Consider the following 56,119-nt stretch of genomic DNA (forward strand, 5'->3'; position numbering starts at 1 on the left):
CACCCTCTCGGGCTTTCCTCCGGGCTTTTCCCTTCGGTCTTGCGTTTCCGACTCTATCAGACTCTTTCGTGTCCGATTCCCCGTCGGAGCGGGGCCGCTTTCCAGGTTCCCGCTTTCGCGTTTCCCTTTCCAGCGATTCCGACTCTATCAGATCCTTTCGGACCTGATTCCCAGTCAGAGTGGGCTGTCCTCCCGGCCGTTGAGCCGTTCGGACGAGTGAGACTTTAGCGGAATCTGCTGCTCCGACGCTAATCGGGGCCGCATCCCTATCGAACGCGGATTCCTCATTCGCAAAAGCTCATACAAAACAATGCGACACCAGCGGTCGCTCGCTTGTAGTGGGTCCTGCGGAATGACTGTCCGGGGACCGGCCTGGACCGGTGCTCACGTCGGACAGCTCGGAGAACATTACGGATCTGTGTTTGGCGTGTCAACTTGGGGGGTCGGCCGCTACTCTGAGGGCCATGACAACGCGCACGTGCAACCTTCAGTGGTGGGCCGCCTGACGGCGGCCGCCCACACACGTGTGCACTCAACGGCCGCCACTCCGGCGGCCGTTCGCGTTGCTCCCCTCGGGTAGCCGGCCGCTGAGAGGCGGCGGCTCCGATCCGGAGGGTGATGAGAGAGATGACGCGGATCTTCAGCGGGGTCAAGCCGACGGGGCATCTGACGCTCGGCAACTACCTCGGGGCCGTACGCGGATGGGTCGAAGTCGATCAGCACCGGGCCGACGCGCTGTTCAGCGTGGTGGATCTGCACGCGCTGACCGTCGAACACGATCCCGCCCGCGTGCGCAGACTCAGCCGGCAGGCCGCGACGCTGCTGCTGGCGGCCGGGCTGGATCCCGACCTGTGCGTCGTGTTCGTACAGAGCCATGTGGACGAACACGTGCGGCTCTCGTATCTGCTGGAGTGCACCGCCACCGACGGGGAGCTGCGGCGCATGATCCAGTACAAGGAGAAGAGCGCCCGCGCGCTCGCGTCCGGGGGGAGCGTGCGGTTCTCGCTGCTGTCGTATCCGGCGTTGATGGCCGCGGACATCCTGGCCTACCGCACGGATGAGGTGCCGGTCGGCGATGACCAGACGCAGCATGTGGAGCTGACCCGGGATCTCGCGGTGCGGTTCAACCAGCGGTACGGGCATACGTTCGCCGTGCCGAAGGCGACCCGGCCGCCGGTGGCCGCGCGGGTCATGGATCTCCAGGATCCGACGTCGAAGATGGGCAAGTCGCATGAGTCCGGCGCCGGGATCGTCTATCTGCTGGACGAAGCCGATGTGGCCCGGAAGAAGATCATGCGTGCCGTCACCGACAGCGGGCAGGAGGTCGAATACGACCCGGAGACCAAGCCGGGGGTGGCGAATCTGCTGGAAATCCTCGCGGCGTGCGGTAGCGGGAGCCCGGACGAGCTGGCCGGTGCGTATGACTCGTACGGCGCGCTCAAGAAGGACACGGCGGAGGCGGTGGTCGAGCTGCTGCGTCCGCTGCGCGAGCGGCACGCGGAGCTGGCCGCGGATCCCGGTTATGTGGACGGAGTACTCAAGGAGGGAGCCGAGCGGGCCAGGGCGATGGCCCGTCCGGTGGTCGACGCCGCCTATCGGGCCATCGGGCTGCTGCCCGCCGGCTGAGTGAGACCCGCCTGAGTGAGACCCGCTGAATGAGATTCGCTGAATGAGATTCGCTGAGCACCCGCGTCCCGCCGGGTGTCAGCCGTTCCCGGTGGCCAGGGCGCGGCTGCGGTCGCGGGCCGCCTCGATCGCGGCGATCAGGGCGGCCCGTACACCGTGGTTCTCCAGCTCCCGGATGGCGCTGATGGTGGTGCCCGCCGGGGAGGTCACGGCCTCGCGGAGCTTCACGGGGTGTTCGCCGCTGTCGCGCAGCATGACGGCGGCGCCGATGGCGGCCTGGACGATCAGTTCATGGGCCTGGGCGCGGGGCAGGCCGAGGAGGATGCCGGCGTCGGTCATCGCCTCGACAAGGAAGTAGAAGTAGGCCGGGCCCGAGCCGGAGAGGGCGGTGGCCGCGTCCTGCTGGGACTCGGGGACGCGGAGGGTCTTGCCGACGCCGCCGAAGATCTCTTCGGCGTGGGCGAGGTGGACGGCGAGGGCATGGCTGCCCGCGGAGATGACGGACATGCCCTCGTCCACCAGCACCGGGGTGTTGGGCATGACGCGTACGACGGGGGTGCCCGCGGTCAGGCGCTCCTCGATGAACGCGGTGGTGATACCGGCGGCGGCGCTGATGATCAGGCGGTCGGCGGCGACGTGCGGGGTGAGTTCGTCGAGCAGCTTGCCCATGTCCTGCGGCTTGACGGCGAGGATGAGGATGTCGGCGCGCTTGGCGGCGTCCGCGTTGGTGACGGTCTCGACGCCGTACCGGTTGCGCAGCTCCTCCGCCCGGTCGGCGCGGCGGGTGGTGGCCAGCAGGTCCGCGGGCCGCCAGCCTGCCCGGATCATGCCGCTGAGCAGGGCCTCGCCGATCTTTCCGGTACCGAGGACTGCGACTGTCTGGGGCATTGCGGGTCACCTCGCCGGTGGGGATGTGTGCTGTTTTCCTTGGTGCTGTCCTTCCTGATCCATCCTCGCACCGGGGCCGGGAGGCGCGCGGGAAGTGTCCGAGGAGCGGTACGGCGGAGGGTCGGCGGGACGGTGGGGTGGGGTGACGGCGGGCGGACTGTCGGTCACACCGTCCGGCGGCGTAGGGTCGCGGCGCCCAGGGCGAGTACGAGCGCGGCGCACCCGGCGACGATCACGGCGTCGCGGACGAAGTTGCCGGTGATGTCCGTATGGCGCAGGACCTCGTTCATGCCGTCGACGGCGTAGGACATCGGCAGGACGTTGGAGATCGCCTCCAGGGCGGGCTGCATGTTCGGGCGCGGGGTGAAGAGGCCGCAGAGAAGCAGTTGCGGAAAGATCACCGCGGGCATGAACTGCACCGCCTGGAACTCGGACGCGGCGAAGGCGGAGACGAAGAGGCCGAGTGCCGTGCCGAGCAGGGCGTCGAGGAGTGCGACCAGCAGGAGCAGCCAGGCGGATCCCACCACTTCGAGACCGAGGGCCCAGACCGCGAGGCCGGTGGCGAGGACGGACTGGACGATGGCGAGCAGGCCGAAGGCGAGGGCGTATCCGGCGATCAGGTCGGCCTTGCCCAGGGGCATGGCGAGCAGCCGTTCCAGGGTGCCCGAGGTGCGTTCGCGCAGGGTGGCGATCGAGGTCACCAGGAACATCGTGATCAGCGGGAAGATGCCGAGCAGTGAGGCGCCGATGGCGTCGAAGGTGCGCGGGCTGCCGTCGAACACGTAGCGGAGCAGGAAGAGCATCACGCACGGGACGAGGATCATCAGCGCGATCGAGCGCGGGTCGTGGCTCAGCTGGCGCAGCACGCGGGCGGCGGTGGCCAGGGTGCGGGCGGCGGACATCGGGGCCGTCGCGGTGGTGCGTGACGGAGGCCTCGCGCCGGGGGCCGTCTTGGTGGCGGGGGTCGTCGTCGTACCGGGGGTCGTCGTACCGGGGGTCGCGGGGGTCGAGCGGGTCATCGGGCGCTCTCCTGGAGTGCGTTGGCCTCGTCGACCAGGTGGAGGAAGGCCGCTTCCACGGTCTCCGCGTGGGTACGGGCGCGCAGCGCGTCCGGGGTGTCGTCGGCGAGGATCTCGCCGTCGCGCATGAGGAGGAGGCGGTGGCAGCGTTCGGCCTCGTCCATGACGTGGGAGGAGACCAGGATCGTGGTGCCACGCTCGGCTGCGATGCGGTGGAAGAGGTCCCACAGATCGCGGCGCAGTACGGGGTCGAGGCCGACGGTCGGTTCGTCGAGGACGAGCAGTTCGGGGGTCCCGAGCAGGGCGACGGCGAGGGAGACCCGGCTGCGCTGGCCGCCGGAGAGTCTGCCCGCGAGTGAGTCGGCGTGGGAGGCGAGGTCGACGTCGTCGATGGCCCGGACGACCGTTTCGCGGCGGGCGTCGCGGCGGGACCGTCCCGGGTCGAGCACGGCGGCGAAGTAGTCGAGATTCTGACGCACCGTCAGATCGTCGTAGACGGACGGCGCCTGGGTGACGTAGCCGATCCTGGCGCGCAGCGCTCCGTCGCCCGCGGGCAGGCCGAGGACGTCCAGCGTGCCGGTGACCTTGGCCTGGGTGCCGACGATGGCGCGCATCAGGGTCGACTTGCCGCAGCCGGACGGGCCGAGCAGGCCGGTGATCCGGCCGGGCGGCACGGCGAAGTCGAGGCCGCGCAGCACCGTGCGGTCGCCTCGCCGGACGGTGAGACCGCGGGCGCGGATGGCGCCCTCAGTAAAATTCATCATGCGATGAATAATGGGCACGGCCGATGCGCTCGTCAAGCGCGGAGGGAACGCGGAGGGAGACCGTCAGCTCGACGGCATATGCCTCCTCGACGGTTCCGTCCGGGAAATGACCGAGCAGTCGCGTCCGCTCGTCCGCGAGGAAGTCGGCCGCGGCCTGTTCGCCGTGCAGACGGAAGACGGAGTGGCTGCCGAGATTGGCGAGGTGGGTGTCGAGGGGGACGCGGCGGGTCCAGGTGATACGGCGCTCAGCGCGCTCCATGGCGGCCGGCAGATTCCGCGCGCGGCCGGAGGCGCTGTGGGCGCCGTGGTGCACATCGCCGGCCCACTGGCGAATACGTTCGTCCTGAGCCGCGATCCAGGGCACGTCGTCGTCCGAGATGTTCCACCAGAGGGCGAGCGCGCCACCGAGCCGCAGGACGCGCAGGGCCTCGGGCACGGAGTGTGCCGGGTCGGTCCAGTGCCAGGACTGGGCGTATGTGACGAGGTCGGCGCAGCCGTCGGCGAGGGGCAGCGCGTCACCGAGGCCCCGGACGAGCGGAACACCGGGGGCGGCGCGGTGCAGCCGGGCCGCCATCTCGGGTCCGGGCTCGACGGCGGTGACCAGGGCGCCGCGTGCGCGCAGCAGGCGCGTGGCGATACCGGTGCCCGCGCCCACGTCGATGACACGGGAGCCGCTGAGCGGGCGGCCGGTCAGCTCCTCGATGGCATCGAAGAGTGCGGGCGGATAGCCGGGGCGGGCCTCGTCGTACTGGTCGGCAACGGCGTCGAAGGAGAGGGCGCGTTCGCGTTCGGTCATACGCCCATCCTGGCGGCGGCCGGGCGCGCCGGAACAGGACCCGGAACAGGACCTACGGGCGCTTGGGCTTCCTGCCCTTGCTGCTGCCGCTGCCGCCACCGCGGGCGGCCGGGTTTCCGGTGCGGGCGCTACGACGGCGCTCGTACTGGACGAGGGCCGTCTCGTACTCCACGCGGCGCAGCCCCTCGCCGGGGGCCTCGACGAGGGAGCGCAGGAAGTACGCCAGCAGTGAGCCGATGAAACCGATCATCCTGACGCTGCGCAGCGCCTCCTCGCGGGCCGGATCGGCCGGGCGGCGCTGGAAACCGTCCCAGGTCCCGCGGAAGGCGATGGCGCCGGACACCGAGAAGACCGCGATGACGAGCACCCCGACGAACGCGCCCACGTCCGCGATCTCCAGACCCTCGTACGCGAAACGCAGCACGAGGCAGGCGGCAACGGTGGTGACGAGGGAGCCCACGGCGACCACGACGCGGCGCAGTGCGTAGCCGCCGTCGTGGCCGACCCAGGTCGTACCGAAGAAACGGATGGCCTCGGGCTCGGGGCCGCCGTGACCGTGCTGCTCGGGGCGTACGGGCTGCTCGGGCTTGACAGACTGCGTGGGCTGTACGGACTGTGCGGGCTGTACGGACCGTGCGGGCTTGACGGGGTCTACGGGGTGCTCGCTGTCTACGGGGTGCTCGCTCACGCGGCGATTATCCCCGGCGCGCGTCACCAGGCCCCGTCAGCTCGTCAGCCCGGCACACCCCGTCAGCCCGGCAGCCCGGCACACCCGGCACACCCGGTCAGGCGCAGCGCTCCGCTACATAGCCGTTGCTGCCCGTGTAGACATACGCGTCCGAGACGAACTGTCCGTTGGCGATGTTGTCCCACAGGTTCGTCGTCCCGTACGGGCCGGAGACCCACTCCCCCGGTTTCTGGCAGTTGATCGGGACGCTCGCGCCGTACGGGAGCACCTTGACGAGCCGGTAGTTCGTGCCGGGACCGCTGCGGACGTTCACGCGGTAGTCCGGGTGGACCGCGTACCGCTTCGCCGCCATCGTCTCCACGGCCACCGCCGTCTCGGCGAGCCGTGGTTCGGCCGACGCCTCCCCGGCACCCTCTACGACATTGCCCCCGGCATTCCCCACACCGCTCTCAACCTCTTCGACCGCCATGCGGTCCTCCCCCCTTGAAGGTGCGTATCTCTGCGCCGCGCAGGCTAGCAACCCATGGCTTGATAGCACGCATCATCGACTAGGCTCCGTGCGTCGCGCTTGCGCACGAATACACGGGGGTGGGCGATGCCACCACTGCGCAACACCGGGTCGGCCCCGGAAGCGGAGCGTCCGGATTACGCCGGTCGCTACCTGCTCGAAGCAGCCCTGGGATCGGGCGGAATGGGCGTGGTCCATCTGGCCACCTCCGCTTCCGGGCTGCGTCTCGCCGTCAAAGTCATCCATACCAACCATGCGTCGGATCCCGAGTTCAGAGCCCGGTTCCGGCAGGAGGTCGCCGCCGCCCGCCGGGTGAGCGGCGCCTTCACCGCGCCCGTCGTGGACGCCGATCCGGAGGCCGAACGGCCCTGGATGGCCACCCTGTTCATCGATGGCCCGACCCTCTCCGAGCGGGTGAAGCGGAACGGTCCGCTGGACGCCGAGGAATTGACCAGGCTCGGCGCGGGGCTGGCCGAGGGGCTGCGCGACATCCACCGGGCCGGCGTGGTGCACCGCGATCTCAAGCCGAGCAATGTCCTGTTGGCGTCGGACGGGCCCAAGGTCATCGACTTCGGTATCTCGCGCCCGACGGACAGTGATCTGCGGACGGAGACGGGCAAGCTCATCGGCACCCCGCCGTTCATGGCGCCCGAGCAGTTCCAGCGACCGCGTGAAGTCGGCCCCGCCGCCGATGTGTTCGCCATGGGCGCGGTACTGGTCCACGCGGCGACCGGGCGCGGGCCGTTCGACTCCGACAGCCCGTACATCGTCGCGTACCAAGTCGTGCACAACGAGCCGGACTTGGCGGGGGTCCCAGCGCAACTGCTGCCGCTGATCACCCGGTGTCTGGCGAAGGAGCCGGCCGACCGGCCGACCCCGGACGAGATGATGGCCACGCTGCGGCCGTCGTCGGCGCCGGGCCCGGACGGGCGGCGCGGCGCGTGGATGACGTCGTCCGGGGCGAGTGGGCTCCGGGCGAATGGGCTCCGGGCGAGTCCGCTCGTACCGGCGCAGCGCGTTCCCGACCGCGCGGAGAACGCGGATCCGGACCCCGCCACCCATGCCCGTCCCGCCGGGTCCCGGACGCGACATCTCCGGATCAGGCCCGCGCGGAGCACGGAAGGCGCGGCGAGCACGGAACGCGCGGCGAGCGTGGAACACGCGCAGAGCACCGGGCCCGGCCGCGCCGAACCGGAGAGCGGCCGGCCCACGACCCGCCCCCGGCGGCGGATCAGACGCTGGGCGGCCATCGGTGTGGTGCTGGCGGCCGCCGCGGCGGCGGCCGGCTTCGCCGGTGCACGCGCCTCGTTGGAAGACGGCGCCGCCGACCCCGCGCGGCCGGAGGCGAAGGGGCCCGGCGGGACGTTTCAGCCCTGGCAGATCAAGCTGCCCGACAGCGGCGGCGAGAATCACATCCCCGTCTGCTCGGCCGCCGAGGCGGCCGTCTACTGCACGGCTCCCGGCATCAAAGCGGCCAGGCTCGATCCCGCGGACGGCCGACTCGACTGGTCCGTGAAGGGCGACAAGAACGCCGAGGCGGCCGACGTGGGCGCCACGCCGGTTCTCTCGGGCGGGCTACTGCATGTCATCAGCCCCGGCGGGGCCCGGCTGGAGGCGCTCGATCCGGACTCGGGCGACACGCGCTGGTCCACGCCTCTCTCCTCGTACGCCTCCGTCCGTCATGTCGGTGACACGGTGCTGCTCGTGGCCTACGACGGACGGGTACGGTCCGTGGACAGCGCGACCGGCGACGAGCGCTGGAGCCGGCAGCGCGGCGGGACCGGCACCGTCTGGACAGCGCCGACGAACGGTAACGGCGCCGACGGCGACAGCGGCTCCGGCAGTGGCGGCGGCAGTGGCTCCGGCCCCGGCGGCGGCTCGCTGTTCGCCGCGACTCCGTCGTCCGACGGCGGGGCCACCGAAGTGAGCTCCATCGATCCGGCCGACGGCGCCGTGCGCTGGGAGAAGCGGCTGACGGGAAGCCTGATTCCGGCGGGTGCCTCGGACGACGCGCTGTTCCTGCTCTCCGAGGACGCCGACGGCTATACGAACGAGGTCGTACGGATCGACGCGTCGACCCGTACCGTACGGCGCGTCCCGCTGGCCACGCCGGTCGACCAGGCACAGGCCACCGTGGCCGGTGACACGGTCTATGTCATCGGGTACACGGGTTCGCTGCTCGCCGTCGACACCGCCGGATCCGGCGGAGCGGGCGCGGCGGGCGCAGGGGCGGCGGGCGGAGCGAGCGCGGCGGCCGGAGGCGGGAGCGTCGGCCTGCGCTGGCGGCTGGAGACATCGGTCACCCGGGCGTCACAGCCCACCGCCGCCGGAAACCGCGTCTATCTGAGCGCGGGCGACGGCCGGCTGCTCGCCGTCGACGCCGAGCGTGGGGTCCTGCTCGGGCAGACGAAGCCCCGGATGGACGACGGGCCCCACACGCTCGTGCCCACGCTGCCCGCACCCGTCACCGAGCCCGGCGCCGTCTTCGCCACCGCCCCCGACGGATCCGTCTTCGCGGTCGACAGCCGGCGGCCGGACCGGTGGTAAGCGCCTCCCGGCGCTCCGCGAAAGAAAATTCCGGCGGCGATGTCGAGAACCCGATCCCGGCTCCGTCCCCGAGGTGAACGCGACCACAATGGGTCGCACCAGCACCGAGGAGAAACACCATGGCCAAGTACTTGCTGCTCAAGCACTACCGCGGCGCTCCGGCGGCGGTGAACGACGTACCCATGGACCGCTGGACGCCGCAGGAGATCTCGGCCCATGTGCGGTACATGCAGGACTTCGCGGACCGGCTGGAGGGCACCGGCGAGTACGTCGACGGTCAGGCGCTCGCCCCCGAGGGGACGTTCGTCCGCTATGACGGCGAGGGGCGCCCGCCGGTCACCGACGGCCCGTTCGCCGAGACCAAGGACCTCATCGCGGGCTGGATGGTGATCGACGTCGACAGCTACGAGCGCGCCGTCGAGCTGGCCGGGGAACTGTCCGCCGCCCCTGGCGCGGACGGGAAGCCGATTCACGAGTGGCTTGAGTTGCGCCCGTTCCTGACCACGCCTCCCACCATCACGGAGTGATCTCTCAGTGAACGAGGCCCTGCTCCGGAGCCTCACGCCGAGCGTACTCGGGGTCCTCGTCCGCCGCGGAGCCGACTTCGCGGCGGCCGAGGACGCCGTCCAGGACGCGCTGGTCGAGGCGGTCCGCGTCTGGCCGGCCGGCCCCCCGCGGGATCCGAAGGGCTGGCTGGTCACCGTGGCCTGGCGCCGCTTCCTCGACGCGACCCGCGCGGACACCGCCCGCCGCCGCCGTGAGGACCTGGTCGACGAGCAGCCGGCGCCCGGACCCGCGTCGGCCGTGGACGACACGCTCCGGCTCTACTTCCTGTGCGCCCATCCGTCGCTGACGCCGTCATCCGCGGTCGCGCTCACGCTGCGCGCCGTCGGCGGGCTGACCACCCGCCAGATCGCCCAGGCCTACCTGGTGCCCGAGGCGACCATGGCGCAGCGCATCAGCCGGGCCAAGCGCACCGTCTCCGGCGTACGGTTCGACCGGCCCGGCGATGTCTCCACCGTGCTGCGCGTCCTCTACCTGGTGTTCAACGAGGGCTACTCCGGCGATGTCGACCTCGCCGCCGAGGCCATCCGGCTCACCCGGCAGCTCGCGGCCACCATCGACCACCCCGAGGTGGCGGGGCTGCTCGCCCTCATGCTGCTCCACCACGCCCGGCGGGCGGCCAGGACCGCGCCCGACGGAGGGCTGGTGCCGCTCGCCGAGCAGGACCGCGGCCGGTGGGACACGACGTCGATCGCCGAGGGCATCGAGATCCTGCGGGCGGCTCTCGCCCGCGACCGGCTGGGTGAGTTCCAGGCGCAGGCCGCCATCGCGGCGCTCCACGCCGACGCGCCCACCGCCGATGAGACCGACTGGGTGCAGATCGTCGAGTGGTACGACGAACTCGCGCGCCTGACCGACAGCCCGGTCGTCCGGCTCAACCGCGCCGTGGCCGTCGGCGAGGCGGACGGACCGCGCGCCGGCCTTGCCGCGCTCGCGGCGCTGGACGACGACTCTCTGCCCCGCCACACCGCGGTGGCGGCGTATCTCCACGAACGCGACGGCGACCCGGCGACGGCGGCACGGCTGTACGCCGAGGCCGCCCGGAAGGCACCGAATCTCGCCGAGCGCGACCATCTGACGCGCCAGGCCGCGCGGCTCAACGCCCGCGGGGGCGCACGGCCGGGTGCGTAGCGCTGCCCTGCGCCGCGCACGGCCGCGCGCCGCCTGAATCCGTCCGTCAGTACGTACCGGAAGCAGCACGCACCGGGGCGCTCAGCCCAGGCGCGAGACGTCCCGGACCGCGCCCTTGTCCGCGCTCGTCGCCATCGCCGCGTACGCGCGCAGCGCCACCGAGACCTTGCGGTCGCGGGCGGCGGGGGCGTACACGCCGTTCAGCGCCGCACGGCGGCCGGCCAGTTCGTCGTCGGCGACGAGGAGTTCGATCGTACGGTTCGGGATGTCGATCCTGATCCGGTCGCCGTCTTGGACCAGCGCGATCGTGCCGCCCGAGGCCGCCTCCGGGGAGGCGTGGCCGATCGACAGGCCCGACGTACCGCCGGAGAAGCGGCCGTCCGTGATCAGCGCGCAGGACTTGCCGAGGCCCCGGCCCTTCAGATACGAGGTCGGGTAGAGCATCTCCTGCATACCGGGGCCACCGCGCGGGCCCTCGTAGCGGATCACGATGACATCGCCCTCGGCGATCTCCTTGCGGAGGATCTTCTCGACGGCGTCCTCCTGCGATTCGCAGACGACGGCGGGTCCCTCGAACGTCCAGATCGACTCGTCGACGCCGGCTGTCTTCACCACACAGCCGTCGACGGCGAGGTTGCCCTTCAGCACCGCCAGGCCGCCGTCCTTCGAGTACGCGTGGGCGACGTCGCGGACACAGCCGCCCGCGGCGTCGGTGTCGAGGGTGTCCCAGCGCTCGGACTGGGAGAAGGCCTCGGCGGAGCGGACACAGCCGGGCGCCGCGTGCCACAGCTCGACCGCCTCGTCGGACGGTGAGCCGCCGCGGACGTCCCAGGTCTCCAGCCAGTCCTTGATGCTCGGCGAGTGGACGGTGTGCACGTCCTCGTTGAGCAGACCGCCGCGGTACAGCTCGCCCAGGATGGCGGGGATGCCGCCGGCCCGGTGGATGTCCTCCATGTAGTACGTGCCGCCGGGGGCCACATTGGGCGCGACCTTGGCCAGACAGGGCACCCGGCGCGAGACCGCGTCGATGTCGGCGAGGTCGTAGTCCAGCTCGGCCTCCTGGGCGGCGGCGAGCAGATGGAGGATGGTGTTCGTGGAGCCGCCCATGGCGATGTCGAGGGCCATGGCGTTGTCGAAGGCCGCCCGGGTGGCGATGGAACGCGGCAGGACCGACTCGTCGTCCTGCTCGTAGTGGCGCTTGGCGATCTCGACGACCGTGCGGCCGGCGTTCTCGTACAGCGCCCTGCGCGCCGTGTGCGTGGCCAGCACCGAGCCGTTGCCGGGCAGGGAGAGGCCGATGGCCTCGGTCAGACAGTTCATCGAGTTGGCGGTGAACATGCCGGAACAGGAACCGCAGGTCGGGCAGGCGTTCTCCTCGATACGGAGGATGTCCTCGTCCGAGACGTTCTCGTTGACCGCGTCCGAGATCGCGTTGATCAGATCGAGCTTGCGGACCGTGCCGTCCACCAGGGTCGCCCGGCCGGCCTCCATGGGTCCGCCGGAGACGAAGACCGTGGGGATGTTGAGGCGCATCGCGGCCATCAGCATGCCCGGGGTGATCTTGTCGCAGTTGGAGATGCAGATCAGCGCGTCGGCGCAGTGCGCCTCGACCATGTACTCGACGGAGTCGGCGATCAGATCGCGGGACGGGAGGGAGTAGAGCATTCCGCCGTGGCCCATAGCGATGCCGTCGTCGACGGCGATGGTGTTGAACTCGCGCGGGACGGCCCCCGCGGCCTTGATCGCCTCGGAGACGATCCGGCCGACCGGCGCGAGGTGGGTGTGGCCGGGCACGAACTCGGTGAAGGAGTTGGCCACCGCGACAATCGGCTTGCCGATGTCCTCGCTCGCTACGCCCGATGCCCGCATCAGGGCGCGTGCGCCCGCCATATTGCGGCCGTGAGTGACAGTGCGGGACCTCAGCTCGGGCATCGTCGCTCGCTCCTTCGGCAGATCCGTCAGCCGGTCTTCGGCAGAAATGACGTCTTCGAGCCTACGCCTCGGATCCAAGATCTGGACAGCACGTCCGGCATGCGGAACAGCTGTTCAGCTTTCGGTCGGGCCTCGGTCGTACGGGCTTCGGTCGTACGGGCTTCGGTCGTACGGGCTTCGGTCGTACGGGCTTCGGTCGTACGGGCTTCGGTCGTACGGGCTTCGGTCGTCAGGCTTCCGTGAGATAGCGCTGAATCGTGGGCGCCACCATCGCGATGATCTCCTCGGTGTCCGCCGACGCCAGCGGCTCCGCCTTGATCACGTAGCGGAGCAGGGCGATCCCGATCATGTGCGACGCGGCCAGTTCGGCGCGGAACGTGGGATCCGGTACGTCGAGTTCCTCCGCGATCCGCTCCAGCAGCCGCCGCAGGACGAACGTACGCAGCACCTTCGCCGCGGCCTCGTGCGTCAGCGCGGAGCGGATGATCGCCAGCAGCGGGGCCCGGGTCACCGGGTTCTCCCAGACACCGAGGAAGAAGCGGGCGAGCCGCTCTCCGATGCCGTCCGTGCCGCCGTTCAGCAGCGTGGGCAGCACCAGGGCCGGTTCGAAGGAGACCTCGATGGCCGCCGCGAAGACCTCGTCCTTCGTGCCGAAGTAGTGGTGGACGAGTGCCGCGTCGACCCCCGCCGCCTTGGCGATGCCACGGATGGAGGTCTTGTCGTACCCGCGCTCGGCGAACTCCGCGCGGGCGGCGTCGAGGATCTTCTGCCGGGCGCTGGGGCCGGTGTCGGCCGCCTTGCGGGCGGGGCGGCCACGGCGGCGCGGAGCCGTGCCGTTCATGACGGGCGCGCTCCCGAGGAGCCGGTACGGGGCGAGCGCGTCGCCGGGGACTGCTCCGACCGCCTCCCCGGGGACGGCGCGGCCGAAGGGCCCGACGCGGGCGAGGAGGAGGACGGCGAGGGCGATGGCGAGGAGGGCGGCGAGGACGGCGCCGGCGCGGAGGACGGCGCGGCCAGATGCCGCCGGGCGAACGCCAGCGCCTCCGCCAGATCGGCCTCGCGCTCCGCGGCCGACATCGCGCGCCGCGTGTTCACCTCGATCACGACCTGCCCGTCGAATCCGTTGCCCGCCAGTCCCGCCAGCAGTTCGGCGCACGGCTGCGTGCCCCGGCCGGGCACCAGGTGCTCGTCCTTGGCCGACCCGTTGCCGTCCGCGAGATGGACATGCCCCAGCCGGTCGCCCATCCGGCCGATCATGGCCATGGCGTCCGTACGGGCGGTCGCGGTGTGCGAGAGATCGACGGTGAAGTGCCGGTAGTCGTACTTGGTCACGTCCCAGTCGGGCGCGTAGGCGAGCATCTCCCGGTCGCGGTAGCGCCACGGGTACATGTTCTCGACGGCGAACCGTACGTCCGTCTCCTCGGCCATGCGCCATATGCCGGTGACGAAGTCACGCGCGTACTGCCGCTGCCAGCGGAACGGCGGATGCACGACCACGGTGGAGGCGCCGAGCGTCTCGGCCGCCGCGCGCGCCCGCTGGAGCTTCACCCAGGGATCCGTGGACCACACGCGCTGGGTGATGAGCAGGCAGGGCGCGTGTACGGCGAGTACGGGCACCTCGTGATAGTCGGAGAGCCGGCGCAGCGCCTCGATGTCCTGGCTGACGGGATCGGTCCACACCATGACCTCGACACCGTCGTACCCCAGACGTGCGGCGATCTCGAAGGCCGTCGCCGTGGACTCCGGATAGACCGAAGCCGTCGAGAGCGCGACCTTCGCATCCGGGATGCGCACCACAGGTTCTGCCACGGAGACAGCGTACGGGCACCCTCTACGTGCTCGGGAGTTGATCGAGCCGCCGCAGGATGATGCCCTCGCGCAGCGCCCAGGGGCAGATCTCCACGCTCTCGACCCCGAACAGGTCCATCGCGCCCTCCGCGACCAGCGCTCCCGCCAGCAGCTGGGACGAGCGGCCGTCGGAGACCCCGGGGAGCGCGGCGCGCTGGAGCGTGCTCATCGTGGCCAGCTTGGGCACCCACTCCTCCAGTGACGTACGACTCAGTTCGCGCTGTACGTACAGCCCATCGGCGGAGCGCGCCGCCCCGGCGATCCTGGCCAGCTGGCGGAAGGTCTTGGACGTGGCCACGACATGGTCCGGGCTGCCGAATCGCGAGAACTCCCCGACCGTACGGGCGATCCGCGCCCGTACGTGTCGGCGCAGCGCCTTCACGTCGACGGGGTCGGGCGGATCGCCTGGCAGCCAGCCCGCGGTCAGCCGGCCCGCGCCCAGGGGCAGGGAGACGGCGGCGTCCGGCTCCTCGTCGATCCCGTACGCGATCTCCAGCGAGCCGCCGCCGATGTCCAGGACGAGCAGTTTCCCGGCGGACCAGCCGAACCAGCGGCGGGCCGCGAGGAAGGTGAGCCGGGCCTCCTCCTCGCCCGTGAGGACCTCCAGATCGATGCCGGTCTCGCTCTTGACGCGCCCGAGGACCTGCTCGGCGTTGCTGGCCTCGCGCACGGCGGAGGTCGCGAAGGGCAGGACGTCCTCGCAGCCCTTGTCCTCGGCGGCCTGGAGCGCGTCGGCGATCGTCGAGACGAGCCGGTCGACACCGTGGGGCCCGATCGCGCCGTCCTCGTCGAGCAGTTCGGCGAGCCGTAGCTCCGCCTTGTAGGAATGCGCGGGCAGCGGGCGGGCGCCGCGGTGGGCGTCCACCGCGAGCAGGTGAACCGTGTTCGAACCGACGTCGAGGACTCCGAGTCTCATGAACGGAACGCTACTGCGACCGCGCGCATACGCTGGTCCTGTGCCGAAGACGAAAAAGGCGAAGCCGGGCAAAGCCAAGGGCCCGAAGAAGCAGTACCAGCAGGAGGAGGCGATCAGCACCTCCTCGCGCGCGCCCCGGAGTGCGGGGGACACGCCCCGGAGTGCGGGCGACATCCGTACCGACCGGGATGTCCCGGACGAGAAGGGGCTGGACTTCGCCCGTGCCTGGGCGGAATTCCCCGACCCCGCCGACGACGAGCAGGTCTTCCGCTGCGATCTGACCTGGCTCACCTCGCGGTGGAGCTGCGTGTTCGGCAGCGGCTGCCAGGGCATCCAGGCGGGCCGCGCCGACGACGGCTGCTGCACGCTGGGCGCGCACTTCTCCGACGAGGACGACGAACAGCGCGTCGCACGTCATGTGGCGCGCCTCACGCCGGATCTCTGGCAGTTCCACGAGGAGGGCACCACCACCGGCTGGACGCAGACGGACGACGACGGCGAGCGTCAGACCCGCCGCTGGCAGGGCTCCTGCATCTTCCAGAACCGCCCGGGCTTCGCGGGCGGCGCCGGGTGCTCGCTGCACATCCTGGCGCTGCGCGAGGGGCGCGAGCCGCTGGAGACGAAGCCGGACGTCTGCTGGCAGCTCCCGGTCCGGCGGACGTACGACTGGATCGAGCGGCCCGACGACACGCGCGTGCTCCAGGTGTCCATCGGTGAGTACGACCGGCGCGGCTGGGGGCCGGGCGGCCACGATCTGCACTGGTGGTGCACCTCGGCGACCTCGGCGCACGGCGCGGGCGAACCGGTGTACAAGACGTACCGGCCCGAGCTGACCGAGCTGATGGGCAAGGAGGGCTACGACCGGCTGGCCGAGCTGTGCGAGCGGCGCTTGGCGAGCGAGCTTCCGCTGGTGGCGCCGCATCCGGCGGACCCGCCGCGGCGCACGGACACGCCTTAGACGACGGACACGCCTTAGGTCCTGTCCGGTCGGCCTTCCTAGGTACCCTCCGGGCCCGGGTCCGGGGCCGGGGCCGAGGGGTCCGGGGGCGGCGCGGACTGCTGTGGGTCGGCGGGGCCGAGCCGGGTCGGGCCGCCGGTGCCGGGATCCGCGGGGTGTCCCGGATGCCCGGGGTGTGCGGGGTGTCCTGGGTATGCGGGATAACCGGGTCGGCCCGCGTGTCCCGAGGACGGCGGTCGGGAGCCGTAGCCATAGATCTTCACCACGGATCCCGCCGGATAGATCGCCACCCGCGCGCTCCAGGGTCCCGACAGTTCGCGGCGGTGGTCCACGAAGACCTGGACGGTGAAGGATTCACCGGGCGCGAGCGTGCCGTAGTGGCGGCTCAGCCGGAGCCAGGGCGCCTTGGTCCCCGCCGTCCAGGAGACCGGGGCGCCGCCCGGCGCCCTGAGCGTGACCATCGTGGTGTCGCCGTGGGGCCGCGCCTCCACCGAGAGCCTGCCGATGGTCGGCTGCCCCGGGAGGGGCGACGGTACGGGCCGGCCGTCGCTGATGACCTCGACCGAGACGCCGGGCGCGATGCCCTCCCCGCCCGTGCCGTGGCCGGGGCCATGACCGGCGCCCGACCCGTCCCGGGCGCTGCCCGCGTTCTCGTAGTGCTCGCGCGGCCCCTCGCCCGTCCCGGGCGGGCCCTCCGTCGCGCCCGCGCTGACCGAGGAGCCTTCGCGGCCGTCCCCCGTCTCCGCCGCGCCTCGGTACGCCGCCCAGAGGGCGAGTACGGGAGCGGCGACGACGGTCGCCACGACGGTGGTGGTCACGGCCCGCGCCCGCAGCCGTTCACGGCGGGCGGCGCGGTCCTTGGGGTCCATGGGGAAGCCGTCGCGTCCGAAGCGCGGCGCCGCGGCCCGCGCCCGGGGGGCCCGCTCCATCGCCGCGTACGTGGCCTCCCTCGGTGCCTCGACGAGGGACAGCACGGCGGGCGAGACGGCGGACGGGGCCGACGGCGCCCCCGACGGCGTCCCGGACCGCCCCGTGGTCGACGCGGGTCGCGCGGCGGCGCCGTCGGAGAGTTTCAGGAGGGGGCAGAGGCGCGACCCGGGCCACGGTCCTGCCGCCTCGGCGCGCTCGGCGGCGCGCCGGCAGCGCGGGCAGTCGTCGACATGCCGGACCAGTTCGCGCCGGAGGGCGGCGGAGAGCAGCACCTGCTGGTCGCCGGTGAGCCGGGCGACGGACAGGCAGTCGCCGGTGTCGACGACGGCGAGCGCGGCGCGGGTGCGCTCCACCTCGCAGGCGGCGGAGGCGAGCAGTTCACGGGCCGCCGCCGGTTCCATGGACAGCACGGCGGCGACCTCGGTCGGGCCCAGTTGGTGGCGTACGGCCAGCTCCAGGATCTCGCGCTGCTCGGGGGTCGTACCCGCGGCTTCCGGCCAGGCCAGCAGGGCGAGTTCGCGTCGTCGGCGCTCGGCGGTCTCCGGCGCGAGCGCCTCCGTCGGCGCGGGCTCCGGCTCGCGCTGGGCCGAATGCGCCCCCAGTTGGCTGCGGCGCTGCTCGGTGAGTCTGCGCAGACAGGACCAGCGGGCGAGCGCGTACAGCCATGCCTTGCGCTCCTCGTCGCCGGAGGGGCAACGGCCGTACTGCCGCTCGGAGATGGACAGCACCTCGCCGAGCACCTCCGTCGCGACGTCGTGGTCGCACAGCACGGAGAGGCAGTAGGTGAACAGACCGTCGAGATACCGCTCGTAACGCGCGGCCTGGCGGCGCGGCACCGGTTGGGGCGCACGACGGGGCGCGCGGTGTGCGCCGGTGGTGTGCGTGGAGGTGTCGGGGCTGCTGCTCATCACCCGGCGACGTTAGACAGAGAGGCCCACACCCTTCACACCTCTTGAGCACAATTAATCCTTACGGGTGAAGGTATCCCTCAAAAGGGGACAGGAGTCGCACGTTCCGATGGGTTCCGCGCGGCCTCGTCCCGCCTTCTCCCCTCGCGCGTCGGGGCCGGGCCCACTCCCTGGTCGGCGCTGTCAGTGCGCCCCTATACGGTGACGCCATGGCTGCCCGCACGAAATCCGCCAAGGACAGGCCTTCCTACCGCTGCACCGAGTGCGGTTGGACGACCGCCAAATGGCTCGGCCGCTGCCCCGAATGCCAGGCATGGGGCACGGTCGAGGAGTACGGCGCGCCCGCGGTACGGACCACGGCGGCGGGCCGGGTCTCCACCGCCGCGCTGCCGATCGGCCAGATCGACGCCCGTACGGCCACCGCCCGCTCCACCGGCGTGGACGAGCTGGACCGGGTGCTCGGCGGCGGGCTGGTGCCGGGCGCCGTCGTGCTGGTCGCGGGCGAGCCGGGCGTGGGCAAGTCGACGTTGCTGCTCGATGTCGCGGCGAAGTCGGCCAGTGACGAGCACCGCACGCTCTATGTGACGGGCGAGGAGTCCACCAGCCAGGTGCGGCTGCGCGCCGACCGGATCAAGGCCATCGACGACCATCTGTATCTGGCCGCGGAGACGGATCTCTCCGCCGTTCTCGGCCATCTCGACGCGGTCAAGCCGTCGCTGCTGATCATGGACTCCGTCCAGACCGTGGCCTCGCCGGAGATCGAGGGCGCGCCGGGCGGCATGGCCCAGGTCCGCGAGGTCGCGGGCGCGCTCATCCGCGCCTCCAAGGAGCGCGGCATGTCGACGCTCCTGGTGGGTCATGTCACCAAGGACGGCGCGATCGCGGGACCGCGGCTGCTCGAACACCTTGTGGACGTCGTACTGTCGTTCGAGGGCGACCGGCACGCCAGACTGCGGCTCGTCCGCGGGATCAAGAACCGCTACGGGACGACCGACGAGGTCGGCTGTTTCGAGCTGCACGACGAGGGGATCACCGGCCTCGCCGACCCGTCCGGGCTGTTCCTCACCCGGCGCGACGAGCCCGTGCCCGGCACCTGCCTGACGGTCACCCTGGAGGGGCGCCGGCCACTCGTCGCCGAGGTACAGGCGCTGACGGTCGACTCACAGATCCCCTCGCCCCGGCGCACCACCTCCGGCCTGGAGACCTCCCGGGTCTCGATGATGCTCGCCGTGCTGGAGCAGCGCGGCCGGATCAGCGCGCTCGGCAAGCGCGACATCTACAGCGCGACGGTCGGAGGGGTGAAGCTCACGGAGCCCGCCGCCGACCTCGCGATCGCCCTGGCGCTGGCGTCCGCGGCCAGCGACACCCCCCTGCCGAAGAACCTGGTCGCGATCGGTGAGGTCGGGCTCGCGGGCGAGGTCAGACGGGTTACGGGCGTGCAGCGCCGGCTGGCCGAGGCCCACCGTCTCGGCTTCACTCAGGCGCTTGTTCCCACCGATCCGGGGAAGATCCCGGCCGGTATGAAGGTCACAGAAGTCGCCGACATGGGTGATGCTCTCAGGGTGCTACCGCGCCGCGGTCGTGCGGACGCCCCACGGGAAGACAACGCTCGCCGGTAGACTTTGCCCTGGTCTCGCCCATCCGTACGAGCCGGAGGAGTGCAGTGGCAGCCAACGACCGGGCATCAGCGCCCGGAAAGTCCGGCGCGGGCTCCGGCAACGAAGCGCTGATGCGCGCCTCCCTGAGCGCTGTCGCGCCGGGCATGGCGCTGCGCGACGGCCTGGAGCGGATCCTGCGCGGCAACACCGGAGGTCTGATCGTCCTCGGCATGGACAAGACCGTCGAGTCGATGTGCACGGGCGGTTTCGTGCTGGACGTGGAGTTCACCGCGACCCGCCTGCGCGAGCTGTGCAAACTCGACGGCGCGCTCATCCTGGACAAGGACATCACCAAGATCCTGCGGGCCGGCGTCCAGCTGGTGCCGGAGTCGTCCATCCCCACGGAGGAGACGGGCACCCGGCACCGCACGGCGGACCGGGTGTCCAAGCAGTGCGGCTTCCCGGTCGTCTCCGTATCGCAGTCGATGCGGCTGATCGCGCTGTATGTGAACGGGGAGCGCCGCGTCCTGGAGGAGTCGGCGGCGATCCTGTCGCGGGCGAACCAGGCGCTGGCGACCCTGGAGCGGTACAAGCTCCGTCTTGACGAGGTCGCGGGCACGCTCTCCGCGCTGGAGATCGAGGACCTGGTGACGGTCCGGGATGTGACGGCCGTCGCCCAGCGGCTTGAGATGGTGCGCAGGATCGCCACGGAGATCGCCGAGTACGTGGTCGAGCTGGGCACCGACGGCCGGCTTCTCTCGCTCCAGTTGGACGAGTTGATCGCGGGCGTGGAGCCGGAACGGGATCTGGTCGCGCGGGACTACGTCCCCGAGCCGACCGCGAAGCGCTCCCGTACGGTCGACGAGGCGCTCGGCGAGCTGGACTCGCTGACCCATCCCGAGCTGCTCGAACTGCCCATCGTGGCAAGGGCGCTGGGCTACAGCGGCGCGCCCGAGACACTCGACTCCGCGGTCTCGCCGCGTGGTTACCGGCTGCTGGCCAAGGTGCCGCGGCTGCCGGGCGCCATCATCGAGCGGCTTGTCGAGCACTTCGGCGGGCTTCAGAAGCTGCTGGCGGCGAGCGTCGACGATCTGCAGACGGTGGACGGAGTCGGCGAGGCGCGGGCGCGCAGCGTGCGCGAGGGGCTGTCGCGGCTGGCGGAGTCCTCGATCCTGGAGCGGTACGTATAGCTGCGGCCATGGCGGTGTACGCACATGACGGCGGCGAGCTTCTAGGTCCTGTCCGGTCGGACAGGACCTAGTCCTTCTCCAGGCGGATCGACGCCTGGCCCTGCTTCACCGAGACGACCGAGGTCTCGGCCTCCACCAGATAGGTTCCGGGGCTCACCGCGCCCGCGGGCGGCGTGGCGCACCGCGGCGCGCTCTGCCCGCGGTCCCACTCGATCGTGCGGGTGATCGTCCCGCCCGCCGGGACCTCGTAGAGCACCGCGCCGGTTTTCGGGCAGTCCTGGGACGACCAGACCTCGTCGTCGTCCGCGTTGGTGATCGTCAGCACCACGGCCTTCGGTCCGAGGTCGGCCTTGCACGTGGTGTCCGAGGTGTTCGTGACGATCAGCCGGAACGCGGGCTTCTCGCCCGGCGCGTAGGCGACCTTCGTCGTGGTGAGCCGCAGGGTGACCGCGCTCGGAGGGCAGTTGGGCAGTCCGGAGCCGGCCGGTACCTGTCGGCCGGAGCTGGTGCTTCCGCCGTCGCCGCCCGCCGTACCGCCGCCGCTCGCGCCGCCGGTGTCCGCCGTGCCGTCCCCCGTACCGGCTGAACCGGCCCCGCCCGCGCCGCCGGTGTCACCGTTCTTGCCGCCGTCGTCCGCGCCGTCCGTGCCGCCCTGGCCGCCGCCGGTCCCGTCGGTCGAGCCCGACTCGTCGCGTCCGCCCGGCTGTTCACTGATCGCCGGTCCGGAACCGGAGGGGCCCGGGGTGATGGACGTCGCGGGATTGGCGCCGTCCGACGTGTCGCCGGTGTTCTTGCCGTCACCCCCACGGGAGGTGACGACCCATACGACGAGCAACGCGAGCAGCGCGATCAGCGTCGCCGCTACTGCCCTCCGTCGCCAGTAGATGGTGGAGGGAAGCGGCCCGACCGGATTGCGCAAAGATCCCACGGCGCAAACTGTACGAGAGATCGGAGCCAACTCCCGCCCCCCATGCCGCCGGTCTCGCAAGTTTTGCGGATCATCATCCCGGCAAGGGCGCTACTGACCGGCCCTGTTCCCACACCTGGCAGAGCTATGAGCCGAGGCCGGACTGCTGTTGTTCGCCGCGTTCTTGACCGCGGTCTGGTAATACGCGCGGCAGGCCGGCTCGCGCGCCATGGCCGAGCGGGTGTGAGGGACCCGGCGGGCGGGGGCGAACGTGGGGCGCGCGCGGGACCGGGCGCGTGACACCTCGGCCCCGCCCGCGCCTGCCGCACCCTCCACGGCCCGGGACATGCCAGGATCGGTGCTGTCATGACTGCTACCTCCGCGCACTCCGCGTCCTCTCCGACCGCCGTCGATCCGGCCGCCCTCCACACCCCCGTCATCGCGTGGTTCGACTCGAACGCGCGCGATCTGCCCTGGCGCCGCCCCGAAGCGGGCGCCTGGGGGGTGATGGTCAGCGAGTTCATGCTTCAGCAGACCCCGGTGAACCGGGTGCTCCCGGTGTACGAGCAGTGGCTCAGCCGCTGGCCGCGCCCCGCCGACCTGGCCGCCGAGGCCCCCGGCGAGGCGGTCCGCGCCTGGGGCAGGCTCGGCTATCCGCGCCGTGCGCTACGTCTGCACGGCGCCGCGCAGGCGATAACGGAGCGGCACGGAGGCGACGTACCGCGCGAGCACGCGCAGTTGCTCTCGCTGCCCGGGATCGGCGAGTACACGGCCGCGGCGGTGGCCTCGTTCGCGTACGGGCAGCGGCACGCGGTGCTCGACACCAATGTGCGCCGGGTCTTCGCGCGCGCCGTGGCCGGTGTGCAGTACCCGCCGAACGCGACCACCGCCGCCGAACGCAAGCTGGCCCGCGCGCTGCTGCCCGAGGACGCGCCGACCGCCGCGCGCTGGGCGGCGTCCTCCATGGAGCTCGGCGCGCTGATCTGCACGGCGAAGAACGAGGGTTGCGTACGCTGCCCGATCGCCGACCGGTGCGCCTGGCGGCTGGCCGGGAAGCCGCGGTACGAGGGCCCCGCGCGGCGCGGCCAGACGTACGCGGGCACGGACCGCCAGGTGCGCGGCAAGCTGCTCGCCGTACTGCGCGAGGCGGTCGCTCCGGTGCCGCAGGTGGTCCTGGACGCGGTCTGGGACGAGCCGGTGCAGCGGGCCAGGGCGCTGGACGGACTGGTCGCCGACGGGCTGGTCGAGCCGATGGAGAACGGCGTCTACCGGCTGCCGCAGAGCCGGGCGGACCACCGCTGACGCGGAGCCGGGCGGACCACCGCTGATCTCGCCACATCGCCGCCGCGCCGACCGTGTGACGCGCCACCGGAGCCCGCCCGGCGGCCGTCGCGCCGGCGGGTGTCGCGCGGCCGTCCGTTACACAACCGATGGACAGCCGTGCGTCCGCCGACGGCTGTCCCGCACAGCCTCGTGACAACCGCTCCGTAATTTCGGTGCCGTAGACGAACGGTACGGATGATCACGGGGTCGGAGGCGGTCGGCATGGCGCAGGGCGAGGTGCTCGGGTTCGAGGAATACGTACGTACGCGGCAGGAGGCCCTGCTGCGGAGCGCCCGGCGCCTCGTGCCCGATCCCGTCGACGCGCAGGACCTGCTCCAGACCGCGCTGGCGCGTACCTTCGGGCGCTGGGACGGCATCGCCGACAAGTCGCTCGCCGACGCCTATCTGCGCCGCGTCATGATCAACACTCGTACGGAGTGGTGGCGTGCCCGCAAGCTCGAAGAGGTCCCCACCGAGCAGCTGCCCGACGCGAGCATCGACGACGGCACCGAGCAGCGCGCCGACCGGGCGCTGCTGATGGACATCCTGGGGGTGCTCGCGCCCAAGCAGCGCAGCGTGGTCGTGCTGCGGCACTGGGAGCAGATGAGCACCGAGGAGACGGCTGCCGCGCTCGGCATGTCGGCGGGTACCGTAAAGAGCACATTGCACCGCGCGCTGGCCCGGCTCCGTCAGGAGCTGGAGAGCCGGGAGCTGGCCGGCCAGGACCTGGTGGACCGGGACCTGGAGGTCCACGCGCCGGAGCGGTCGGATCTCCGCCGTGGCAGGAGCGGCGGGAGCGACAGTGGTGACGGTCGGGGCGCTCGCGGCACACGCGGCGGCCACGGCCGTCACGAGGAGCGGGGGCGGGAGAGGTGCGCGGCCTGAAAGAGCCAGGGTCTGCCGTCTGGATCTGGCCGGATCAGGGAGCGGGGTCTGGTGCCGTGGATCGCAAGGCGGAGGAGGGAGCCCACGCGGAGCGTAGGCGACCGACGACAACGCGGCGAGGCGCGGTACCAGGGCACGCGAGCCCGGCAAGATCCAAACGACAGACCCTGGGGCGGCAGGGAAGCAGATCCTTCGCGGTGGGTGCGGTGTTGTCCGCGCTCGCCGTTGTCGGCCTGCTCGTGTCCGGCTGTTCGACCGGCGGTACGGGGACCAGGGACGAGGGCGCTGCCGTGACCTCTCCCGTGGAGCGGGGCGCGCCGAAGCCCAGGGTGAGCGCGGCGACCCCCGCCAAGACCGTCAACGCGGTGGCGCTGCTCCGGAAGGACCCCGCGGTCAGCACGCGGGTCAAGGCCGATCTCAAACCGTGCGGCGAGGACGCGTACCCGGTCGACACCTCGTACGGGAATCTGACCGGCGGTACCGCGCCCGATCTGGTGATCAACGTGATGACGTGCGCCGACTCGGTGGGCGTCGGGACGTATGTGTACCGCGAGCGGAACGAGGAGTACCAGAACGTCTTCGCGGCGGAGGAGCCGGCCGTCTACGCCACGATCGACCGCGGTGAACTGGTCGTCACCCAGCAGCTGTACGCGAACGGCGATCCGCTGTCCTTCCCGTCCGGGGAGGACGTCGTGACATACAGCTGGTCCGACAGCAAGTTCAGCGAGCGCTACCGGGTGCGCAACGACTACAGCCGAGCGGTCGGCAACGGCGACGGAGCCGTTCCCGCCCCCTCGATGACGAGCCCCAACTGAGAGCCGAGATCCACGGGATGGCCGAGACCCATGTCCTGTTCGTCGAGGACGACGATGTCATTCGCGAAGCCACCCAGCTGGCGCTGGAGCGCAGTGGCTTCGTGGTCACCGCCAGGCCGGACGGACTCTCCGGCCTCGACGCGTTCCGCGCGGACCGTCCCGACATCGCCCTGCTCGATGTGATGGTGCCCGGTCTGGACGGGGTCAGCCTGTGCCGCCGTATCCGTGACGAGTCGACCGTGCCCGTGATCATGCTGTCCGCGCGCGCCGACTCGATCGATGTGGTGCTCGGGCTGGAGGCCGGCGCCGACGACTATGTGACCAAGCCCTTCGACGGCGCGGTGCTGGTCGCCAGGATCCGCGCCGTACTGCGCCGCTTCGGGCACGCGGGCGGGCCCGCCGGCGAATCGGGCGGACCGGGCGAGCCCGATGAGCACGGGGTGCTGTCCTTCGGCGATCTGGTGATCGACACGGAGGGCATGGAAGTACGCAGGGGCGGCGCGCCGGTGGCGCTGACGCCGACGGAGATGCGGCTGCTGCTGGAGTTCTCGGCCGCTCCCGGCACGGTGCTCTCCCGCGACAAACTGCTTGAGCGGGTCTGGGACTACGGCTGGGGCGGTGACACCCGGGTGGTGGACGTCCATGTCCAGCGGCTGCGCACCAAGATCGGGCAGGACCGGATCGACACGGTCCGCGGCTTCGGATACAAGCTCAAGGCATGAAGCGGCCCGCCCTGCGCACCGGAGTCCGGTGGAAGATCAGCATCGCGATCGCGGCGGTCGGCGCGCTCGTCGCGGTGGCGCTGAGTCTGGTGGTGCACAACTCGGCGCGGGTCTCGATGCTCGACAACTCGCGCGAGGTGCAGATGGAGCGGCTGCTGTTCGCGCAGCGGATGTACGACTCCACGAAGGAGCCCAGGCTCGGCACGAAGCTCAATGACCCGGCGCTTCCGCGCGGCCTGCAGGCGAAGATGAAGCAGGGCCGGCGCGCGACCTATGTGGAGGAGACCGAGAGCGGGGTGCCCGATGTCTGGGCCGCCGTCCCGCTGAGCAACGGCACGGTGCTCTCGCTGCACAGCGAGTTCGCCGACCGCTCCACGACGATCATGAAGGATCTGGACCGGTCGCTGATCATCGGTTCGGTCTCGGTGGTCTTCGGGGGCTGCGCCCTGGGTGTGCTGGTCGGCGGGCAGCTCTCGCGGCGGCTGCGCAAGGCCGCCGCGGCGGCGGGGCGGGTCGCGCAGGGCAATACGGACGTACGCGTCGGGGACGCCGTCGGCGGTGTCGTACGCGACGAGACGGATGAGCTGGCCCGCGCGGTGGACGCGCTGACCGACGCGCTGAACGAGCGCATCGAGGCGGAGCGCCGGGTCACCGCGGACATCGCCCATGAACTGCGTACGCCGGTGACCGGGCTGATGACGGCCGCCGAACTGCTGCCGCCGGGCCGCCCCACGGAGCTGGTACGGGACCGGGCCCAGGCCCTGCGGACGCTGGTCGAGGACGTCCTGGAGGTGGCGAGGCTCGACAGCGCCTCGGAGCGCGCCGAACTCCAGGAGATCGCTCTCGGCGAGTTCGTCGAGCGGCGGGTGCGGGTGCTGAACCCGGCGATCAAGGTCAGGGTCGTGCACGAGTCCTGGGTCAGCACCGATCCGCGCCGGCTGGAACGCATTCTGGGCAATCTGCTGGCCAACGCCGCCAAGCACGGTGGGACACCCGTCGAGGTGACGGTCGAGGGCCGGGTGGTACGCGTACGGGACCACGGCCCCGGCTTCCCGGAAGCCCTGCTGCGGGAGGGCCCGAGCCGCTTCCGTACGGGCGCGACGGACCGCGCGGGCCACGGCCACGGGCTGGGCCTGACCATCGCGGCCGGCCAGGCCCGGGTCCTCGGCGCGCGGCTGACCTTCCGGAACGCCACGCCCGAGGGCATCGAGGACCTGAACGGCGCGGGCGGCGCGATCGCGGTCCTCTGGCTCCCGGAACACGCCCCGACGACAACGGGCAGCTTCCCGATACTGAAACTGCCGGGCTGAACCGGACTGAAGCCGCCACGCTCCCCTCAAACCGCCCCCCTGCTCACGCCGCCCCCCCCTCGGGCCGGGCCCCCTCAGGCCCATGCCTTGTCGAGGTCGAGGTCCTCGCGCTGCTGCGTGAACGAGAACCAGTTGCCGGAGTCGTCCCGCAGGATCGCCTCCGTACCGTACGGACGCTCCTGCGGCGGCTGGATGAACTCCACCCCGCGCGCCTTGAGCTTCTCGTAGTCCCCATGGATGTCGTCCGTGGCCAGCGCCCCCGCGCCCAGCACGCCCTTCGCGACGAGCGTTCTGACCGCCTCGGCCGACTCCTCGTCCATCGCCGGGGCGCCCGGCACCATGAGGGTCAGCACCACTTCGGGCTGGTCCTTCGCACCGACCGTCACCCAGCGCATCCCTCCCTCACCGAGCGTCATGTCCATGCGCAGCTCCAGGCCCAGCTTCTCGGTGTAGAACTCCTTCGCGCGGTCCTGGTCCAGGACCCAGACGGTGGAAATGGCAAGACCCTTGATCATCGGGCGCTCCCTCGGAAGTGCGGTGTCGGCAGCGGGCGGCGCCCGCCCCGGCACGGCGGGCGACTGTCCGCACTTCGATGCTGACACGCACCACTGACAACGGCCCCTGGCGCCGATGCGCGCCAGGGGCCGTGCGGAGTCGTGCGCCGGAGGTTCAGGCGGACTGCGTGACCTTCCCGTCCGCCGCCGGGGCCGGGGCCGGGTCCTGGTCGGCCACGTCGGCCGGCTTCTTCTCCCCGCCCCGCAGCGGGACCTCCTTGACGAAGAACGCCGCGACGAAGCCGATCACCGCGATGGCCGCGCCCAGCGTGAACGCCGCGTTCGTGCCGGTCGACACCGCGTGCTGGTACGCCTCGCGCACCATGTCCGGCAGCTTCGCCAGGCTCGCCGCGTCCAGCTGGGTCGTCTGCTCGGTGGCACCCGCCCCGCCCGCGCCGGCGCGGGCGGCCATCTCGTCCTGTACCCGGCTGGTGAACAGGGCGCCCATGATAGCGGCGCCGAAGGAGCCGCCGAGCGTACGGAAGAGGGTGGTGGTGGACGAGCCGACGCCCATGTCCTTCATCTCGACGCTGTTCTGCGCGACGAGCATGGTGATCTGCATCAGGAAGCCCATGCCCGCGCCGAGGACGGCCATGTAGAGGCCGGAGGTCAGCCGCGAGGTGCCGGTGTCCATCTGCGCCAGCAGGAACAGGCCGACGACCATCAGGCCGCCGCCCAGGATCGGGAAGATCTTGTACTTGCCGCTGCTGGTGGTGACCCGGCCCGCGATCAGCGAGACGAGCATCATCGACAGCAGCATCGGCAGCAGGAGCAGACCGGAATTGGTGGCCGAGGCGCCCTGTACGGCCTGCTGGTAGAGCGGGAGGAAGAGCACCGCGCCGAACATCACGAAGCCGGTCAGGAACCCGATCACGGACATCAGCGAGAAGTTGCGACTGCGGAAGATGTGCAGCGGCATGATCGGCTCGGGGACCCTGGTCTGCACGAAGACGAAGCCGATGAGGGAGGCGACGCCGATGGCGATCAGCTCCATGATCATCGCGGAGCTCCAGGCGTACTCCGTACCGCCCCAGGTGGTGACGAGCACGATCGCCGTGATGCCGATGGTCAGCAGCGCGGCACCGAGATAGTCGACCTTGGCCTTCGTCCGGTCCTTGGCGGGCAGATGCAGGACGGCGGTGATCATCACGAGCGCCAGCGCGCCGAGCGGGAGGTTGATGTAGAAGCTCCAGCGCCAGCCGAGGTGGTCGGTGATGGTGCCGCCGACCAGCGGCCCGCCGATCATCGCGAGCGCCATGACACCGGCCATCATGCCCTGGTATTTGCCCCGCTCCCGGGGCGGTATCAGGTCCCCGATGATCGCCATGACGCCGACCATCAGACCGCCGGCGCCCAGACCCTGGACGGCCCGGAAGCCGATGAGCTGGCCCATGTCCTGGGCCATTCCGCTGAGTGCGGAGCCGATCAGGAAGACCACGATCGAGGTGAGGAAGACGCCCTTGCGGCCGTATATGTCGCCGAGCTTGCCCCAGATCGGCGTGGAGGCGGCGGTCGCCAGGGTGTACGCGGTGACCACCCAGGACAGATGCGCGAGACCCCCCAGCTCACCGACGATGGTCGGCATCGCGGTACCGACGATCATGTTGTCCAGCATGGCCAGCAGCATCGCGATCATCAGCGCGAGCAGCACCACGCGCACGCTGCGCGGCTGCCGCCCGGGTTTCTCGGCTGCCTCCGGCTGCTCGGTCTGCTTCCCGGTCGGACTCATGTCCCCACTCCCCTGCACTCCCCTGACACTTACTTGCCGCCCGGCAAGCTGACTACACTGGGGTAAGGTAGACCCCAACTTGCCGGGCGTCAAGTAAGTTATTTCTCGGGAGAGCACCCATGGGCAGCACACAGCACCCTCGGCGGGGAAACACCCGCCAGCGCATCCAGGACGTCGCGCTGGAGCTCTTCGGGGAGCAGGGATACGAGAAGACGTCGCTACGGGAGATCGCCGAGCGGCTCGATGTCACGAAGGCCGCCCTGTACTACCACTTCAAGACCAAGGAAGACATCCTGATCAGCCTCTTCGAGGATCTGGCGCGCCCGCTCGACGACCTGATCACCTGGGGCCGTACACAGCCGCACACCCTGGAGACCAAGGAGGAGATCCTGCGGCGCTACAGCGAGGCGCTGAAGAACGCGGCCCCGCTCTTCCGCTTCATGCAGGAGAACCAGGCAACGGTCCGCGAGCTGAGCATCGGCCATACGTTCAAGGAACGGATGATCGACATGCTCGATCTGATCCAGGACCCGGACGCGTCCCTGAAGAATCGGGTCCGTTGCGTCAGCGCGCTCTTCACGATGCACGCGGGCACCTTCGCCCTCAAGGACGTCGAAGGAGACCCCGAGGAGAAGCGCGAAGCCATCCTTGAGGTCTCCATCGAGCTGATGAGCCAGGCTCATCGGGTCACACCCTGAGACGGGTCACACCTTGACGCCCAGCGAGCGCAGGAACGGGACCGGGTTGACGGCCGAGCCGTAGTTCGGCGTCGTCCGGATCTCGAAGTGCAGGTGCGGGCCGCTGGAGTTACCGGTGTTGCCGGAGAGTCCTATCAGCTTGTCGGTCTTGACGTGCTGGCCCACGTACACCTTGATCTGGGACAGGTGCGCGTACTGCGAGTACGTACCGTCCTTGTGCTTGATCACGATGGCGTTGCCGTACGCGGGGCCGTCACCGGCGCCGTTCGGGCCGGCCTTGACGACGGTGCCGGTGTGGACGGCGTGGACCGGCGTGCCCGTCGGCACGGCGAAGTCCTGGCCGGAGTGCTTGTGCGCCCACATGCCGCCGCCGATACCGAAGCCGGCGCTGAGCTTGTAGTGCTTGACCGGGTCGGTCCAGGACGCGGCCTTCTTGGCCTCCGCCTTCGCCTTCGAGACCTTGGCCTTGGCGTCGTCGGCCTTGGAGGCGGCAGCGGCCTGAACCGCGGCCTGCTGCTTGACGGCCGAAGCGGCCGAGACGGTCGAGGTGGTGGCCGGGGCGCCGGTGGCCGCGCCACCGCCGGTCGCGGCGAACGCGGCCCCGGTTCCGGCCGCCAACGACACTCCGAGTCCGGCAGCCAGGACGCCGGCACGGGTACGAAGGACGGACGGTCGGGCCAGACGGGACAGCTTGCGCTGCGACATACGGGTAAACCTCCGGGCATCAAGGGACCCGGCACACGAGAGCCGGGCTGGCCTCACCTTGGTAACCCGACCCCCACCTCATCCCAAAACACCCCATCTACGGCATCATGTCGTAGCGATCCCCGCGGCAGTGCGCCTCGCGACCACCGGGATCGGCACGCCACGATCGTGCACTATGAGATGATTTAAACCTGTTTAAGCGCACGTGAAACGCCGGATAATCGGCATCCGGCCCCGGTACCCGGCCCGGCCGTCCCCATCCCGCCGAACGACCCGCCCCCGGCAGGGCCGAACGTCCCGACTGAAGCACAGCGCCGCGACTATCAAGGCTAGTAAGGGCAAAAACGGCTGTGCTGCTTGTCACGGCCACCGGGTAGAAATGCCTTCCGATTCAGGACCAAAGTCCCGGTTCAATCCCCCGGCGCCCACCGCCCGCCCAGGCCCGCCGCACCCGATGGCGCCGGAGGAAACACTCGCCTCATTGGGGCCTTATGGCTGCCCTTCCTTCCAGACCCGTCCGGGCTCGATTCGGTGACGGCCGATCCCGTCGCCCGTCTGATCTGCGAAATCGGCGGGCCGGGAGGCCATTTGCTCCGCGCGCCGGTACGCGCTGCACGAAAGCGCTTCGGTGCGGTAGCAGTGCGCGTTGAGCTGGAGCCGATTCCCGGCGGAGGCGTACGCGCGGGAGGTACTGGCCCGTATGCCGCCGACGGACGAGACGCCCACCGTGACCGGTCTCGACCAATTGCGGCACCCGCGCGAACTGCCAGACGTCGATTCGCTTATGTCCACCGGCAGTTACGACGGGCCACAACTCGGCTCATTTCTCACGGGCGTTGACTTCAGGGTCGCTCATCTTCGCCGACAAAACACGGGACGAGTTGTCTTTCCTCCGTGAACCGCGGCGGCTGAACATGCTGAGGCTGTCGGGCTGTTCAGCACGGAAAGACCTCTCGGGACTACAGGAGTCAGCGATCGGGCGGCTCACGATGGAGGCAGGCGGGCTGACGCACGCGGATCTCTGCCCCAGCCATCGGATGCCGAAAAGACGGGGCATACGAAAGGGGCTGCCCCGGAACCGTGAGAACACGGTCCGGGGCAGCCCCTTCAGTCACTCAGCCCTTGGGCGTGAGCCTCACACGTCCTTCGTCAGGTTCGGGCCGCCGCCGGCCGCCTGCTCGATCGGAGGGACGTCCGGCAGAGGCGACTTCTCCTCGCCGCGGAAGGTGAACTTCTTCGCCTCACCCTCGCCCTCGGTGTCCACGACCACGATGTGACCGGGACGCAGCTCACTGAAGAGGATCTTCTCGGAGAGGACGTCCTCGATCTCGCGCTGAATCGTCCGGCGCAGCGGCCGGGCGCCCAGGACGGGGTCGTAACCCTTCGTGGCCAGCAGCGACTTGGCGTTCGCGCTCAGCTCAAGGCCCATGTCCCGGTCCTTCAGCCGCTCGTCCACCTTGTCCACCATGAGGTCGACGATCTGGATGATGTCTTCCTCGGTGAGCTGGTGGAAGACCACCGTGTCGTCGACGCGGTTGAGGAACTCCGGCCGGAAGTGCTTCTTCAGCTCTTCGTTGACCTTGTTCTTCATCCGCTCGTAGTTGGTCTTGGTGTCGCCCTGGGCGGCGAAGCCCAGGTTGAACCCCTTGGAGATGTCCCGGGTCCCGAGGTTGGTCGTCATGATGATGACCGTGTTCTTGAAGTCCACCACCCGGCCCTGGGAGTCGGTCAGCCGACCGTCCTCCAGGATCTGGAGCAGGGAGTTGAAGATATCGGGGTGGGCCTTCTCGACCTCGTCGAAGAGGACGACGGAGAACGGCTTCCTGCGCACCTTCTCGGTGAGCTGGCCGCCCTCCTCGTACCCCACGTACCCGGGGGGAGAGCCGAAGAGACGCGAGACGGTGTGCTTCTCGCTGAACTCCGACATGTCGAGAGCGATCAGCGCGTCCTCGTCGCCGAACAGGAACTCGGCGAGCGTCTTGGACAGCTCCGTCTTACCGACACCGGACGGGCCGGCGAAGATGAACGAGCCATTGGGGCGCTTGGGGTCCTTCAGACCCGCTCGCGTACGCCGGATCGCCTGCGAGAGCGCCTTGATGGCGTCCTTCTGGCCGATGACGCGCTTGTGGAGCTCGTCCTCCATGCGGAGCAGCCGCGAGGACTCCTCCTCGGTGAGCTTGAAGACCGGGATGCCCGTGGCCGTCGCCAGCACCTCGGCGATCAGCTCCTCGTCCACCTCGGCGACGACGTCCATGTCGCCGGCCTTCCACTCCTTCTCCCGCTTGGTCTTCGCGGCCAGCAGCTGCTTCTCCTTGTCACGGAGAGACGCCGCCTTCTCGAAGTCCTGGGAGTCGATGGCCGACTCCTTGTCACGGCGGACGCCCGCGATCTTCTCGTCGAACTCGCGGAGGTCCGGCGGAGCGGTCATCCGGCGGATACGCATCCGGGAGCCGGCCTCGTCGATCAGGTCGATCGCCTTGTCCGGCAGGAAGCGGTCCGAGATGTACCGGTCGGCGAGCGTCGCGGCGGCGACCAGGGCGGAGTCCGTGATGGACACGCGGTGGTGCGCCTCGTAACGGTCGCGCAGGCCCTTGAGGATCTCGATCGTGTGCGGCAGCGACGGCTCCGCGACCTGGATGGGCTGGAAGCGGCGCTCCAGGGCCGCGTCCTTCTCCAGGTGCTTGCGGTACTCGTCGAGCGTCGTCGCACCGATGGTCTGGAGCTCGCCGCGGGCCAGCATCGGCTTGAGGATGCTCGCCGCGTCGATCGCGCCCTCGGCGGCACCCGCACCCACCAGGGTGTGGAGCTCGTCGATGAACAGGATGATGTCCCCGCGGGTGCGGATCTCCTTGAGGACCTTCTTCAGGCGCTCCTCGAAGTCACCGCGGTAACGCGAACCGGCGACGAGCGCGCCGAGGTCGAGGGTGTAGAGGTGCTTGTCCTTGAGGGTCTCGGGCACCTCGCCCTTGACGATGGCCTGGGCCAGCCCCTCGACGACCGCCGTCTTGCCGACGCCGGGCTCGCCGATGAGCACGGGGTTGTTCTTCGTACGGCGGGACAGCACCTGCATGACCCGCTCGATCTCCTTCTCGCGCCCGATGACCGGGTCGAGCTTGGATTCACGGGCGGCCTGGGTGAGATTCCGGCCGAACTGGTCGAGGACCAGGGACGTGGAGGGCGTGCCCTCGGCAGGACCGCCCGCGGTGGCGGCCTCCTTGCCCTGGTATCCGGAGAGCAGCTGGATGACCTGCTGCCGCACCCGGTTGAGATCGGCGCCCAGCTTCACGAGGACCTGGGCGGCGACGCCCTCGCCCTCGCGGATCAGGCCGAGCAGGATGTGCTCGGTGCCGATGTAGTTGTGGCCCAGCTGAAGAGCCTCGCGGAGCGACAGCTCCAGGACCTTCTTGGCACGGGGCGTGAAGGGGATGTGGCCGGACGGGGCCTGCTGGCCCTGGCCGATGATCTCCTCCACCTGCTGGCGGACCGCCTCGAGCGAAATCCCGAGGCTCTCCAGGGCCTTAGCGGCGACACCCTCACCCTCATGGATAAGGCCCAGGAGGATGTGCTCGGTGCCGATGTAGTTGTGGTTGAGCATCCGGGCTTCTTCCTGAGCCAGGACGACAACCCGCCGCGCGCGGTCGGTGAACCTCTCGAACATCGTTAATCGCTCCTCAGAGCGGTCAGGCAGTAAAGGGGTCGGTCCCCTCCCTGTCCTTCCGCAGCTTAGTCCCGCAAGCGGGGACCGCTCATTCCAACTGCCGACTACCTGTCCCAGGCTCCCAGCCCCGAACGCCGGACAACAGCTCCAACCCGATGGTGCGAGACGATGTTCCCGCAGGCCAGGCATATACCCCCACCATCAGTACGCCGATGGCGAACGTGAGACGCCCGGAAACCGCGTGTCGTCCCTTCCCACTAGGAATGTCTTACCCGCAAGCAGTGACACTCCATGCGGCGCACCCCGGTTCCCTCCGCTACGGGCGAACACCCTTGCGCTCCCGAACACGCCCGCACGCCCCCGAGTTGAACACTCTCCGCAATCGGATACGGACCCAGCGTAACTCCGGGTGGGGTTGGGGAGTTGCCCCGGGTATGTCCTTCACCGTCCCGCTCCCCCGCGCCCCGCTCGAAGGGGAGCGCGCGCAGTGGCACGACCACACGCACGAGAGGTGGCCGGTCGCGCGGTGGTACGAGAAAGGGCTGGGCTGGGCGACCGTCGCGGGGCCGCCGGTCCAGCTGCTCACCGGGCTCCGCTTCGACGTGCTGGAGTTGCCCGCGGACGCGGGGGACGCCGTGCTGCGGCGGACGGGCGCGACGGGGCCGGTGGCGCTGTACGGGGAACGGATGGCGTTCCTGGTGGCCGCCGGGAGCGCCGATGAGGTGCCGGGGCTGCTCGACTGGCTGGAGTGGGGCGGGATCGCCCTGGGCCTGTCCGCGCTCGGCGCGGACGGACGGATGCCGGCCCCCGTGCCGCCCCGGTGGCCTTCCGCCACGGCTGCCGCCGCGCAGGGGACCGCTGTCTGGCTGCGGCCCCCCGAGCCCGGACGGGAGGTGGAGCCGGCACTGCCGGCGCTCGCACCGTTCGGGTACGGCGGCGGTGACGGGGGCAGCGGTGGGGGTGCCCCCGATCTCGTACGACTCGTGGACGCGGCGGCGACTGAGTGCCACCGGGCCCGTTTGCTGCGCGGAAATACTCTTCGTACGAGAACTCAGCCGTTGGCCTTCTCGTAGGCTTCACGGATCTCGGCGGGAACACGACCGCGGTCGTTGACGCTGTAGCCGTTCTCCTTCGCCCACTTGCGGATTTCCGCGGTGTCCTTGTTACCGCCCGCGGCGACACGGCCCTTGCCACGGCTGCCCGCGGCGCGACCGCCGGTACGCCGGCCACCCTTGGTGTACGGATCGAGGAGACCCCGCAGCTTGTCCGCATTGGCGGTCGTGAGGTCAATCTCGTAGGTCTTGCCGTCCAGAGCGAACGTCACCGTCTCGTCCGCCTCGCCGCCGTCGAGGTCATCGACAAGAAGGACCTGAACCTTCTGTGCCACCGGATTCCCTTTCATCGAAAATGCAGTACGCGGAAAGGAAACCGCTTTTCTCAGGAAAACACAAACCCCCGGCAGAGGTTCAGTCCAGCGAGAACACGGGAAACGTGCGCGATTCGGACATAGGGTCTGGCGTCTTCCCGGCGATCACAGGTGCAGAAGCATCCGGCTGTTGCCCAAGGTGTTCGGCTTCACCCGTTCGAGACCGAGGAACTCGGCAACACCCTCGTCATAGGAACGCAGCAGCTCTCTGTACACATCTCCGTCGACCGGCGTCTCGCCGATCTCCACGAAGCCGCGCTTCGCGAAGAACTCGACTTCGAAGGTGAGACAGAATACGCGCCGCACTCCGAGCCAGCGGGCGGTCTCCAGCAGCTTGTCCAGTAGTTGATGCCCGGCGCCGGTGCCCCTGGCCGCGCGATCCACCGCGAGTGTGCGCACTTCGGCGAGGTCTTCCCACATCACATGCAAGGCGCCACAGCCGATGACAGTCGCGTCCTCGTCGCGTTCCGCGACCCAGAACTCCTGGATGTCCTCGTAAAGCGTCACCGGCGCTTTGTCGAGCAGGATGCCTTCGCTCACGTAAGGGTCCACGAGACGGCGGACCGCCGGTACATCCCTGGTCCTGGCGCGTCTGACGGTGAGGGCATTTGCTTCGGCATTGGGAAGCGGAAGCGGAACGGCTGACGGCATGGCTGGACGCTATCGCCCCGGCTCGCGCCCGGCGTCGGCGCCCTCGTCCGGCTCTTCGGACGCGTCGGGGTGTTGCGGCTCTTCGGCTTCTTCCCGGTCTTGTACACCGGCGCCTTCGTTACTGACCGTTTCCGTTTCCGTACTGATCGCTTCCGTATCAGCTTCTTCGGAAGTGTCCCGGCGCACCAAGGCGACCGCGTCCTCCAGTGACCGGCGCTGCTCGGACGACATCATGCCGAAGAAGGCGACAAGAGCGGCGGCGGGGTTGTCACTCTTCGACCATGCTTCGTTCATCAGGGCCGCCGCGTAGGCGGCGCGGGTGGAGACCGCCGTATATCGATAGGCGCGGCCGTCGACTTCCCTGCGCACCCAGCCCTTCTGATGGAGATTGTCCATTACGGTCATGACGGTGGTGTAGGCGATGGACCGCTCCTGCTGAAGGTCTTCGAGGACTTCCCGGACGGTGACCGGACGGTTCCATTGCCAGACGCGTGTCATGACGGCGTCTTCCAGGTCTCCCAATTGTCGGGGCACAGCGCCACCATAGTGCGAGATGTCCGAATGGCCGGTTATTGACGTAACAAAAAGGACGTACGACTGGAATCAGTCGTACGTCCTGGTCATATGTTGAGCGCGTATACCTCAGGCGCTGTGCGGATCCGGGGTACGGCCCTGCTCCTGGGCGGCCTCCGCGCGAGCCATCGCCGCGTCGACGGCGGCGTCCTCCTTGGACTTGTTGGGACCGCCCTGACTCTTGACGATCGTCACGACCAGGCCGATGAAGAAGGCGGCCATCACCACGGGAGGCAGGAGCGCGGATACGTAGTCCATGCCGTCCAGAGTAGCTATCCGGCGGCGCGCTCCTCCGGCGGGGGCGCGGGCCGGCGGCGTGGCGGGAAGACCTCGGACGGCTTGGGCATCGGCCGGTCCTTCTCGGGGTGCTCGGGGCGCTCGGGCCTGTGGGGCTCGCGGGGCTTGTCGGGCTTGCGGGGTTCGCGGGGCTCCTGGGCCGGTTCGTCGGCAGCTCGTCCGCCGGGGAGCGCGAGGAGGCGGGTGCGGGGAGCGGGGGCCGTGACGGCGCGGGCGCCGGCCAGATGGGCGACCACCGAGCGGTCCGTGAGCCGCCGGCAGCGGTCGAGCAGGGCCGCCGCGACCGGGTTGCCGCGCAGGGCGCGCAGCGCCGCGAGGTCGTCGGACCGGGGGTGGTAACCGGCCGCCAGTGCGTCCTGGAGCAGCTCCAGATAGCCCGTGAGGGACCCGGGAAGCGCTTGCCGGTACCTCGCGAGGTCGGCCTGGAGAAAGGCCCGCAGACGCCCGGCCTCGCGCATCGCCTCGTCCACGGACTCGGCGAGGGCCAGGCAGGCCCGGACGTCCTCGTTCGGGAGCGGGGCGGGGTGAAGGGCAACGGCGAGGGCACGTCGGAGCACACTCAGCTCGTCCGCGCCGAAGGCCATGCCGCCGCGTGATCCGTATGGCGTGGGCATGCGGCGACACTACGCGCCAAAGGGACAAAATCGGCTTAACGCCCCTCTTCTGGCGCGGCCCGCCCGCCGAACGAGGGACGGACGAACGAGGGACCGCCCGACGAGGTGGGTCCGCTCGTCCGTCCGAACCGCGAGGCGGGCCCGCTCGTCCGCCCGAACCACAGGGCCGCGCCCCCGCGCGAACCACGGGGCAGGGCCGCGCCCCCGCCCGCTCACATGCGCGAGACGTTGCGCTCGTACACCAGGCGCAGGCCGATCAGGGTGAGCCAGGGCTCGTGCTCGTCGATCACGGACGCCTCGCCCAGCACCATCGGTGCCAGGCCGCCGGTCGCGATCACCGTGACCTCCTCGGGGTCCTCGGCCAGCTCGCGCGCCATTCGCGCCACCACCCCGTCGACCTGGCCGGCGAAGCCGTACAGGATGCCGGCCTGCATCGCCTCGACGGTGTTCTTGCCGATCACGCTGCGCGGCCTGGCCAGCTCGATCTTGCGGAGCTGGGCGCCTTTGACGCCGAGCGCCTCGACCGAGATCTCGATGCCGGGCGCGATGACGCCGCCCGCGTACTCACCGCGCGCGCTGACCGCGTCGAAGGTCGTCGCCGTACCGAAGTCGACGACGATCGCCGGGCCGCCGTACAGCTCGACGGCCGCGACCGCGTTGATGATGCGGTCGGCGCCGACCTCCTTGGGGTTGTCCATCAGGATCGGCACGCCCGTCTTGATGCCGGGCTCCACGAGGACGGCGGGGACATCTCCGTAGTAGCGGCGGGTCACCTCGCGCAGTTCGTGCAGGACGGAAGGGACCGTCGAGCAGATCGCGATCCCCTCGACGCCGTCGCCCAGTTCGTCGCCGAGCAGCGGGTGCGTCCCCATCAGCCCCTGGAGGAGCACGGCGAGTTCGTCGGCGGTGCGGCGCGCGTCGGTGGAGATGCGCCAGTGCTCGACGATCTCCTCTCCGTCGAACAGACCGAGGACGGTATGGGTGTTGCCGACGTCGATCGTGAGCAGCATCAGGCGCCGGCCTCTCGCAGGTCGAGGCCGATGTCGAGGATCGGGGAGGAGTGGGTGAGGGCCCCGACCGCGAGGAAGTCGACGCCCGTCTCCGCGTAGGCGCGCGCGTTGCCGAGGACGAGCCGTCCCGAGGACTCAAGGACCGCGCGGCCCGCGACGATGGCCACGGCCTCCGCGGTCTCGGCCGGGGTGAAGTTGTCCAGCAGGATCAGATCGGCGCCCGCGTCCAGGACTTCGCGGACCTGGTGGAGGGTGTCGACCTCGACCTCGATCGGTACGTCGGGGAACCGGTCCCGTACGGCCTTGAACGCCTCGGCGACCCCGCCCGCGGCGACGACGTGGTTGTCCTTCACCAGGGCCGCGTCGGAGAGCGACATCCGGTGGTTGACCCCGCCGCCGCAGCGCACCGCGTACTTCTCCAGGGCGCGCAGCCCGGGAGTGGTCTTGCGGGTGTCGCGGACCTTGGCGCCGGTGCCTTCGAGCACGTCGGCCCAGGCGCGCGTGGCGGTCGCGATGCCGGAGAGCCGGCACAGCAGATTGAGCGCGCTGCGCTCGGCGGTGAGCAGATCACGGGTGCGGGTGGTGACGCTGAGCAGCTTCTGGCCCGCCTCGACCCGGTCGCCGTCGGCGGCATGGCGCTCCACGGCGAACTCCTCCGTACAGACGAGGGAGAGCACGGCCTCGGCGATGTGCAGGCCCGCGACCGTACCGCCCTCGCGCGCGGTGAAGTCGCCGGTGGCGACGGCGTCCTCGGGGACGGTGGCGACGGTCGTCACGTCCACGCCGTGGTCGAGGTCCTCGGCGACGGCGACATGCGCGATGTCCTCGACCTGGACGGGGTCCAGGCCCGCGTCGGCGAGCAGTTGGGCGAGGGCGGGGTCGAGGCCGCACTCCAGGTCGTCGGGTCCGTAGCCGTCCTCGCCCGCGGAGCAGCCGCAGCCGTCGCCGCAGCCGCCCGGCGGGGCCGGCGCCGCGGCCGGGGCGCCGATCTGGATGAGCGGTACGTCCACGGGCTCGGGGCGCGGACTGTCTTCGGGCGTGCTCACGGTTACGGCTCCCTGGGGGCGTCGGCGGGGGGTGGGGTTGCGGAGGTGGGTGCGGCGGTGGCCACCGGACCGGGGGTCACGGGCGGGAACGCGGCGGTCGCGGTACGGCGCGGTACCGGCCGGCGGTCGGGCGTCAGGCTGATGACGAGATGGCGGGCCCAGTTCGCGTCGTCGCGCTCCGGATGGTCCTCGCGCCAGTGACAGCCTCGGGTCTCCTCGCGCTCCAGGGCGGCGGCGACCAGGACCCGGGCCACGCAGAGCAGATTCGACGTCTCCCAGGACTCGACGCCGGGGACGGCCGCCTTTCCGGGTCCTTCGTGGTCCTGAGCCTGCTCGTACACGGCCTCCAGGGCCGCGGCGGCGGTGCCAAGGCTGCGGGCGGATCGGAGCACGCCCGCGCCCGAGGACATGATCCGCTGGATTCCGGCGCGGGCCTCGGGGGCGATCAGCGGCAGCAGGACGGTGGTCGCCGACGGTTCGACGGGGGGCGGTGCGGGATCGGTCTCGTCGGCGGTGCTGTCCGCCGTACCGCCCGCCGCAGCGCCCGCCGTACCGCCCGCCGCGATGTCCGCCGCTATCCGTTCCGCGAAGACCAGCCCCTCCAGGAGGGAGTTGGAGGCCAGCCGGTTCGCGCCGTGGACGCCCGTGCAGGCCACCTCACCGCACGCGTACAGCCCCGGTACGGTCGTCCGCCCGCGCAGATCCGTACGGACTCCGCCCGACGCGTAGTGGGCGGCGGGCGCCACCGGGACGGGCTGCGTGACCGGGTCGATGCCGTGCGCCCGGCAGGCCGCCAGGATGGTGGGGAAGCGGGTCTCCCACATCGCGGCGCCGAAATGCCTGGCGTCCAGATACATGTGCTCGGCGCCCTGCTCCCGCATCCGGCGCGTGATCGCCTTGGCGACGATGTCGCGCGGGGCCAGCTCCGCCAATTCGTGCTGTCCGAGCATGAAACGGACGCCGTCGGCGTCGACGAGATGGGCTCCCTCGCCCCGTACCGCCTCCGAGACCAGCGGCTGCTGGCCCTCCGCGCCGGTGCCGAGGAAGAGCACCGTCGGGTGGAACTGGACGAACTCCAGGTCGGAGACCTCCGCTCCGGCCCGCAGCGCCAGCGCCACGCCGTCGCCGGTGGAGACCGCGGGGTTGGTCGTCGCCGAGAAGACCTGCCCCATGCCGCCGGTGGCCAGGATCACCGCGGGGGCGTGCACCGCGCCGACGCCGTCGTGCTGGCCCTCGCCCATCACATGGAGGGTGACGCCCGACGTACGGCCGTGCTCGTCCGTCAGCAGGTCGAGGACCAGCGCGTTCTCGACCGTACGGAGCGCGGCGTCACGGACCGCTTCCACCAGGGCGCGGGAGATCTCCGCGCCGGTCGCGTCGCCGCCCGCGTGCGCGATACGGCGGCGGTGGTGGCCGCCCTCGCGGGTGAGCTGGAGCTCGCCGGAGGCGGAGGTGTCGAAGTGCGCGCCCGTGGCGATCAGCCGCCGTACGGCCGCCGGGCCTTCGGTGACCAGGGTGCGGACCGCCTCCTCGTCGCACAGGCCCGCGCCCGCGACGAGGGTGTCCGCCAGATGCTGTTCGGGGGTGTCGCCCTCGCCGAGCGCCGCGGCGATGCCGCCCTGCGCCCAGCGCGTGGAGCCGTCGTCGAGCCGGGCCTTGGTGACGACGACCGTACGGAGCCCGGCGGCGGTGCAGCGCAGGGCCGCGGTGAGTCCGGCGACGCCGGAGCCGACCACGACGACATCGGCGTCGATGGCCCAGCCGGGCGCGGGGGCGGTCAGCCGTATACCGGTTCCGGTCACTGGGGGGCTCCGAAGGTCAGCGGGATGTTGTCGATCAGCCGCGTGGCACCGACGCGCGCGGCGACGGCGAGGACCGCCTCACCGGTGTGGTCGTCGGGGACCTCGGTGAAGTCGGCGGGGTCGACGAGGGCGAGATAGTCGAGGGCCAGCGGCGGCACGCTCCTGGCCGCCTGGTCGAGGACGGCGCGGGCCGCAGCCCGTACGCCGTCCGCCCCGTTCCAGTCCTCGCCGGCGCCACCTGCGGCGGCCACCGCGTGGGCGTCGGCCGCGAGCCTGGCCTCACCGAGGGCGGACAGCGCGGCGGCCCGCGCGCCGGGCGTGGGCGCGTACTCGGCGCGGGCGCGCAGGGCCTGCTGGGCGGCGAGCCGGTCGCGGGCGGCGAACAGGGCCCCGGAGAGCGCGAGGGCGGTACGGCGCTCGGGGACCGACAGATAGCGGTTGCGGCTGGAGAGCGCGAGCCCGTCGTCGGCACGGACCGTCGGTACGCCGACGATCTCGGCCGGGAAGTTCAGATCGCGGGCCATCCGGCGGACCAGAGCGAGCTGCTGGGCGTCCTTCTGCCCGAAGAAGGCGGTGTCCGCCCGGGTGAGGTGGAGCAGTTTGGCGACGACGGTCAGCATGCCGTCGAAGTGTCCGGGGCGCGAGGCGCCTTCCAGCCGCGCGCCCATGGCGCCCGCGGTGATCGTGACCTGGGGGGCGCCGCCCGGGTAGACCTCGTCGGCGGACGGCGCGAAGACGGCGTCGGCGCCCGCCTCCGCGGCGGTCTTCAGATCGGCTTCGAGCGTACGGGGGTAACGCTCCAGGTCCTCGCCCGCGCCGAACTGGAGCGGGTTGACGAAGACGGTGACCACCACGAAGCCGTCGGGACCGGCATGGGCGCGGGCGGCCCGTACGAGGCTCGCGTGCCCGTCGTGGAGCGCCCCCATGGTCATCACCACCGCGATACGGCCGGGGGCCGCGCGCCTCTTCAGGAGGCGGTCGAGGTCCGCGCGCGTGGGGGCGAGTTCGAGGCTCATCGGATGGTCTCCACGTCTCCAGGATGCGCGTGCGCGGTGGTCTTCGCCGTCCACTTCGCGGTGCTCTTGGCCGTCCACTTCGCGGTGTTCTGGGCGGTCCTCTTCAGACGCGCGTCAGGACACGCGTCAGGGCACGCGTCAAGAAGCGTGCGTGTGGTCATCGGGAGTCCCCGGCACCATCCCCGCGGGCGTCCCCGAGGGCGTCGCCGCCGGCGAGGACGTCGAGAAGGTCCTCCGCCAGCTCGGGCTTGAGCAGTCCGTGTGCCAGCGCCCGGTCCGCGGTCGTACGGGCCATCGCGAGATACCCCGCCACGGCGCCCGGCGCGTGTGTGCGCAACTCCGCGACATGCGCGGCGACCGTACCCGCGTCCCCGCGCGCGACCGGCCCGGTGAGCGCGGCGTCCCCGGAGCGCAGCGCGTTGTCCAGCGCGGCGCCGAGCAGTGGGCCGAGCATCCTGTCGGGCGCTTCGACCCCGGCGGTGCGCAGCAGCTCCATCGCCTGGGCGACCAGCGTGACCAGGTGGTTCGCGCCCAGGGCGAGGGCCGCGTGGTAGAGCGGACGCGACTCCTCCGCGATCCACTCGGGCTCGCCGCCCATCTCGATGACCAGCGCCTCGGCCGCCAGCCGCAGCTCCTCGGGGGCGGTGACGCCGAAGGAGCAGCCGGCCAGCCGCTGGACGTCCACGGACGTGCCGGTGAAGGTCATCGCGGGGTGGAGGGCCAGCGGCAGGGCGCCCACGCGCAGGGCCGGGTCGAGCACCTTGGCGCCGTACCGCCCCGAGGTGTGCACGAGGAGCTGTCCCGGCCGTACGGCACCGGTCTCCGCCAGCCCGTCGACCAGTCCTGGCAGGGCGTCATCGGGAACGGTCAGCAGCACCAGATCGGCGCGGGCGAGGACGTCGGCGGGGGGCACGATCGGGATGTCCGGCAGCAGCGCGGCCGCTCTGCGCACAGAGGCGTCCGATACGCCCGAGACGGCGACCGGACGGTGTCCGGCGAGCCGGAGCGACGCGGCCAGGGCCGGCCCGACACGGCCCGCTCCGACGACACCGACCGTGAGCCGCGCGGGGCGGTCCCGGGGATCGAGGGGTTCCTGTGCTGTTGGGTTCACGCGGTGGGGCCTTCCGTTCCAGTCCGCGGTGGGTACCGGACGATTTCTCGCCATGCTACGCCAGCCTCGCGCCCTGCCACTTGGCTGTCCACAGGCTGTGCGCGGGGGGCCGCGCGTGGGCGATGATCGGTCCATGGGAAAGACAAGTGAGCAGGCCCGTGGAGGCGATCGGGCGGATCGGGCCGACCGGTCCGATCAGGCCGACCGGGCCGATCAGGCCGATCAGGCCGATCAAGCCGACCGGGCCGAGAGGCTCCGAGAGGCCGGGCGGTCCGACAGCGAGAAGACCGCTCAGGAAGCGCGGCGGCGCAGACTGGCCGCGTGGCGGGCCTCGGAGCGGGTGATGCTCCGGGCGCCGATGGACCGGCCGATGCGCGAGCGGCTGACCGCTCTGGCCGCGGACGCGGGGTCCGTGTACGACATGGACGAGCATCCGGATCTGTACGGCGACGGGATCGTCGCGGAGCTGGAACGACGGGTGGCCACGCTGCTCGGATTCCCCGCCGCGGCCTTCTTCCCGACGGGCACGATGGCGCAGCAGGTGGCGCTGCGCAGCTGGGCGGGGCGCACGGGCAACAGCACGGTGGCGCTGCATCCGCTCGCCCACCCCGAGGTGCACGAGGCCGGTGCGCTGTCGGTGGTCAGCGGGGTGCGTACGGTCCATCCGACCAAGGAACCGCGGCTGCCGACCGCCGAGGAGATCCACGACCTGGCCGAGCCCTTCGGCACGCTGATGCTGGAACTGCCGCTGCGTGACGCGGGGTTCGTCCTGCCGTCCTGGGACGAGCTGGTGGCGACCGTGGACGCGGCGCGGGAGCGGGACGCGGTCGTGCATGTCGACGGCGCGCGGCTGTGGGAGTGCGCCTCGCACTTCGGACGTCCGCTCGCCGAGATCGCGGGGCTCGCGGACAGCGTGTACGTGTCCTTCTACAAGTCGCTCGGCGGGCTGTCGGGCGCGATGCTCGCCGGTCCCCGGGAGCTGGTGGAGGAGGCGCGGGTGTGGCGGCACCGCTATGGGGGCCAGGTCTTCGAGCAGTACCCGGCGGCGCTGACGGCCCTCCTGGGCCTGGAGCGCGAACTGCCGAAGCTGCCCTCGTACGTGGCGCACGCGCGCGTGGTGGCGGCGGCGCTGGCGGAGGGCTTGGCGGAGTCCACCGTCCCCTGGTTCCGCGTGCACCCGGAGCCGCCGCACACCCATCAGTTCCAGGTGTGGCTGCCGTACACCCCGGACGTGCTGAACGAGGCGGCGGTGCGGCAGGCGGAGGAGACGAAGACGGCGCTGTTCCGGGTCTGGTCGCAGCCGCCCGCCGCCCTCCGCGGTCTCGCCTTCACGGAGGTCACGGTGGGGGAGCCGGGGCTGGAGTGGACGGCGGAGGAGGTACGGGCGGCGGTCGAGGAGTTCGTGACCCGGGTGCTGGAGGCGCGGCCCTGAGGGGCTGAACGGTTCCGAAGGCGGGGCCGGAGGGGGCAGGTCCGGGTGGGTGCCCTCCGGACCTGCCCGCGCCCAGCCGCTTGCCCCACTTGACGCGGGCCGTCAATCGGGGGACCGGTTGTCAGTGGCGGCGTGCACCATGGCTTCATGAGCGTGTTCATCGACATCACCGGCCTGCCCCGGGAGCGGATCACCTTCGGCCCGTCCCCGCTGGCGGAGCTGGGTGCCGCCCTGCACGCCCTCTCGGAGCCCGCCCACCACGCCGGGCTGCACAGCTGGATCACCACCACCAGCGCCGCGCTCAAGCCGGGGCTGGCCGACCGGCTGCACGAAGCGGACTTCCTCTGGCGGTCGGCCCGCGCCGACATCCTGCTGCCCGCCGTACCCCGGGAGACGCTCGCGGAGGAGCTGGACGACGTCGATCTGGTGGACGACGAGACGTATGTGGCGGCGGCCCTGGAGATCTCCTGCGCCAGCCAGTACGGCGACGGGCTGCCCTCGCCGCTCGTCGACGCGGACGTGCGGCGGCGCGCGCTGGAGCTGGCGACGGCCCGCGGTCCACGCCAAGCCGCGTTCGTACGCCAGATGCTGGCGGATCCGCCCGGGGTCAGGGCCTGGATACGGCGGCTGCTCGAAGACTGCGAGGAGGCGTTCTTCGCGGACACCTGGCGGCGCGTCCGGCTCCAGCTCGCCGCCGACGCCCGGCACAAGACCGAGGTGCTGCGCCGCAAGGGCCTGGCGGAGGCCGTCGCCGCGGTCTCCCCCGCCATCACGCTGGAGGAGGACGGGCTCCGTACCAGGATCGTGGTGGACAAGCTGGCCCATGGCCGTGCGGCCGCGACGGGTCGGGGGCTGACGTTCCTGCCCACCGCCTTCGGCTGGCCCCATCTGGTGGCGCTGCACACGCCCGGCTGGCGGCCGGTCGTGCAGTACCCGGTCTCCACGCGCGAGTTGACGGACGCCACGTCCGTCGACACGGTCAAGCTGCGGCTGGAGGCGGTCGCCCACCCCATGCGGATGCGGCTGTGCCGGAGCCTGGCCCGCGGCTCGTACTCGACGAGCGAGTTGGCCGATACGTACGGGATCACCGCGCCCGAGGTCTCCCGGCATCTGGCGGTGCTGCGGAAGGCGGGGCTGCTGACGACCGAGCGGCGCGGGCGCTATGTGCTGCATCAGCTGGATGTCGCCGCGGTGGCCCGGCTCGGGAGCGACTTCCTGGAGGGGGTGCTGCGCTGACGTTCCTTGAGGGGGCGCCGCGCTGACGTTCCTTAAGGGGGCGCCGCGCTGACGGCACGCCACCCCGGAGGTGGGTCTTGCCGCCCCCGAAGGGGCCGTTGATCCACAGAAGTACGCGGCTCAGCCTCCCCCGCCGCCGGCCCGCACCAGTCCCGTCTCGTAGGCGAGGACGACCACCTGCACGCGGTCGCGCAGTCCGAGCTTGGTGAGGATCCGGCCGACGTGCGTCTTCACGGTCGCCTCGGAGAGCACCAGCCGGCCGGCGATCTCCCCGTTCGACAGCCCCTGCGCGACCAGCAGCATGACCTCGCGCTCGCGGTCGGTCAGCCGGCCGAGCTCCTTGTGCTGCGGCTTGCCCGGGCTGGGCAGCATCGGCGCGAAGCGGTCCAGCAGCCGCCGGGTGGTGGACGGGGCGACGACGGCGTCACCGCTGTGCACCGAGCGGATCGCGTTGAGCAGCTCACCCGGCGGCACATCCTTCAGCATGAAGCCGCTCGCCCCGGCCTTGAGCCCCGAGAACGCGTACTCGTCCAGGTCGAAGGTGGTGAGGATGAGCACCTTCGGGGCGTTGGGCTCCGCACAGATCCGGCGGGTGGCCTCGACGCCGTCCAGCCGGGGCATACGGACATCCATCAGGACGACGTCCACGGCGGTGGCGCGGAGATTCTCGATCGCCTCCACGCCGTCCCCGGCCTCCGCGACGACCTCCATGTCGGGCTGCGCGGCCAGCACCATACGGAATCCGGTGCGCAGCAGCACCTGGTCGTCGACGAGCATGACGCGGATCGACATCTGCGGGGTCCTTGTCCGGTAGGAGGGAGTCGGCGCCGTTCGGTTCGCGGTTTCAGCCGTTCGGTTCGCGGTTTGAGCCGTTCAGTTCGCGGGTTTCAGCCGTTCAGTTCGCGGGTTTCAACGGCAGCAGCGCGCTGATCCGGAAGCCACCGCCGGGGCGCGGCCCGGCGTCCAGTGTGCCGCCGACCATACCGACCCGCTCCCGCATGCCGATGAGCCCATGACCGCGCCCGTCGGCCCCGCCGTCCTCGTACAGCTCGTGGGCCGCGCCCCGCCCGTCGTCCTCGACGAGCAGCCCGAGCCCGTCGTCGAAGTAGACCAGACGCACGCTGGCGCCCACATCGGGTCCGCCGTGCTTGCGGCTGTTGGTGAGGGCTTCCTGCACGATGCGGTACGCGGTCAGCTCCACCCCGCTGGGCAGCGGTCGCGGGGTGCCCTCGATCCGGAAGTCCACGGTCAGCCCGGCGCCCCGCACGTTCTCGACCAGTTCCTCGATCTGCCCGACATCGGGCTGCGGAACGTATTCGCCGCTCTCCTTGGCGTCACCGGTCCGCAGCACGCCCAGCAGTCTGCGCATCTCGGCGAGCGCCTGCCTGCCGGTGCTCGAAATGGTCTCCAGGGCCTGTTTGGCCTGGTCGGGCGCGGCGTCCAGCACATAGGCGGCGCCGTCGGCCTGGACGACCATCACGGAGACGTTGTGGGCGACGACATCGTGCAGCTCGCGGGCGATCCTGGCCCGCTCGGCGGCGACCGCCACCTTGGCCTGCGCCTCGCGCTCCTTCTCCAGCCGGGTGGCGCGCTCCTCCAACTGGTCGAGGTAGGCCCGCCGGGTACGGACGGAGTCCCCGAGCACCCAGGCGAGGACGAACGGCACGCTGATGACGATGGCGACGAAGACCACGCCCAGGAAGCCGTCGGCGGTCCCGTCGGGCCAGCGCGCCTGCGCGGCGGGGGCGGCGAGCAGTCCGCCGATCAGCGCGACCCGCGAGGCCCAGCGCGACCTGCCCTGTGCGACGACGGTGTAGATGATCACCAGCATCGCGAAGTCCGCCGGGTTGGGCCGCACATCCAGGGCGAGCTGGGCGAGGCCCAGGCCCAGCACGAGCAGCAGCACCTTCTCCGGCGCGCGGCGGCGCAGCGCGACGGACAGGCTCAGCAGCACGACCAGTGCGATGGCCATCAGCCTCGTGACGACGCCCTGGTTCTCCTGGACCACCCACAACAGGGACAGCCCGAAGAGCAGGACAGCCAGGAAACTGTCGACGCCCGTCGGGTGTCCGCGGAGAAAGTCGTAGAAGCGCTGCACGTAACCCAGCGTAGTGAGGCGGACAAGGGGCACGGGTCAGCCGGAGGGCCGATCCGATCGGCGGAATCGTACTCCCCAAGGTGGAGACTTGACGCCGTGACGGATGAGACGTGCAAGTCGCCCGGGGCTCCGGGTACGGCGCGAGGCGCGACGGACGGCGGGTGCGGCACCGGACCGCTCCGGTGGCGTACGGCCGCCGAGCGAGCGCTGTACGGCCCTGACGGCTTCTATCTGCGCCCCGAGGGACCGGCCGGGCACTTCCGTACGTCGGTCCACGCCTCCCCGCTGTTCGCCGCCGCGGTCGCGCGGCTGCTGACCAGGACCGCCGAGCGGCTGGGCAGGGACGAGGTGGCGCTCGTCGACATCGGCGCGGGCCGGGGCGAGCTGCTTTCCGGAGTCCTGGCCGCGGTCCCGGACGGGCTCACGGTGCGGCCGTACGCCGTCGAACGCGCCCCTCGCCCCGCGGGCCTGGACGCCCGTATCGAGTGGTGCCCGGAGCCGCCGCGCGGGGTCAGCGGGCTGCTCTTCGCGAACGAATGGCTCGACAACGTGCCCGTCGACATCGCCGAGACCGGCCCCGACGGGGTCGTACGGTACGTCCTCGTCCGGCCCGACGGCTCCGAGGAACCGGGCGACCCGGTCGAGGGACCCGACGCCGAATGGCTCGCCCGCTGGTGGCCCCCGGCCGGCCCCGGCACCCGCGCGGAGATCGGCCGGCCGCGCGACGAGGCGTGGGCGGCGGCGGTCGCCACCCTGGAGCGGGGGCTCGCGGTCGCGGTCGACTACGCGCATGTACGGGACGCCCGGCCGCCCTTCGGCACCCTGACGGGCTTCCGGGCGGGCCGGGAGGTGCCCCCCGTACCGGACGGCACCCGCGATCTCACGGCCCATGTGGCGCTGGACGCCTGTGCCCTGCCCGGCGCGGAACTGCTGGGCCAGCGCGAGGTGCTGCACCGGCTGGGGGTGAGCGGCCAACGGCCGCCGCTGTCCCTCGCCGCCACGGATCCGGCGGCCTACGTACGGGCGCTCGCGGCGGCCGGGGAGGCGGCGGAGCTGACGGCCCGGGGCGGCCTCGGGGACTTCGGCTGGCTCATGCAGCCCGTCGGCCTCGGAGGCACGGGTGGAGGCACAGGTGGAGGAACAGGCGAAAGGGCGAGCGGAGGGGCGAGCGAGGGGGCGATCGGAGGCATCATCGGAGGCACGAGCGGCGCTCTGAGAGACTGTCGCCCATGACGGAGACCACCCGGACGACGGTCGGTATCGGCGGCGCGGCCGAGAGCACGGACATGGTGCTCAACATCGGCCCGCAGCACCCCTCCACCCACGGGGTGCTCCGGCTCCGGCTCGTGCTCGACGGCGAGGTGATCCAGCAGGCGGAGCCGGTCATCGGCTATATGCACCGGGGCGCGGAGAAGCTCTTCGAGGCGCGCGACTACCGGCAGGTCCTGGTCCTCGCCAACCGCCACGACTGGCTCTCGGCGTTCTCCAACGAGCTGGGCGTGGTGATGGCCGTCGAGCGGATGCTCGGCATGGAGGTGCCCGAGCGCGCCGTATGGACAAGGACGCTGCTCGCCGAGCTGAACCGGGTGCTCAACCATCTGATGTTCCTCGGCTCGTACCCCCTCGAACTGGGCGGTATCACCCCGGTGTTCTACGCGTTCCGGGAGCGCGAGGAGCTTCAGGGCGTGATGGAGGAGATCTCCGGCGGCCGGATGCACTACATGTTCAACCGGGTCGGCGGCCTCAAGGAGGACCTTCCCGCGGGCTGGCAGGGGCGCGCCAGGTCCGCGATCGCGTCGGTGCGCTCGCGGATGGACGTGTACGACCGGCTGGTTCTCGGGAACGAGATCTTCCGGGGCCGTACCCGCGGGGTCGGGGTGCTGTCGCGGGAGACGGTCCACGCGTACGGGGTGTCCGGGCCGATCGCCCGCGCCTCCGGGGTCGACTTCGATCTGCGCCGCGACGAGCCGTACCTCGCGTACGGCGAGCTGCGGGACACGCTCAGGGTCGTGACCCGCGAGGAGGGCGACTGTCTGGCGCGGTTCGAATGTCTGCTGGAGCAGACGCACAACGCGCTGGCCCTGGCGGACGCCTGTCTGGACCGGATCGCGGAGCTGCCGCCCGGGCCGATCAACCAGCGGCTGCCCAAGGTGCTGAAGGCACCCGAGGGCCATACGTACGCGTGGACCGAGAACCCTCTCGGCATCAACGGCTACTACCTGGTGTCGAAGGGCGAGAAGACGCCGTACCGGCTGAAGCTGCGCTCGGCCTCGTTCAACAACATCCAGGCGCTGACCGAGTTGCTGCCCGGGACGCAGGTCGCCGACATGGTGGCGATCCTGGGCTCGCTGTTCTTCGTCGTCGGCGACATCGACAAGTAACGTGCCCCGGGCGGTCGTTACGGGGCTGCCGGAGGACCGTACGGGACCGTTGGAGGGGCCGGGGGCCATTCCCGGGAGCGGTTCGAGAGTCCGGGGGGGTACGAGGGTCCCGGGGCCGTTCGAGGGGCCCGGGCCGTTACGACCAGCGGCCCCTCGCCCCTCGCCCCCTCGCCTCGCTCTCGCTCAGCGGCCTGCCGTCGTCAGCCGCTGATCGCGTCGCGCAGCTCTTCCAGTTCGAGCGGCTCGGTCTCGTCGTGCACGGTCAGATCGATGACCTGCCCGATACCCCGCTCCTCGGCCCTGCGCCCCTCGGCGAGAGCCTCCTCGCCCACCACGTCCGCGAGGTCCTCGCGCTCGACGCGCGCCAGTTCGGCGGCCGGTGCGGACTCCTCGGTGTCGTCCGCGTCCGCCTTCCTGAGCCCGCCGGGCGCGTTCCGCGCGCCGGCCTGCGCACCGAAGAAGTCGAAACCGCCCTCGGGCCGCCGCGCGGGACGGCCCTGCGGGGCGTACGGGACGATCGCGGACGCCGTGGGCACGCGCGTGGCGGGGAGGGCGGACGACGGGCTGTTGTGCTGTTCGGCCCCGGCGCCCGCCGCGTGCTTCCCCCGCGACTCCCCCGCTTCCGTCGACCGCTCCGCGAGATCGCGCGCACGGGCCGCCTCGACCGTACGCCTCGCCTGCTGGACCGCGGCGTTGCGCGACAGTTCGTCCAGGGCCCGCGCGGCGCTGACGAACGCCGTCGTGGTGGGCGTGCTGCCCGCGGCGGGCAACGCCTTGGGGACGGTCGCCGCCTCCAGGGCGAGCTGACGCCGCCCCTCCAGCGCGGTGGCGCGCTCGGTCTCCGCGGTGGCGTACCGGCGCAGCAGCGCGGCGTGCTCACCGCGCAGCCCGGCCAGCTCGATCCGCTTGGCGCGCAGTTTGGCCTCAAGCTTGAGGCGCAGCTCGCGCGACTCCTCGACGTCGCCTTCCAGTTCGGCTATGCGCTCCTCGGCCTTCCAGCCGTCGCTCTCCCGCGCGCGCGTCAGCTCGGCGACCCGGCGACCGGCGGCGCGGTCCCAACCACGCATGAAGACCGCGCCGGTGACCGCCGCGGCGGCCGTCACCGCGACCAGACCGCGGAGCACCACGGGCTCCGCGAGGAACCAGGCGCCCGCGGCACAGAGAACCGCGGCTCCGGCGACCGCCGTCGGCGGCAGAAGCTTGTGGAGGGGTGGGGAATGGCGGTGGCGTCCACGTGGCATGGCCTGAAATTTACCGTGCGTGGAGACCGAATGGGGGGCCGGTCGGACAATCTTTCTCGGCCCGTTGCCGGCCTTCCTCCCCATCCACTCCTGTTTCCTCTACAGAACTCCGTTTTGCCTGCCGCCGGTTACCGCGCGGACGCCGTCCGGCCGCTACTTCTTGACCAGACCTTTGGACTCCAGGTACTCCTTGGCGACATCCTCGGGCTTCGCACGCTCGGCATCGACCTTGAGGTTCAACTTCGCCAGATCGTCCGTGGTCAGCGCGTCGGTCAGCTTGCCCAGCACATCGGCTATCTCCGCCGAACCGGCGTCCTTGGCATTGACCACCGGCAGTACGTTGTCGGCGTTCTGGAGCTTCTTGTCGTCCTCAAGCACGACGAGTCCGAAGCTGTCGAGCGTGCCATCGGTGGTGCTGCTCAGAACCATCTGGTCCACACCGTCCTTGACGGCCTGCTTGGACTGCGGGGTGCCGACGCCCTTGGGGTCGATGCCCGTCACATCGATGCCGTACGTCTTCTTCAGACCCGGCGCGCAGAAGGGCCGGACCTCGCACTCGTCGCCCGCCGCGATCTTCACCTTGATCTTCGACTTTCCAAGATCGGAAAGCGTCTTCAGCTTGTTCTTCTCGGCGAATTCCTTGGTCACCGCGAAGGCATTCTGATCGACCGCCTGACCGGCGGGCAGCACCTTCAGCCCAAGCGGCTCGGCGAGCTTCGTCAGCTCGGCGACCGTCGCGGCGGAGTCGCTGGACGCGAGCGGCTTCTCCTCGGCCGCCTTGGCGCCGTTCACCTTGGCGTTGAGGAATTCCGTGATCGTCGCGGCGTATTCGGGCACCACGTCGATCTCGCCCTTCTCCAGAGAGGGTTCGTACAGCTCACGGTTCTTCACCGTGGTGACGGACGTGGAGTAGCCGGCGTCGCCCAGGATCTGGGCGTACAGCTCCGCCAGCACCTTGGACTCCGTGAAGGCCGCCGCGCCGATGACCAGCGAGCCCTTCTTCCCCGAGCCGGAACCGGAGTCGGCGGCGCCGCCGCTCTTGTCCTTCTCCAGGCTGTCGCCGCCGCACGCGGCGAGCGAGGTGGTAAGGGCCACCACTCCCAGTACGGCACCCGCGAGGCGCGAGGTCTTGCTCATGAGGTTCACCATCTCCAAGAAGCCATTGGGTCGGTCGTCACACGGTCGTGCGCGAGGGCCGGGCGGCGAGCGAGGGCGCCGGGTCGATGACCCGGTCCAACGCAAGCAGCACGCCTTCGACGAGCAGCGCGAGCAGCGCGACGAGCAGTGCGCCCGCGACCACCTGCGGGGTGTTGTACGTGTTGAAGCCGGCGGTGATGATCCGGCCGAGGCCGCCCTGTCCCACCATCGCCGCGATGGTGGCGGTGGCCACCACCTGTACGGAGGCCGAGCGGAGCCCGGTCATGATCAGCGGGTACGCGAGGGGCAGCTCGACCCGTACGAAGAGCTGGCGCCCGGACATGCCCATCCCCCGGGCGGCCTCCACGACCGCGCTGTCCACCTCCCGCATCCCGACGTAGGCGTTGGTCAGCAGGGGCGGCACGGCGAAGAGCACCAGAGCGATGATCGTGGGCACCGAGCCCGAGTTGCGCAGCGGCGAGACCATGAACAGGGCGAGCACGGCGAACACCGGCACCGCGCGGCCCACATTGGAGATATTGACGGCGAGCGCGCCGCCCTTGCCGATATGCCCCAGATAGAGGGCTATGGGCAGGGCTATGGCGCACGCCAGCGCGAGCGCGACCCCGCTGACAAGTACGTGCTCTGCCAGTCGCCGCCACACCCCGCTCTCACCGGACCAGTTGGCACCGGTGGTCAGCCAGCTGACCGCCTCTCCCAGAACTCCCATGGTCAGCTCACCGCCTTCATGGCATCGGCCGGCTCGGCCCCGCGGGTACCGGTCGCGGCCGACCCGGTCCCGGCCGACCCGGTCCCGGCCGGCCCGGTCGGCGCGGCTTTACGGCCGGACGTACGGGTCGGACGTATGCGCGTCCAGGGCGTCAGCAGCCGCTGCACTCCGAGGAGCAGCAGATCGGCGACCACCGCGAGCAGCACACACAGCACCGAGGCCGTCAGCACCTGCGCCTTGAAGAAGCTCGGCAGCGCGTCCTCGATGAGATTGCCGAGCCCGCCCCGGCCGACGATCGACCCGACCGTGGTCAGCGCGACCGTCGACACCGTCGCTATGCGCAGGCCCGCCATCAGCGCGGGCAGCGCCAGGGGCAGCTCGACCTCCCAGAGCAGCCGCCCCGGTCCGTACCCCATCCCGCGGGCCGCCTCCCGTGCCTCTTCCGGCACCGCTTCGAGCCCCGCGATGATGTTCCGCACGAGAATCGTCAGTGAATAGAGCACCAGGCCGGTGATCACCAGACCGGCGGAGAGCCCGAAGAGCGGCAGCAGCAGCGAGAACATCGCCAGCGACGGAATCGTGTAGAGCAGTGTCGTCAGCCCCAGCACCGGTCCGGCCCATGACGGCCTGCTCCGCGCCAGCAGGGCCAGCGGAAATGCCACCAATAGTCCTATGACGACCGAGACCGCGGTGATCCACACATGCTGGACCGTGGCGTCGATCAACTCCTGACTACGGGAGCGGAGATATTCCCCGCAGATCCAGTCGTTCGCCGCCAGGCACCCTTGCGTACTCATCCATCCCCGCCTCCCCCGTCTTCCCGAACGTATGTCTGGCTCTATGTCCTGGCGACCCTAACCCCGACCACTGACATTCGCGGAAGCCCGCCACATTCCAGCAACATGGCCTTCACACAACACGCCGCACAATGGGGAACCATGATCCGATTCGAGCACGTCACCAAGCGGTACCCGGACGGTACGACCGCTGTCGACGACCTCTCCTTCGAGGTCCCCCAGGGCGAACTGGTCACGCTCGTCGGGCCTTCCGGCTGTGGCAAGACCACCACGATGAAAATGGTCAACCGTCTCATCGAGCCGACCGAGGGACGGATATTCCTCGACGGGGACGACATATCCGCCATCGACCCCGTGCGGCTCAGGCGCCGTATCGGCTATGTCATCCAGCAGGTCGGCCTCTTCCCGCACAAGACGGTCCTGGAGAACACCGCGACCGTCCCCCATCTGCTGGGATGGCAGCGCGGCAAGAGCCGCGAGCGCGCCGCCGAACTCCTCGACCTGGTCGGTCTCGACCCGTCCGTCTACGGCGACCGCTACCCCGAGCAGCTCTCCGGCGGCCAGCGCCAGCGCGTCGGCGTGGCCCGCGCCCTGGCGGCGGACCCGCCCGTCCTGCTGATGGACGAGCCGTTCGGCGCGGTCGACCCCGTCGTACGCGACCATCTGCAGAGCGAGTTCCTCAAGCTCCAGGCGGCGGTCCGGAAAACTGTGCTGTTTGTCACGCACGACATCGAGGAAGCGGTCCGGCTCGGTGACCGCATCGCCGTCTACGGACAGGGCAGGATCGAACAGTTCGACGCCCCCGCCGCCGTGCTCGGCACCCCCGCCACCCCGTATGTCGCCGATTTCGTCGGCGCGGACCGGGGTCTGAAGCGGCTCTCCGTCACCTCCATCGAGGAGGGCGACCTCGAACAGCCGCCCGTCGTCCATCTCGACGACCCGCTGGGGCGCGCCGCGGCGAAGCTCGCCAAGGAGGGCGCGCGCTGGGCCGTCGTCCTGGACTCGGCCGACAATCTGCACGGCTGGATCTCCACCGAGCAGACCGGCGCCTCCGGGACCGTACGGGAGCACGCGCGCCGGATGGAGGCATGGCTGCCGGTCGGCGCCTCCCTGAAGCAGGCGTTCGCGACGATGCTCCAGCACGACGCGGGGTGGATCGCGGTGATCGACAAGGAGGAGACGGGGCGCTTCCTCGGGGTCCTCACCCCGGCCAGGCTGCACGAGGCGCTGCGCCGGTCGATCGACGCGGACGCGCAGGCCATCCCCCGTACGGAGGTGGAGCTGGAGACGGTCAGCAAGGTCGCCTCCGTCTGAGGGCCGCCACGGCGACGCCAGGGCGCCAGCGCGGCAGGGCGCCAGGGCGGCAGGGCGCCAGCGCGGCAGGGCGATCAGTTCGAGTAGAGC

53 protein-coding genes (1 of these 53 cut by a window edge) are annotated in these 56,119 nt (G+C 71.0%); 19 read left to right on the top strand and 34 right to left on the bottom strand.

Annotated features, from left to right (window positions below):
- Window positions 1–627 precede the first annotated feature (627 nt).
- The gene (trpS, locus tag ABTZ59_RS08930) at window positions 628–1,626 is read left to right on the top strand and encodes a tryptophan--tRNA ligase (protein ID WP_351393481.1); all 999 of its coding nucleotides are present in this window, start codon (window positions 628–630) and stop codon (window positions 1,624–1,626) included.
- A 78-nt stretch (window positions 1,627–1,704) separates the two neighbouring features.
- Here trpS and proC read toward each other — a convergent pair whose 3' ends face one another.
- From proC to ABTZ59_RS08960, 6 genes are all read right to left on the bottom strand, one after another.
- Complete coding sequence (gene proC / locus ABTZ59_RS08935) at window positions 1,705–2,514, bottom strand: pyrroline-5-carboxylate reductase (protein WP_351392992.1); 810 nt, start codon at window positions 2,512–2,514, stop codon at window positions 1,705–1,707.
- 164 nt (window positions 2,515–2,678) lie between these two features.
- Window positions 2,679–3,533: an ABC transporter permease gene (locus ABTZ59_RS08940; protein ID WP_503002435.1), complete on the bottom strand. Its 855-nt coding sequence runs from the start codon at window positions 3,531–3,533 to the stop codon at window positions 2,679–2,681.
- Window positions 3,530–4,297, bottom strand: coding sequence for an ABC transporter ATP-binding protein (locus tag ABTZ59_RS08945; RefSeq protein WP_351392995.1), 768 nt, complete (start codon window positions 4,295–4,297; stop codon window positions 3,530–3,532). The genes ABTZ59_RS08940 and ABTZ59_RS08945 overlap by 4 nt, the downstream gene beginning before the upstream one ends.
- Window positions 4,281–5,093, bottom strand: a complete 813-nt coding sequence (locus ABTZ59_RS08950; protein ID WP_351392999.1) for a class I SAM-dependent methyltransferase — start codon at window positions 5,091–5,093, stop codon at window positions 4,281–4,283. Before ABTZ59_RS08950 ends, ABTZ59_RS08945 begins: the two co-directional genes overlap by 17 nt.
- 52 nt (window positions 5,094–5,145) lie before the next feature.
- Window positions 5,146–5,622, bottom strand: coding sequence for a hypothetical protein (locus tag ABTZ59_RS08955; protein ID WP_351393487.1), 477 nt, complete (start codon window positions 5,620–5,622; stop codon window positions 5,146–5,148).
- A 256-nt stretch (window positions 5,623–5,878) separates the two neighbouring features.
- A complete protein-coding gene (locus ABTZ59_RS08960; protein WP_503002438.1) occupies window positions 5,879–6,250 on the bottom strand; it encodes an SH3 domain-containing protein in 372 nt (123 codons plus the stop codon).
- A 126-nt stretch (window positions 6,251–6,376) separates the two neighbouring features.
- On the opposite strand from ABTZ59_RS08960, the gene ABTZ59_RS08965 reads away from it, so the two are divergent.
- The 3 genes from ABTZ59_RS08965 to ABTZ59_RS08975 all read left to right on the top strand — a co-directional run bounded on the left by ABTZ59_RS08965 (window position 6,377) and on the right by ABTZ59_RS08975 (window position 10,531).
- The gene (locus tag ABTZ59_RS08965; protein ID WP_351393002.1) at window positions 6,377–8,836 is read left to right on the top strand and encodes a serine/threonine-protein kinase; all 2,460 of its coding nucleotides are present in this window, start codon (window positions 6,377–6,379) and stop codon (window positions 8,834–8,836) included.
- 119 nt (window positions 8,837–8,955) lie between these two features.
- A complete protein-coding gene (locus tag ABTZ59_RS08970) occupies window positions 8,956–9,363 on the top strand; it encodes a YciI family protein (RefSeq protein ID WP_351393005.1) in 408 nt (135 codons plus the stop codon).
- A gap of 7 nt (window positions 9,364–9,370) precedes the next feature.
- Window positions 9,371–10,531 (top strand): RNA polymerase sigma factor, encoded by a 1,161-nt coding sequence (locus ABTZ59_RS08975; protein ID WP_351393007.1) that lies wholly within the window; start codon window positions 9,371–9,373, stop codon window positions 10,529–10,531.
- A gap of 81 nt (window positions 10,532–10,612) precedes the next feature.
- On the opposite strand, the gene ilvD is transcribed toward ABTZ59_RS08975, so the two are convergent.
- The 4 genes from ilvD to ABTZ59_RS08995 all read right to left on the bottom strand — a co-directional run bounded on the left by ilvD (window position 10,613) and on the right by ABTZ59_RS08995 (window position 15,227).
- Window positions 10,613–12,463 (bottom strand): dihydroxy-acid dehydratase, encoded by a 1,851-nt coding sequence (ilvD, locus tag ABTZ59_RS08980; protein WP_351393010.1) that lies wholly within the window; start codon window positions 12,461–12,463, stop codon window positions 10,613–10,615.
- A gap of 229 nt (window positions 12,464–12,692) precedes the next feature.
- A complete protein-coding gene (locus ABTZ59_RS08985; RefSeq protein WP_351393013.1) occupies window positions 12,693–13,304 on the bottom strand; it encodes a TetR/AcrR family transcriptional regulator in 612 nt (203 codons plus the stop codon).
- A complete protein-coding gene (locus tag ABTZ59_RS08990) occupies window positions 13,301–14,272 on the bottom strand; it encodes a sugar phosphate isomerase/epimerase family protein (RefSeq protein ID WP_351393016.1) in 972 nt (323 codons plus the stop codon). The genes ABTZ59_RS08985 and ABTZ59_RS08990 overlap by 4 nt, the downstream gene beginning before the upstream one ends.
- Window positions 14,273–14,294: 22 nt before the next feature.
- Window positions 14,295–15,227 (bottom strand): Ppx/GppA family phosphatase, encoded by a 933-nt coding sequence (locus ABTZ59_RS08995; protein WP_351393019.1) that lies wholly within the window; start codon window positions 15,225–15,227, stop codon window positions 14,295–14,297.
- Between the two features lie 172 nt (window positions 15,228–15,399).
- Between ABTZ59_RS08995 and ABTZ59_RS09000 the strand changes: the two genes are divergently transcribed.
- A complete protein-coding gene (locus ABTZ59_RS09000; protein WP_503002501.1) occupies window positions 15,400–16,185 on the top strand; it encodes a DUF3109 family protein in 786 nt (261 codons plus the stop codon).
- A gap of 38 nt (window positions 16,186–16,223) precedes the next feature.
- On the opposite strand, the gene ABTZ59_RS09005 is transcribed toward ABTZ59_RS09000, so the two are convergent.
- Window positions 16,224–18,023: a sigma-70 family RNA polymerase sigma factor gene (locus ABTZ59_RS09005; RefSeq protein ID WP_351393024.1), complete on the bottom strand. Its 1,800-nt coding sequence runs from the start codon at window positions 18,021–18,023 to the stop codon at window positions 16,224–16,226.
- A gap of 209 nt (window positions 18,024–18,232) precedes the next feature.
- On the opposite strand from ABTZ59_RS09005, the gene radA reads away from it, so the two are divergent.
- Both radA and disA read left to right on the top strand, forming a co-directional pair.
- Window positions 18,233–19,642, top strand: coding sequence for a DNA repair protein RadA (radA, locus tag ABTZ59_RS09010; protein WP_351393026.1), 1,410 nt, complete (start codon window positions 18,233–18,235; stop codon window positions 19,640–19,642).
- 44 nt (window positions 19,643–19,686) lie between these two features.
- Window positions 19,687–20,811, top strand: a complete 1,125-nt coding sequence (disA, locus tag ABTZ59_RS09015; RefSeq protein ID WP_030354428.1) for a DNA integrity scanning diadenylate cyclase DisA — start codon at window positions 19,687–19,689, stop codon at window positions 20,809–20,811.
- Between the two features lie 67 nt (window positions 20,812–20,878).
- Here disA and ABTZ59_RS09020 read toward each other — a convergent pair whose 3' ends face one another.
- Window positions 20,879–21,739 carry a hypothetical protein gene (locus ABTZ59_RS09020; protein ID WP_351393030.1) on the bottom strand — a complete coding sequence of 287 codons (861 nt, stop codon included), beginning with the start codon at window positions 21,737–21,739 and terminating at the stop codon, window positions 20,879–20,881.
- A 345-nt stretch (window positions 21,740–22,084) separates the two neighbouring features.
- On the opposite strand from ABTZ59_RS09020, the gene ABTZ59_RS09025 reads away from it, so the two are divergent.
- The 5 genes from ABTZ59_RS09025 (at window position 22,085) to cseC (ending at window position 26,773) form a co-directional block, all read left to right on the top strand.
- Complete coding sequence (locus ABTZ59_RS09025) at window positions 22,085–23,020, top strand: HhH-GPD family protein (protein WP_351393033.1); 936 nt, start codon at window positions 22,085–22,087, stop codon at window positions 23,018–23,020.
- A gap of 243 nt (window positions 23,021–23,263) precedes the next feature.
- Entirely contained in the window at window positions 23,264–23,926 is a 663-nt protein-coding gene (locus tag ABTZ59_RS09030; RefSeq protein WP_351393493.1) for a SigE family RNA polymerase sigma factor, read from the top strand.
- 197 nt (window positions 23,927–24,123) lie between these two features.
- Window positions 24,124–24,741, top strand: coding sequence for a hypothetical protein (locus ABTZ59_RS09035; RefSeq protein ID WP_351393036.1), 618 nt, complete (start codon window positions 24,124–24,126; stop codon window positions 24,739–24,741).
- 17 nt (window positions 24,742–24,758) lie between these two features.
- Window positions 24,759–25,463, top strand: a complete 705-nt coding sequence (gene cseB, locus ABTZ59_RS09040; RefSeq protein WP_351393039.1) for a two-component system response regulator CseB — start codon at window positions 24,759–24,761, stop codon at window positions 25,461–25,463.
- Window positions 25,460–26,773 (top strand): two-component system sensor histidine kinase CseC, encoded by a 1,314-nt coding sequence (cseC, locus tag ABTZ59_RS09045; RefSeq protein ID WP_351393042.1) that lies wholly within the window; start codon window positions 25,460–25,462, stop codon window positions 26,771–26,773. The genes cseB and cseC overlap by 4 nt, the downstream gene beginning before the upstream one ends.
- A 74-nt stretch (window positions 26,774–26,847) precedes the next feature.
- Here cseC and ABTZ59_RS09050 read toward each other — a convergent pair whose 3' ends face one another.
- Complete coding sequence (locus tag ABTZ59_RS09050) at window positions 26,848–27,288, bottom strand: VOC family protein (protein WP_351393045.1); 441 nt, start codon at window positions 27,286–27,288, stop codon at window positions 26,848–26,850.
- 154 nt (window positions 27,289–27,442) lie between these two features.
- Window positions 27,443–29,056, bottom strand: coding sequence for an MDR family MFS transporter (locus tag ABTZ59_RS09055; RefSeq protein WP_351393048.1), 1,614 nt, complete (start codon window positions 29,054–29,056; stop codon window positions 27,443–27,445).
- Between the two features lie 119 nt (window positions 29,057–29,175).
- On the opposite strand from ABTZ59_RS09055, the gene ABTZ59_RS09060 reads away from it, so the two are divergent.
- Window positions 29,176–29,754, top strand: coding sequence for a TetR/AcrR family transcriptional regulator (locus ABTZ59_RS09060; RefSeq protein ID WP_351393051.1), 579 nt, complete (start codon window positions 29,176–29,178; stop codon window positions 29,752–29,754).
- A gap of 6 nt (window positions 29,755–29,760) precedes the next feature.
- On the opposite strand, the gene ABTZ59_RS09065 is transcribed toward ABTZ59_RS09060, so the two are convergent.
- Together ABTZ59_RS09065 and ABTZ59_RS09070 are read right to left on the bottom strand one after the other, a co-directional pair.
- Complete coding sequence (locus ABTZ59_RS09065; RefSeq protein WP_351393054.1) at window positions 29,761–30,459, bottom strand: M23 family metallopeptidase; 699 nt, start codon at window positions 30,457–30,459, stop codon at window positions 29,761–29,763.
- 1,135 nt (window positions 30,460–31,594) lie between these two features.
- Window positions 31,595–34,117: an ATP-dependent Clp protease ATP-binding subunit gene (locus tag ABTZ59_RS09070; protein WP_351393057.1), complete on the bottom strand. Its 2,523-nt coding sequence runs from the start codon at window positions 34,115–34,117 to the stop codon at window positions 31,595–31,597.
- 434 nt (window positions 34,118–34,551) lie between these two features.
- Between ABTZ59_RS09070 and ABTZ59_RS09075 the strand changes: the two genes are divergently transcribed.
- Window positions 34,552–35,190 (top strand): SCO3374 family protein, encoded by a 639-nt coding sequence (locus ABTZ59_RS09075; protein ID WP_351393060.1) that lies wholly within the window; start codon window positions 34,552–34,554, stop codon window positions 35,188–35,190.
- Here ABTZ59_RS09075 and ABTZ59_RS09080 read toward each other — a convergent pair.
- The 11 genes from ABTZ59_RS09080 to ABTZ59_RS09130 form a co-directional block, all read right to left on the bottom strand.
- Complete coding sequence (locus ABTZ59_RS09080) at window positions 35,169–35,504, bottom strand: histone-like nucleoid-structuring protein Lsr2 (protein WP_030354444.1); 336 nt, start codon at window positions 35,502–35,504, stop codon at window positions 35,169–35,171. The two genes, ABTZ59_RS09075 and ABTZ59_RS09080, sit on opposite strands and share 22 nt — an antisense overlap.
- A 144-nt stretch (window positions 35,505–35,648) precedes the next feature.
- Window positions 35,649–36,194, bottom strand: a complete 546-nt coding sequence (locus ABTZ59_RS09085; RefSeq protein WP_351393065.1) for an amino-acid N-acetyltransferase — start codon at window positions 36,192–36,194, stop codon at window positions 35,649–35,651.
- A 9-nt stretch (window positions 36,195–36,203) separates the two neighbouring features.
- Entirely contained in the window at window positions 36,204–36,716 is a 513-nt protein-coding gene (locus tag ABTZ59_RS09090; RefSeq protein ID WP_503002450.1) for a BlaI/MecI/CopY family transcriptional regulator, read from the bottom strand.
- Window positions 36,717–36,836: 120 nt separating this feature from the next.
- A complete protein-coding gene (locus tag ABTZ59_RS09095; protein ID WP_351393071.1) occupies window positions 36,837–37,025 on the bottom strand; it encodes a hypothetical protein in 189 nt (62 codons plus the stop codon).
- A 14-nt stretch (window positions 37,026–37,039) separates the two neighbouring features.
- Complete coding sequence (locus tag ABTZ59_RS09100) at window positions 37,040–37,648, bottom strand: hypothetical protein (protein ID WP_351393496.1); 609 nt, start codon at window positions 37,646–37,648, stop codon at window positions 37,040–37,042.
- A gap of 242 nt (window positions 37,649–37,890) precedes the next feature.
- A complete protein-coding gene (locus tag ABTZ59_RS09105) occupies window positions 37,891–38,688 on the bottom strand; it encodes a type III pantothenate kinase (protein WP_351393073.1) in 798 nt (265 codons plus the stop codon).
- On the bottom strand, window positions 38,688–39,734 hold the full coding sequence (gene nadC, locus ABTZ59_RS09110) for a carboxylating nicotinate-nucleotide diphosphorylase (RefSeq protein WP_351393076.1): 1,047 nt from the start codon (window positions 39,732–39,734) through the stop codon (window positions 38,688–38,690). The genes ABTZ59_RS09105 and nadC overlap by 1 nt, the downstream gene beginning before the upstream one ends.
- Before the next feature lie 2 nt (window positions 39,735–39,736).
- Entirely contained in the window at window positions 39,737–41,536 is a 1,800-nt protein-coding gene (locus ABTZ59_RS09115) for an L-aspartate oxidase (protein WP_351393079.1), read from the bottom strand.
- Window positions 41,533–42,552, bottom strand: coding sequence for a pantoate--beta-alanine ligase (gene panC, locus ABTZ59_RS09120; protein ID WP_351393082.1), 1,020 nt, complete (start codon window positions 42,550–42,552; stop codon window positions 41,533–41,535). Before panC ends, ABTZ59_RS09115 begins: the two co-directional genes overlap by 4 nt.
- The gene (locus ABTZ59_RS09125) at window positions 42,549–42,713 is read right to left on the bottom strand and encodes a hypothetical protein (RefSeq protein ID WP_351393085.1); all 165 of its coding nucleotides are present in this window, start codon (window positions 42,711–42,713) and stop codon (window positions 42,549–42,551) included. Before ABTZ59_RS09125 ends, panC begins: the two co-directional genes overlap by 4 nt.
- Window positions 42,710–43,663: a Rossmann-like and DUF2520 domain-containing protein gene (locus ABTZ59_RS09130; protein ID WP_351393088.1), complete on the bottom strand. Its 954-nt coding sequence runs from the start codon at window positions 43,661–43,663 to the stop codon at window positions 42,710–42,712. The genes ABTZ59_RS09125 and ABTZ59_RS09130 overlap by 4 nt, the downstream gene beginning before the upstream one ends.
- Window positions 43,664–43,796: 133 nt before the next feature.
- On the opposite strand from ABTZ59_RS09130, the gene ABTZ59_RS09135 reads away from it, so the two are divergent.
- Together ABTZ59_RS09135 and ABTZ59_RS09140 are read left to right on the top strand one after the other, a co-directional pair.
- Entirely contained in the window at window positions 43,797–45,095 is a 1,299-nt protein-coding gene (locus ABTZ59_RS09135) for a threonine aldolase family protein (RefSeq protein ID WP_351393092.1), read from the top strand.
- 147 nt (window positions 45,096–45,242) lie between these two features.
- On the top strand, window positions 45,243–46,331 hold the full coding sequence (locus ABTZ59_RS09140) for a DUF5937 family protein (protein WP_351393095.1): 1,089 nt from the start codon (window positions 45,243–45,245) through the stop codon (window positions 46,329–46,331).
- A gap of 120 nt (window positions 46,332–46,451) precedes the next feature.
- Here ABTZ59_RS09140 and ABTZ59_RS09145 read toward each other — a convergent pair whose 3' ends face one another.
- Both ABTZ59_RS09145 and ABTZ59_RS09150 read right to left on the bottom strand, forming a co-directional pair.
- On the bottom strand, window positions 46,452–47,123 hold the full coding sequence (locus tag ABTZ59_RS09145) for a response regulator transcription factor (protein ID WP_351393099.1): 672 nt from the start codon (window positions 47,121–47,123) through the stop codon (window positions 46,452–46,454).
- A 103-nt stretch (window positions 47,124–47,226) separates the two neighbouring features.
- Window positions 47,227–48,429, bottom strand: a complete 1,203-nt coding sequence (locus ABTZ59_RS09150) for a sensor histidine kinase (RefSeq protein ID WP_351393102.1) — start codon at window positions 48,427–48,429, stop codon at window positions 47,227–47,229.
- Between the two features lie 96 nt (window positions 48,430–48,525).
- Here ABTZ59_RS09150 and ABTZ59_RS09155 point away from each other — a divergent pair, with 96 nt between their 5' ends.
- A complete protein-coding gene (locus ABTZ59_RS09155; RefSeq protein ID WP_503002455.1) occupies window positions 48,526–49,662 on the top strand; it encodes an SAM-dependent methyltransferase in 1,137 nt (378 codons plus the stop codon).
- Window positions 49,659–50,810, top strand: coding sequence for an NADH-quinone oxidoreductase subunit D (locus tag ABTZ59_RS09160; protein WP_249952882.1), 1,152 nt, complete (start codon window positions 49,659–49,661; stop codon window positions 50,808–50,810). Before ABTZ59_RS09155 ends, ABTZ59_RS09160 begins: the two co-directional genes overlap by 4 nt.
- A gap of 200 nt (window positions 50,811–51,010) precedes the next feature.
- On the opposite strand, the gene ABTZ59_RS09165 is transcribed toward ABTZ59_RS09160, so the two are convergent.
- From ABTZ59_RS09165 to ABTZ59_RS09180, 4 genes are all read right to left on the bottom strand, one after another.
- Window positions 51,011–52,051, bottom strand: coding sequence for a hypothetical protein (locus tag ABTZ59_RS09165; protein WP_351393106.1), 1,041 nt, complete (start codon window positions 52,049–52,051; stop codon window positions 51,011–51,013).
- 153 nt (window positions 52,052–52,204) lie between these two features.
- Window positions 52,205–53,188, bottom strand: a complete 984-nt coding sequence (locus ABTZ59_RS09170) for an ABC transporter substrate-binding protein (protein ID WP_351393109.1) — start codon at window positions 53,186–53,188, stop codon at window positions 52,205–52,207.
- A 37-nt stretch (window positions 53,189–53,225) separates the two neighbouring features.
- A complete protein-coding gene (locus tag ABTZ59_RS09175) occupies window positions 53,226–53,918 on the bottom strand; it encodes an ABC transporter permease (RefSeq protein WP_351393112.1) in 693 nt (230 codons plus the stop codon).
- A 2-nt stretch (window positions 53,919–53,920) separates the two neighbouring features.
- Window positions 53,921–54,715 (bottom strand): ABC transporter permease, encoded by a 795-nt coding sequence (locus tag ABTZ59_RS09180; RefSeq protein WP_351393115.1) that lies wholly within the window; start codon window positions 54,713–54,715, stop codon window positions 53,921–53,923.
- A gap of 141 nt (window positions 54,716–54,856) precedes the next feature.
- Here ABTZ59_RS09180 and ABTZ59_RS09185 point away from each other — a divergent pair, with 141 nt between their 5' ends.
- Window positions 54,857–56,029 (top strand): ABC transporter ATP-binding protein, encoded by a 1,173-nt coding sequence (locus ABTZ59_RS09185; protein ID WP_351393118.1) that lies wholly within the window; start codon window positions 54,857–54,859, stop codon window positions 56,027–56,029.
- 74 nt (window positions 56,030–56,103) lie between these two features.
- On the opposite strand, the gene ABTZ59_RS09190 is transcribed toward ABTZ59_RS09185, so the two are convergent.
- A protein-coding gene (locus ABTZ59_RS09190; protein WP_351393121.1) for an alpha/beta hydrolase crosses the window boundary here: on the bottom strand, window positions 56,104–56,119 show its final stretch. 1,097 nt of this gene lie beyond the right edge of the window; only the last 16 of its 1,113 coding nucleotides appear in the window; its start codon lies off the right edge, out of view — the gene reads right to left on this strand; its stop codon occupies window positions 56,104–56,106.

This window comes from Streptomyces sp. NPDC094034 (assembly GCF_040303865.1).
GTDB lineage: Bacteria > Actinomycetota > Actinomycetes > Streptomycetales > Streptomycetaceae > Streptomyces.

Excerpts from the sequence above, each read along its gene's own strand:
- ABTZ59_RS09050 (WP_351393045.1), bottom strand. The coding sequence starts at position 27,288 with ATGATCAAGGGTCTTGCCATTTCCACCGTCTGGGTCCTGGACCAGGAC.
- ABTZ59_RS09165 (WP_351393106.1), bottom strand. The coding sequence starts at position 52,051 with ATGCCACGTGGACGCCACCGCCATTCCCCACCCCTCCACAAGCTTCTG.
- ABTZ59_RS09175 (WP_351393112.1), bottom strand. The coding sequence starts at position 53,918 with ATGGGAGTTCTGGGAGAGGCGGTCAGCTGGCTGACCACCGGTGCCAAC.
- ABTZ59_RS08965 (WP_351393002.1), top strand. The coding sequence starts at position 6,377 with ATGCCACCACTGCGCAACACCGGGTCGGCCCCGGAAGCGGAGCGTCCG.
- ABTZ59_RS08945 (WP_351392995.1), bottom strand. The coding sequence starts at position 4,297 with ATGATGAATTTTACTGAGGGCGCCATCCGCGCCCGCGGTCTCACCGTC.
- cseC (WP_351393042.1), top strand. The coding sequence starts at position 25,460 with ATGAAGCGGCCCGCCCTGCGCACCGGAGTCCGGTGGAAGATCAGCATC.
- ABTZ59_RS09030 (WP_351393493.1), top strand. The coding sequence starts at position 23,264 with ATGGCGCAGGGCGAGGTGCTCGGGTTCGAGGAATACGTACGTACGCGG.
- ABTZ59_RS09180 (WP_351393115.1), bottom strand. The coding sequence starts at position 54,715 with ATGAGTACGCAAGGGTGCCTGGCGGCGAACGACTGGATCTGCGGGGAA.
- ABTZ59_RS09100 (WP_351393496.1), bottom strand. The coding sequence starts at position 37,648 with ATGGCCTTCGGCGCGGACGAGCTGAGTGTGCTCCGACGTGCCCTCGCC.
- ABTZ59_RS09085 (WP_351393065.1), bottom strand. The coding sequence starts at position 36,194 with ATGCCGTCAGCCGTTCCGCTTCCGCTTCCCAATGCCGAAGCAAATGCC.
- panC (WP_351393082.1), bottom strand. The coding sequence starts at position 42,552 with ATGAGCCTCGAACTCGCCCCCACGCGCGCGGACCTCGACCGCCTCCTG.
- ABTZ59_RS08985 (WP_351393013.1), bottom strand. The coding sequence starts at position 13,304 with ATGAACGGCACGGCTCCGCGCCGCCGTGGCCGCCCCGCCCGCAAGGCG.
- radA (WP_351393026.1), top strand. The coding sequence starts at position 18,233 with ATGGCTGCCCGCACGAAATCCGCCAAGGACAGGCCTTCCTACCGCTGC.
- ABTZ59_RS08940 (WP_503002435.1), bottom strand. The coding sequence starts at position 3,533 with ATGACCCGCTCGACCCCCGCGACCCCCGGTACGACGACCCCCGGTACG.
- ABTZ59_RS08995 (WP_351393019.1), bottom strand. The coding sequence starts at position 15,227 with ATGAGACTCGGAGTCCTCGACGTCGGTTCGAACACGGTTCACCTGCTC.
- ABTZ59_RS09070 (WP_351393057.1), bottom strand. The coding sequence starts at position 34,117 with ATGTTCGAGAGGTTCACCGACCGCGCGCGGCGGGTTGTCGTCCTGGCT.
- ABTZ59_RS09145 (WP_351393099.1), bottom strand. The coding sequence starts at position 47,123 with ATGTCGATCCGCGTCATGCTCGTCGACGACCAGGTGCTGCTGCGCACC.
- proC (WP_351392992.1), bottom strand. The coding sequence starts at position 2,514 with ATGCCCCAGACAGTCGCAGTCCTCGGTACCGGAAAGATCGGCGAGGCC.
- ilvD (WP_351393010.1), bottom strand. The coding sequence starts at position 12,463 with ATGCCCGAGCTGAGGTCCCGCACTGTCACTCACGGCCGCAATATGGCG.
- ABTZ59_RS09065 (WP_351393054.1), bottom strand. The coding sequence starts at position 30,459 with ATGTCGCAGCGCAAGCTGTCCCGTCTGGCCCGACCGTCCGTCCTTCGT.
- ABTZ59_RS09140 (WP_351393095.1), top strand. The coding sequence starts at position 45,243 with ATGAGCGTGTTCATCGACATCACCGGCCTGCCCCGGGAGCGGATCACC.
- ABTZ59_RS09005 (WP_351393024.1), bottom strand. The coding sequence starts at position 18,023 with ATGAGCAGCAGCCCCGACACCTCCACGCACACCACCGGCGCACACCGC.
- ABTZ59_RS09185 (WP_351393118.1), top strand. The coding sequence starts at position 54,857 with ATGATCCGATTCGAGCACGTCACCAAGCGGTACCCGGACGGTACGACC.
- ABTZ59_RS09075 (WP_351393060.1), top strand. The coding sequence starts at position 34,552 with ATGTCCTTCACCGTCCCGCTCCCCCGCGCCCCGCTCGAAGGGGAGCGC.
- ABTZ59_RS09095 (WP_351393071.1), bottom strand. The coding sequence starts at position 37,025 with ATGGACTACGTATCCGCGCTCCTGCCTCCCGTGGTGATGGCCGCCTTC.
- ABTZ59_RS09135 (WP_351393092.1), top strand. The coding sequence starts at position 43,797 with ATGGGAAAGACAAGTGAGCAGGCCCGTGGAGGCGATCGGGCGGATCGG.
- ABTZ59_RS08950 (WP_351392999.1), bottom strand. The coding sequence starts at position 5,093 with ATGACCGAACGCGAACGCGCCCTCTCCTTCGACGCCGTTGCCGACCAG.
- ABTZ59_RS08960 (WP_503002438.1), bottom strand. The coding sequence starts at position 6,250 with ATGGCGGTCGAAGAGGTTGAGAGCGGTGTGGGGAATGCCGGGGGCAAT.
- ABTZ59_RS09160 (WP_249952882.1), top strand. The coding sequence starts at position 49,659 with ATGACGGAGACCACCCGGACGACGGTCGGTATCGGCGGCGCGGCCGAG.
- ABTZ59_RS09170 (WP_351393109.1), bottom strand. The coding sequence starts at position 53,188 with ATGAGCAAGACCTCGCGCCTCGCGGGTGCCGTACTGGGAGTGGTGGCC.
- ABTZ59_RS09060 (WP_351393051.1), top strand. The coding sequence starts at position 29,176 with ATGGGCAGCACACAGCACCCTCGGCGGGGAAACACCCGCCAGCGCATC.
- cseB (WP_351393039.1), top strand. The coding sequence starts at position 24,759 with ATGGCCGAGACCCATGTCCTGTTCGTCGAGGACGACGATGTCATTCGC.
- ABTZ59_RS09025 (WP_351393033.1), top strand. The coding sequence starts at position 22,085 with ATGACTGCTACCTCCGCGCACTCCGCGTCCTCTCCGACCGCCGTCGAT.
- trpS (WP_351393481.1), top strand. The coding sequence starts at position 628 with ATGACGCGGATCTTCAGCGGGGTCAAGCCGACGGGGCATCTGACGCTC.
- ABTZ59_RS09055 (WP_351393048.1), bottom strand. The coding sequence starts at position 29,056 with ATGAGTCCGACCGGGAAGCAGACCGAGCAGCCGGAGGCAGCCGAGAAA.
- ABTZ59_RS08970 (WP_351393005.1), top strand. The coding sequence starts at position 8,956 with ATGGCCAAGTACTTGCTGCTCAAGCACTACCGCGGCGCTCCGGCGGCG.
- ABTZ59_RS09105 (WP_351393073.1), bottom strand. The coding sequence starts at position 38,688 with ATGCTGCTCACGATCGACGTCGGCAACACCCATACCGTCCTCGGTCTG.
- ABTZ59_RS09125 (WP_351393085.1), bottom strand. The coding sequence starts at position 42,713 with ATGACCACACGCACGCTTCTTGACGCGTGCCCTGACGCGTGTCCTGAC.